Here is a 57186-nt window from a genome sequence, read left to right as displayed (position 1 = left end):
GTAGCTAACTTATCTCCCCCGCCTCTTCCAAATACATATTCTTTCTCACCAGTTACCTTACTTTCAAAATATGCCATGTTCTCAACAACACCGAGAATACTATGTTCAGTGCGTAATGCCATCGCTCCAGCACGCGCTGCTACAAACGCAGCTGTTGGATGCGGTGTCGTTACAATAATCTCTTTGCAAGATGGCAACATTGAGTGCACATCTAACGCAATATCACCTGTGCCTGGTGGCAAATCTAATACTAAATAATCTAAATCGCCCCATTCTACTTCTGTGAAGAAGTGGTTTAACATTTTCCCAAGCATAGGTCCTCTCCAAATAACTGGTGCATTATCCTCTACAAAGAAGCCCATTGAGATTACCTTTACACCTAAACGTTCTACCGGAATTATCTTATCACCTCTTACGATGGGACGTTTTTCTATCCCCATCATGTCTGGCACACTAAAACCGTAAATGTCCGCATCAATAATACCAACTTTTTTTCCTAAACGAGCTAAAGCAACTGCAAGGTTAACGGAAACGGTTGATTTTCCCACGCCACCTTTTCCACTCGCTACTGCTAAGAATGTCGTTTTTGAATTTGGTGACAATAAAGATTCACTTTGCTCTGCTTCTTGTTCTGGTGCAAACTGAGCTAATTCCTCTTCTGTAAATTCTGCAAAACGAAGTCCAACTGTTGCTGCTCCAAGTTCTTTTAATAACTTTACAATTCCAGACTGCAACTGCATTTGTTCCGCTGTACCAGTTTTTACGATTGCAATTTTGACACTCACATGTTCCTTCTCAGGCTTGACTGTTACCTCTTTAATTGCACTTGTTTCTTTTAATGTTTTATGTAAAAACGGATCTACAATCCCTTCTAACGCTTCAACCACTTGTTCTTTCGTTACCATAATTAGCCCAGCCCCCTGTATGAAAAATAACGTAATGTTAATTGAATTTATCTCTGCTTATTCTTGAAATAAATGCGTTTACATTTCCAGTATAACATATTTTCCGAAAACTTCGTTAACGAGAGAAACTCAAAAAAATCCTCCTTATTCTGGAGGATTTCCTTTTTCCGTGAAATAGCGTAATATACCCCGGTATATTGCAGCTGCTACCTTTTGCTGATATTTCTCCGAATTTAACATATACCTTTCGTTCACATTCGATAAAAAGCCGGCTTCAATTAAAGCACCTGGTGTTTTAGAATACTTTAATAAATACACATGCGAAATTGTCTTAGCAGAACGATTCGTGTTCTCTAAACTTGTTCTCAATTCAGCCTGTATAAATTTTGCAGCACGTTCATTTTCAATTGAAGAGCGGTAAAAGAACGTTTGTGCGCCTTTCGATCCACTACTAGTTAAAGCATTTAAATGAATACTTGCAAAAAAGTCTACATCAGGTTTATTGATGATTTCTACACGTTTTTTTAAATCCTCTGCTTTACGTCTACTATATGACTTTGTATCTTTGTTAGCTAAATCATAATCTCCCTCACGCGTTAAAATAACTAGTGCACCTTGTTCTTGTAAATAGTCTTGTACCTTTTTTGTAATTTCAAGCGTAATATCCTTTTCTATAATATCCTTTCCTCCAACAGCCCCTCCATCTGGTCCACCATGCCCAGCATCTAATACAATTACTTTCCCTGATAAGGGTAAATTCCAAGCTCGCCACGATTTTGTAATTTGAAATTCTTGTTTGACTAAAAAAAACAATACAACCGCAGCGAGTGCAAAAGAGATAATTCGAATTCTCTTCATACCTTTCCTCCTCCAGCTAGTCCCTCTAATTACTTATATGGGACAAGAGGAAAGTTTATGCTTGTCTTAATGAAGCTTTAATCGATATCTTCTTTCACCTTTTTCATACCCTTCTTGCCACCACAATCCTATAAACTGCTGACAAGATTCAAAAAGTAATTCCTCATCTTTCAACTTTATTTCTCGCATAGTCATACTCGTTAAAAATTGAAATAGCGTTTCAGTTAATTGTTGTTCTTCTTCTAAAGCTCTATATTTCACATCAAAAAACGATTCACCATAATAACCAAATTTACTATATCTCGCTCCTAATAAATAAGATTCTATCCCTAATTCAATACAGTAATCTTCATACTGACGATGAAGCTCTTGCATTTGAAAGGCATCACGAATATTTGAACGTAATGTTTTTAATGATAATTCCCGCAACATCTTCCGCTCGTATTTTAACTGCTTTTCTTTTTGTTTTTCTTGTAAGCTGACAATGACATTCATAGTACTTATAAACCTCCCTAATACGTATTAGTCTAAACTTCTAAAGAAGAAGCATACGCGCGGCGGTAGCACTAAAATATTCCAAGCTATAAAAATTACAAAAGAGGAATGAAACATAAAAAAAACCCCAACCAAAATGGTTGGGGTTTGTAGTTCGCAAAAATTAACGTTTTGAGAACTGAGGTGCACGACGTGCGCCTTTAAGACCGTATTTTTTACGCTCTTTCATACGTGCGTCACGAGTTAATAGACCTGCACGTTTTAGTGTTAGACGGTATTCTGGATCAGCTTTTAATAAAGCGCGAGAAATACCGTGACGAATAGCACCAGCTTGACCAGTGTATCCACCACCATTTACGTTTACAAGTACATCGTAGTTACCTAAAGTTTCTGTTGCAACTAGAGGTTGTTTCACTACTTCACGTAATGCAGCAAATGGGATATAGTTTTCAAAATCACGACCGTTAATGATAACGCGTCCTTCGCCTGGAACTAGGCGTACGCGCGCTACTGAACTCTTACGACGTCCAGTGCCATAGTATTGAACCTGTGCCAAAGTAAGCCCTCCTTTAATTAATTATCCGCGAAGTTCGTAAACTTCTGGTTTTTGTGCTTGGTGTGGATGCTCTGCTCCAGCATACACGTTAAGTTTCTTAGAAACTTGACGGCCTAAGCGTCCTTTTGGAAGCATGCCTTTAATTGCAAGCTCTAACATTTGTACAGGGTAGTTTGTACGCATTTCAAGAGCTGTTCTTTGCTTAAGTCCACCTGGGTGGTTAGTGTGACGGTAGTAAATTTTATCGTTTAATTTATTACCTGTTAAATGAATTTTCTCAGCGTTAATAATAATTACATGATCACCCGTGTCAACGTGTGGTGTAAATGTAGGTTTGTTTTTACCACGTAAAATGGATGCTACTTCAGTAGATAGGCGACCTAAAGTTTGACCTTCAGCATCAACCACATACCATTTACGCTCAACTTCGTTAGCTTTTGCCATAAAAGTCGTACGCATGTGTTTCCCTCCTCGTTATCTTTTCCATAGAAAAAATCTATTGTTTATCTTAAACACGATTTCCTTCCGGGGCTAATCGTGGTTTTAGAAACAATACCATATGTTATGATATACTTTTGAGTTTCTAATGTCAAGCAAATGTTACACCAGGATTAGTTGTTATAGTTTACCTCCCATAGGTAAAGCCCATGACCTGGAGCCATCTTTCCAGCAAACTGACGATTTTGTTTCGCTAAAATCTCTGGAATGCTATCAGGATCAAGCTTTCCTTGCCCTACGTTAAGTAACGTACCAACAATAATTCTGACCATATTATATAAAAATCCATTACCTACAAAACGAAAAATTAATTCATCGTCTTGCTCAATTAACTCGATTTCATAAATTGTTCGCACTTTATCTTTTTTGTCAGTTTTTGCCGAACAAAAAGAAGTGAAATCATGCGTTCCAATAAAATACGGAATTGCTTTTCTTATTTTTTTGATTTCGAGCGGATATGGATATTGATATACGTAATTTCTACGGAATACATCCGCATTCTTTGATAATAATACACGATAACGATATTCTTTTTTCTCAACACCGTAACGTGCATGAAATTCTTCTGTTTTTTTCTCTACTTGCCTAATAACAATATCATCTGGCAACATTGTATTTAAAGCGTTACTCCATTGCCACTCTTCAAGAGACAAAGGAGTATCAAAGTGTATGACTTGTCCTTTTGCATGAACCGTAGAATCTGTTCTACCAGATGCCTGAACACGAACAAGTTCTCCCTTATGCAATTTCTGTAATGCTTTTTCTATCTCCTGTTGAACAGTACGATGCTTCGGCTGAATTTGATAACCACAAAAATGCATGCCATCATATGCAACCGTACATTTTATTCTATCCATTTCTCTATTCTCCATTACGATCGCACCCATGCCAAAATACAAGCTAAACAAAATAAGCTTACAATCGTTACTGTATCGCTTGTTTTCCAGCGTAGTTGCCTAAATTTAGTACGTCCTTCACCACTTTGATATCCACGAGCTTCCATCGCAATAGCTAAGTCCTCTGCACGCTTAAAAGCACTGATAAACAGAGGAACAAGCAGTGAGATAATAGCTTTCATTCTATCTTTTATCGGTCCCCCAGCGAAATCAATACCACGTGATGCTTGTGCTTTCATTATTTTACTCGTTTCATCCATTAATGTCGGAATAAAACGAAGAGAAATTGACATCATTAATGCGATTTCATGAACAGGAACCTTTATACGCTTCAACGGCTTTAATAACGTCTCCAAACCATCTGTAATTTCAATAGGTGTCGTCGTTAACGTTAATAATGTCGTCATTAAAATAATAACGAAGAATCGTACAGAAATGTATATCCCTTGCTCTAATCCTTTTTCATGTATCGAAAACCAACCAAGCTGGAGTAGTACATCCCCCTCTTTATTTGTAAAAATATGCAGGAAAAATGTAAAAAGAAAAATCCATAAAATTGGTTTTAAGCCCGAAAGTACATAACGAATCGGCACTTTTGCAAAAAATAAAGCAATGAGTGCATATAAAAATAAAAATCCATATGAAATCGCATTATTTGCTAAGAAAACAACAAATACATATAAAAAGACAATCAGCAGCTTCGTACGTGGATCAAGTTGATGAATAAGTGAATTCCCTGGGATATATCTCCCAATAATCAACTGCTGCATGATTCATGACCACCTTTTCGTAACACCTGCACAACTTCATGAGTAAGATCCTCTAAAGATAAGGTAGCCTTTGGAATTGAAATACCAAACTTCTCTTCAATTGCACGTTTATACTTTAATGACATAGGAAGATCCACACCAATTTTCTCTAGTTCATCAGCATGTGAAAATACTTCCTCTGCACTTCCTTGCAAAAAGACCGTTCCTTTATGCATAACTACAATCTGCTCCGCATACTGAGCGGCATCCTCCATATTATGCGTTACAAGGATAACTGTAAGCCCCTTCTCCTTATGCAACTTATAAAACATCTGCATAAGTTCGTTCTGCCCTTTTGGATCTAGACCTGCTGTAGGTTCATCTAATACAAGCACTTCAGGTTCCATCGCCAATACACCCGCTATCGCAACACGCCTCATTTGCCCGCCACTTAACTCAAACGGTGAACGTGTTAACAGTTCTGGCTCTAACCCTACAAGTTCAATTGCCTCTCTTGCCTTTTGCTTCGCTTCTTCTACAGATACCCCAAAATTAGTAGGGCCGAAACAAATATCTTTCTCCACAGTCTCTTCAAACAACTGATGTTCTGGGAATTGAAAGACAACCCCTACTTTTTTACGTAGTGGCTTTAGCTTTTTTTCTTTCTTTCCTGCCGAAATCAAATGTTCACCAATTTGAACTGTACCATTTGTCGGCTGCAATAAACCATTTAAATGTTGAATCATCGTCGACTTACCTGAACCAGTATGACCGATAATGGCATAATAGCCCCCACTTGGAAACGACACGTCTACATCATAAAGCGCGCGTCTTTCAAATGGAGTTTTATATTGATAACGATGTTCTACTTTTTGGAATGTAATCTCCAAAGTTCGTTCACCAAGCTTTCCATTGTAAGATGCGTATTTTGCAAAATAATTTCATTTCTTTTTAATAATTCTGCTATTTTCACCGAAAACGGTACATCTAAGCCAATTTCTTGGAGCATATGAGAGGACTTGAAAATTTTCTCTGGAGTCCCTTCCTCTAATATTTCTCCCTTATTTAAAATAATGACACGATCTGACTGTGCCGCTTCTTCTAAATCGTGCGTAATTGATAACACAGTAATACCTTTTTGATTAACAAGTTGTCTAACCGTTTCTACTACTTCACGTCTTCCTTGAGGATCTAACATTGACGTTGCTTCATCTAATATTAAAATAGATGGCTGAAGTGCTAAAACGCCCGCTATTGCCACTCGCTGCTTTTGCCCACCAGATAAGGAATGAGGCTCATCATTAAGAAAATCTTCCATACGGACAAGTCGTAAGGCCTGTTCTAATCTTTCAATCATTTGTTCTCTGGGCATTCCGATATTCTCTAAGCCAAATACAACATCATCTTGCACTGTTGTTCCAACAAATTGATTATCTGGATTTTGAAATACCATTCCAATTTGTTTTCGAACATCCCATACCGTTTCCTCTGATAAAACCATTGAATCATTTACTGTAATAGTCCCTGCTTCCGGCAAAAACAAACCATTCAATAATTTTGCAAGTGTAGACTTTCCTGAACCGTTTTGTCCAATAATAGATACCCATTCTCCCTCATATAAGGAAAATGAAACATCTTTTAATGCATACGTGGCTGCCCCAGGATATTGAAATGATATATTTCCTATCCGAAGTTTCTCTTTTTTCAATAGAAGGCACCCTTTCCTTCGCCAAGCTCGCCTATTTTTATATTTAAAAAAAAGGGCCATGACCAGTTTCTTGAAAAGAACTGTCCTGCCCTTTTAATTATCATTATACTAACTCGATAATTACCATTGGTGCTGCGTCTCCGCGACGTGGACCAATTTTTGCAATACGAGTGTATCCGCCTTGGCGCTCAGCATAGCGTGGAGCTACATCAGCGAATAATTTTTGAAGTGCATCTTGACCAGTCTCAGCGTTAGCTACTTCATTGCGAATGAAAGCTGCTGCTTGACGACGAGCATGAAGATCTCCGCGTTTACCTAAAGTGATCATTTTTTCCACTACAGAACGAAGTTCTTTTGCACGAGTTTCTGTCGTTTGGATGCGCTCGTTGATAATTAAATCAGTAGCTAAGTCACGTAACATAGCTTTACGTTGCGCACTTGTACGGCCTAATTTTCTGTATGCCATTCGTAGTTCCCTCCTTTGTTCATGGGTTTAAATCCTCAGTCGTCTTTACGTAAACCTAAACCTAATTCCTCAAGTTTATGTTTAACTTCTTCTAAGGATTTACGTCCTAAGTTACGAACTTTCATCATATCTTCTTCTGTTTTGTTCGCAAGCTCTTGTACAGTATTAATTCCTGCACGTTTTAGGCAATTATAAGAACGAACAGAAAGGTCTAGTTCTTCGATAGTCATCTCAAGAACTTTCTCTTTTTGATCTTCTTCCTTCTCGACCATAATCTCAGCATTTTGTGCTTCATCAGTTAAACCAACAAAGATATTTAAATGCTCAGTTAAGATTTTGGCACCTAAAGAGATAGCTTCTTTTGGCCCGATGCTTCCATCCGTCCATACATCAAGCGTAAGCTTATCATAATTAGCCACTTGTCCGACACGTGTCTTTTCCACTTGGTAAGTCACACGTGATACTGGAGTATAAATAGAATCAATAGGAATTACTCCTATTGGTTGATCTTCGCTTTTATTTGCATCAGCTGGCGTATACCCACGGCCACGCTTTGCAGTTAAACGCACGCGGAAATGCGCATCTTTTGCTAACGTTGCAATGTGTAAATCTGGATTTAAGATTTCTACATCACTATCGTGAGTAATATCAGCAGCTGTGACAATACCTTCGCCCTGCACATCAATTTCCAACGTCTTCTCTTCTTCAGAGTAGATTTTAAGAGCTAACTTTTTCAAGTTTAAGATGATCGTCGTAACGTCTTCTACTACGCCCTCAACTGTTGAAAATTCATGTAATACGCCATCGATTTGGATAGCAGTAACAGCGGCACCAGGGAGTGAGGATAAAAGAATACGACGTAAGGAGTTACCCAAAGTAGTACCATATCCACGCTCAAGCGGTTCAATTACGAATTTACCATATTTAGCATCTTCGTTAAGTTCAACCGTTTCGATTTTCGGCTTTTCGATTTCAATCATTAACTAAACCCTCCTTCAAAACGTCGAAACCCCGGTTAAACAAAGGTATAACCCCTGTCTAACCGAAAGTCCCCCTTAGGCAGTTCCCGATTGTGCACAACAAGCGATGTTTCTGTACGAAATTTCTCGATAATGCATCATATCCATTATAGACAAAAGGGAAAATTCTATACAGAAAAATTACACACGACGACGTTTTGGCGGACGACATCCATTATGAGGAACTGGAGTAACATCTCTAATTGCTGTTACTTCTAGACCTGCAGCTTGAAGAGCACGAATTGCAGCTTCACGACCAGCACCAGGACCTTTAACAGTAACCTCTAAAGTTTTTAAACCGTGCTCCATTGCAACTTTAGCAGCAGCTTCAGCAGCCATTTGCGCAGCGAATGGAGTAGATTTACGAGATCCACGGAAACCAAGTGCACCAGCACTAGACCAAGAAAGCGCGTTACCGTGAGTATCTGTAAGTGTTACGATTGTGTTGTTGAAAGTAGAACGAATATGAGCTATACCAGCTTCGATATTCTTTTTCACACGTTTTTTACGAGTGTTTGTTTTACGTGCCATTGTTAGTTCAACCTCCTTTACTTATTATTTCTTTTTATTTGCTACTGTACGACGTGGACCTTTACGTGTACGAGCATTGTTTTTAGAATTTTGACCACGAACTGGTAAACCACGACGGTGACGAAGACCACGGTAAGAACCGATCTCCATTAGACGTTTAATGTTAAGAGATACTTCACGACGAAGGTCTCCCTCAACTTTAATACGATCGATAACATCACGGATACGTCCTAATTCGTCTTCCGTTAAATCACGAACTCGTGTTTCTGAAGAAATACCAGCTTCAGTAAGAATTTTTTCAGCAGTTGTGCGACCAATGCCGAATACGTAAGTTAAAGAAATAACAACGCGTTTGTCTCGAGGAATATCTACACCTGCGATACGTGCCATTCTGAATGCACCTCCTTCTGATTAACCTTGTTTTTGTTTATGTTTAGGGTTTTCACAAATAACCATTACTTTTCCACGTCTACGAATAACTTTACATTTTTCGCAGATTGGTTTAACTGACGGTCTTACTTTCATGTCTCGAACCTCCTTAAAGATTACGGAGTGCTATATTATTTAAAACGGTACGTAATACGACCACGATTTAAATCGTACGGAGATAATTCTACCGTAACTTTGTCTCCTGGTAAAATACGAATGAAGTTCATACGGATTTTACCAGAAACGTGAGCCAATACGACATGCCCATTCTCTAATTCTACTTTGAACATAGCATTTGGCAACGTTTCAAGAACGGTACCTTCGACTTCAATTACATCATCTTTAGCCATTCAATAGTTCTCCCTTCTTCAAATCAGTAACATTTTACACTGCTCTGAAATCCCGGAGAGCCAGCTACTTATAAAGTGGTAAGGATTTCGTATCCTGCTTCTGTAAGAGCAATCGTGTGCTCAAAATGGGCACACCATTTACCATCTACCGTTACCACTGTCCAGTCATCAGATAGTGTTTTTACATATCGTCTTCCTTGATTCACCATCGGCTCAACACAGATGACCATTCCCGGCTTTAATCTAGGGCCTCTATTTGGTGGACCATAGTGCGGGATTTGAGGGTCCTCATGTAAGTCTTGCCCGATTCCGTGACCAACATACTCCCTAACGATCGAGAATCCATTCTCTTCAGCATGGGTTTGAACCGCATGTGAGATATTTGATAATCTCTCGCCTGGTTTTACTTGTTCTAGACCAAGATACAACGATTTTTCTGTGACATCAAGTAGCTTTTGAACAGATTCAGAAATGTTTCCAACTGGATACGTCCATGCAGAATCTCCATGGTACCCATTGTATTTCGCACCAATATCGATACTGATGATATCGCCCTCTTTGAGCTTGCGCTTTCCTGGAATTCCGTGTACAAGCTCTTCATTTACAGAAGCACATATGCTCCCCGGAAATCCGTTGTATCCTTTAAAAGATGGCGTAGCACCATATTTTTGAATCGTCTTTTCCGCTATTTGATCGAGCTCTTTCGTTGTAATTCCTGGAGTAATGTGCTGTTTCAACTCTTGATGAGTTAAAGCAACGATTCTGCCAGCTTCTCGCATGATTTCTATCTCGCGAGGAGTTTTGCAGATGATCATTACGCTAAGCCTCCGATGAGAACATCGATATCAGCAAATACTTTATTGATATCTTGCTCACCATTAATGCTTTTTAAGTAACCAAGCTCGTCGTAGAAATCAAGCAAAGGTTTTGTTTGCTTAATATTCACATCTAAACGATTTGCTACAGTTTCTTCATTGTCATCAGAGCGTTGGTATAATTCGCCACCACATTTATCGCACACATCAGCTGTTGCTGGTGGATTGAATTCTAAGTGGTAAGTCGCACCGCACTCTTTACAAATGCGACGGCCTGTAAGGCGTTTTAATAACAACCCTGAATCCACATTAATGTTTAAAACATAGTCGATTTTTTTGCCAAGATCTTTCATAATCTCTTCAAGAGCTGATGCTTGTGCAACAGTTCGTGGGAAACCGTCTAGTAAGAAACCTCTTACGCAGTCTTCTTGACTTAAACGTTCACGAACAATTCCGATTGTAACTTCATCTGGAACAAGTGCACCTTTATCAATAAAAGATTTTGCTTGTAGACCCATTTCAGTTTCAGCCTTCATAGCTGCACGGAACATATCTCCTGTTGAAATGTGAGGGATGTTATACTTGGCTACAATCTGTTCGGCTTGTGTACCTTTACCAGCACCAGGAAGCCCCATTAAAATTAAGTTCATCCTTGTTCCCCCTCAGTACATGAGCATGTAGGGAAGATGGTTCTTCCCACTTACTCACTGCTTGATAAACCCTTTGTAATGGCGTTTTACCAGTTGGCTTTCTAGCTGCTTCATTGTTTCTAAAGCAACGCCGACAACGATTAACATACTCGTTCCACCAATCTGTGCAGATGGAGGAAGATTTCCCAATTTCGTAAAGATAACTGGTAAGATTGCAATCGCTGCTAGGAAAATTGATCCTACAAAGGTCAAACGATACAAGATTTTTGTTAGATATTGTTCTGTATTCTTACCCGGACGAATACCTGGAACATATCCACCTTGCTTGTTTAGATTCTCTGACATTTGCTCTGGATTAACCTGAACAAACGCATAGAAATATGTGAAGGCTACAATGAGCGCAACATATATGATCATTCCCACTGGGTGAGAATAGTTAAAGTTTGCAATAATCCACTGCGATACATCATGTTTCGGGAAGAACTGTGCAATAGTTGGAGGCGTAATTAAGAATGAAACAGCAAAAATGACTGGAATAACACCCGCACTATTTACCTTAAGCGGTAAATGTGTGTTTTGTGCTCCAGCATGATTCCCATTCCCTCCTGTTACACGCTTCGCGTATTGAATTGGGATCTTTCTAACAGCTTGTTGAATGAAAATAACACCAACAATAACTGCTAGCACAGCTAGTAAAATCAATGCAACTTTAACGATACTCATGAACAATTGATCTCCGATATTTTGAAACTGTTGTTGATACACTTGAGATATAACACTTGGGATCGCTGCAGCAATACCGCCAAAGATAAGGATGGAAATACCATTACCCACACCTTTAGCTGTAATCTGTTCGCCTAACCACATTAAAAATGCAGTACCAGCAGTCAGTACCGTAGCAATGTATAAATAAGTGCTCCAACCAGGATTCAAAATTAATTGCCCACCTACCATACCGTTAAAACCGATTGACATACCAAACCCCTGAATAAACGCAAGAACAATTGTAAAGTAACGCGTGAATTGCGTTAGTTTACGACGGCCCATTTCACCTTGCTTCGACCATTCCGAAAATTTAGGAACAACATCCATCTGCAATAATTGCACGATGATGGATGCTGTAATATACGGCATGATTCCCATCGCAAAGATGGAGAAGTTTTTCAAGGCGCCACCGCCAAATGTATTTAGAATACCTAAAGCATTTAATTGGTCTTGTGCTTTCAGTACGTCTCCATTTGTAAATGGCACTGGGATAAACGTGCCAATCCTGAATACGATTAACATCGCTAAAGTGAATAATATTTTACGTCTTATCTCAGCAACGCGCATAAAGTTGGAGATTGTACGAAACATTAGATCACCTCAACTGATCCGCCAGCTGCTTCAATTGCTTCTTTAGCACTTGAAGAGAACTTGTGCGCTTTAACAGTTAGTTTTTTCTCTACTGCTCCGCTTGCAAGAATTTTAACACCGTCGTTTAACTTGCTGATAACGCCAGTTTCCAGCAATAATTCAGGTGTTACTTCTGTACCATCTTCAAAACGATTTAACGTTGATAAGTTTACAATAGTAAACTCTTTACGGTTAATGTTTGTGAAGCCGCGTTTTGGTAAACGACGGAATAATGGAGTTTGACCACCTTCGAAGCCAAGACGAACACCGCCACCAGAACGTGCGTTTTGTCCTTTATGACCTTTACCAGCAGTTTTACCGTTACCAGAACCGATACCACGACCGACACGGTTACGTACTTTACGAGAACCTTCTGCAGGTTTTAATTCATGAAGTTTCATTCCCAGGCACCTCCTTATATTAATGAGTTATCCTTAAGCTTCTTTTACAGTTAAAAGGTGAGAAACTTTGTTGATCATACCAAGAATAGCAGGAGTTTCTTCCTTAACTACAGTTGAATTCAACTTTTTAAGACCTAAAGCTTCTACCGTCGCACGTTGATCTTGTGGACGACCAATTACACTACGAGTGAGGGTAATTTCTAACTTTTTCGCCATTTGTTTTCCCTCCTTAACCTAGTAGCTCTTCTACAGATTTACCGCGTAATTTTGCAACATCTTCAGCGCGCTTAAGTTCGCTTAATCCGTTCACAGTAGCGCGAATCATGTTGATTGGTGTGTTAGAACCAAGAGATTTCGAAAGAATATCTTGTACACCAGCTAATTCAAGTACCGCACGAACAGGTCCACCAGCAATAACACCAGTACCTTCAGCAGCAGGTTTTAAGAATACTTCACCAGCTCCAAAGTGACCGTTGATTGTGTGTGGAATTGTTGTACCAACTAATGGTACAGCGATTAAGTTTTTCTTAGCGTCTTCGATAGCTTTGCGGATTGCGTCTGGTACCTCTTGTGCTTTACCAGTACCGAATCCAACATGACCGTTTTTATCGCCAACTACAACTAGTGCAGCAAAGCGGAAACGACGACCACCCTTAACAACTTTCGCGACACGATTTATCGTAACTACACGTTCTTCAAGTTCTAATTTACTTGGGTCAATGCGATGCATCAATTTTCCCTCCTTTGACCATTAAAATTGTAATCCAGCCTCACGAGCAGCTTCAGCTAGAGCTTTAACACGGCCATGGTATAAGTAACCACCGCGATCAAATACTACTTCTTTAACGCCTTTCTCTACAGCACGCTTAGCAACTGATTCTCCAACTTTCGTAGCAGCTTCAGTATTGCTAGTACCGTTAAGAGCAAGGTCTTTATCAAGAGTAGATGCACTTACTAACGTTACACCATTCACATCATCAATAACTTGAGCGTAAATATGTTGGTTAGAACGGAACACGTTTAAACGTGGACGCTCTGCAGTACCAGTAAGTTTAGCACGTACACGTGCATGTCTTTTCTTACGAGTCGCATTTTTATCAGCTTTAGTGATCATTTTCTTGTCACTCCTTTCTCTCACCTAACGGGTTTACTTAGCAGTTTTACCTTCTTTACGACGAACAACTTCGCCTTCGTAACGAATACCTTTACCTTTGTAAGGCTCAGGAGCACGTACAGCACGGATGTTAGCAGCAAATTCGCCAACACGTTGCTTGTCGATACCTTTAATTACGATTTTAGTTGGTGCAGGTACTTCAACTTCAAGACCTGCTTCCGGAGTCATTTCTACTGGATGAGAATAACCTACGCTTAAAACAAGTTTATCTCCTTGTTTTTGAGCACGGTAACCAACACCGACTAATTCAAGTCCGCGTGCGAAACCTGCAGTTACACCTTCAACCATGTTTCCGATTAAAGCACGAGTTGTACCGTGTAATGCACGGTGTTCCTTCTGTTCAGATGGACGCTCAACTGTTAGTGTATTTTCTTCAATTTTGATAGACATATCAGCATTGAATTTACGAGTTAATTCACCTTTAGGGCCTTTTACTGTTACAGTATTGTCTTCTGCAATTGTAATAGTAACACCTGCAGGGATTTCAAGAATCTTTTTACCAATACGAGACATGTGGTCACACCTCCGTTCGTTTTAAATATATATTACCAAACGTATGCTACTACTTCTCCACCAGTTTGTAATTGACGAGCGTCTTTGTCTGTCATTACTCCCTTAGATGTAGAAACAAGAGCGATACCTAATCCGTTAAGTACACGTGGTACTTCGTCAGCTTTAGCGTAAACGCGTAAGCCAGGTTTACTGATACGTTTTAATCCAGTGATTACACGTTCATTGTTTGCACCATATTTCAGGAAAATACGAAGGATACCTTGTTTGTTATCCTCGATGTATTCTACATCACGAATGAAACCTTCACGTTTTAAAAGTTCAGCGATCTCTTTTTTGATTTTAGAAGCAGGAACCTCTAATTTCTCATGACGTACCATGTTCGCATTACGGATGCGAGTAAGCATGTCTGCAATTGGATCTGTCATCACCATGTGTTTTACCTCCTTCCCATTTGTGGGTTTTACCAACTAGCTTTTTTAACACCAGGAATTTGACCTTTATATGCAAGTTCACGGAAACAAATACGGCAAAGTTTAAATTTGCGGTATACAGAATGCGGACGACCGCAGCGTTCGCAACGTGTATACTCTTGTACTTTAAACTTAGGAGTACGCTTTTGTTTCGCTATCATAGATTTTTTAGCCACGTTTTCGCCTCCTCTACTTAGCGTTGGCTTCCATTATTTTTGGAATGGCATACCGAATTGTGTTAAAAGTTCACGAGCTTCTTCATCAGTTTTCGCTGTAGTAACGATTACGATGTCCATACCGCGGACTTTGCTTACTTTATCATAATCAATCTCAGGGAAGATAAGTTGCTCTTTAACACCTAATGTGTAGTTCCCACGACCATCGAATGATTTCTTAGAAACACCACGGAAATCACGTACACGTGGTAAAGAAACTGATACTAATTTGTCGAAGAACTCATACATTTGCTCGCCGCGTAAAGTTACTTTCGCACCGATTGGCATACCTTCACGAAGACGGAAACCAGCGATTGATTTTTTAGCACGAGTTACAACAGGTTTTTGACCTGCGATTTGTGTTAATTCTTCTACTGCATTGTCTAAAGCTTTTGAGTTAGATACCGCGTCACCAACACCAGTGTTGATTACGATCTTTTCGATTTTCGGTACTTCCATCACAGATTTATAGTTAAACTTGCTCACTAGAGCAGGAGTAATTTCCTTTTGGAACTTCTCTTTAAGGCGATTCAATGAAGTGACCTCCTTTCTTAAGAAAATTATTTATCTAATAATTCACCAGATTTTTTTGCAATACGAACTTTTTTACCATCTTCTACTTTGAAGCCTACACGAGTAGGTTCACCTGTTTTCGGATCTAAAATCATAACGTTAGAAACGTGAATAGGTGCTTCTTTAGTAATAATTCCACCTTGTGGATTTAATTGAGATGGCTTAGAGTGCTTCTTAACGATATTGACACCCTCAACGATAACACGGTTTTGCTTTGGGAAAGCCACAAGGATAACGCCTTGTTTTCCTTTGTCTTTACCAGTGATTACCTGTACTTTATCACCTTTTTTTACATGCATCTTAATTCTGCACCTCCTTAGCAAGGCAATACCTTAAATTATAGAACTTCTGGAGCTAAAGAAACGATCTTCATGAAGTTGCTATCACGTAATTCACGAGCTACTGGTCCGAAGATACGAGTACCACGTGGGCTCTTATCGTCTTTAATGATAACCGCTGCGTTTTCATCAAATTTGATGTAAGAACCGTCCGGACGACGAGCTCCGCTCTTCGTACGTACTACTACTGCTTTAACAACGTCACCTTTTTTAACAACGCCACCTGGTGTTGCTTGTTTTACCGTAGCAACGATAATATCACCAATGTTAGCATATTTACGACCAGAGCCGCCTAATACTTTAATTGTTAAAAGTTCACGTGCACCAGAGTTGTCAGCAACTTTCAAACGAGATTCTTGTTGGATCATGTTATGAAACCTCCCTTCGGACTAAAAATTCCGATTCGTCTATTTAGATAATAACCGCTTCTTCAACGATTTCAACTAAACGGAAACGCTTAGTAGCAGAAAGCGGGCGAGTTTCCATGATTTTAACGATATCGCCAAGTTTCGCTTGGTTTTGCTCATCATGGGCTTTGTACTTCTTAGAATACTTAACACGTTTTCCGTACAAGGAATGAGTTTTGTAAGTTTCAACTAAAACTGTAATCGTTTTGTCCATTTTGTCAGACACTACACGACCAGTATAAACTTTGCGTTGGTTACGTTCGCTCACTATGCAAACCTCCCCTCAATTTATCGATTAATTCCGATCTCTCTTTCACGAACTACAGTTTTCATACGAGCAATTGCTTTACGCACTTCACGAATGCGAGTTGGATTCTCTAATTGTCCTGTAGCAAGTTGGAAGCGAAGATTAAACAACTCTTCCTTTAAAGCTTTAACTTTTGTTTCGATTTCGGCAGTGGTTAATTCACGAATATCATTAGTTTTCATTAGATTCACCACCATTTTCTTCACGTTTTACGAATTTACATTTCACAGGTAACTTGTGAGCTGCAAGACGTAATGCTTCGCGTGCTACCTCTTCAGATACACCCGCGATTTCGAACATAATTTTCCCAGGTTTTACTACTGCTACCCAGCCTTCTGGTGCCCCTTTACCGGAACCCATACGTACTTCTAGAGGTTTTGCAGTGTAAGGTTTAGAAGGGAAAATTTTAATCCATACTTTACCGCCACGTTTCATGTAACGAGTCATTGCACGACGAGCAGCTTCGATTTGACGGTTTGTAATCCATGAAGCAGCTTGTGCTTGTAAACCGAATTCACCGAAAGCAACTTCAGTTCCACCTTTAGCACGACCACGCATTTTACCACGATGCTCTCTACGATATTTTACGCGTTTTGGCATTAACATATTATTTTCCTCCTTCCTCAGAAGCTTTCTTTTTTGTAGGAAGGACTTCTCCACGGTAGATCCATACTTTTACGCCTAATTTACCGTATGTTGTATCAGCTTCAACTGCTGCATAGTCAATATCAGCGCGAAGTGTATGAAGTGGAACAGTTCCTTCACTGTAAGATTCTGCACGAGCGATATCAGCTCCGCCAAGACGACCAGAAACCTGTGTTTTAATACCTTTAGCACCTGCACGCATAGCACGTTGAATAACTTGCTTTTGTGCACGACGGAATGATACACGGTTTTCTAATTGACGAGCGATGTTTTCGCCTACTAATTTAGCGTTAAGATCAGCTCTCTTAACTTCTAAAATGTTGATGTGTACACGCTTGCCTGTTAATTGGTTAAGAGCTTTACGAAGTGCTTCAACTTCAGTACCACCTTTACCAATTACCATACCAGGTTTTGCAGTGTGAATTGTAACATTTACACGATTTGCTGCACGTTCGATTTCTACTTTAGCAACAGCAGAATCTTTTAAGCGTACATTAATGTACTCACGGATTTTGATGTCTTCATGTAATAATGTAGCGTAATCTTTCTCAGCGAACCAACGAGATTCCCAGTCACGGATAACACCGACACGAAGACCAATTGGATTAACCTTTTGACCCATCGATTATCCCTCCTTCTTTTCTGATACCACAACTGTAATGTGGCTTGTGCGTTTGTTAATTTGGCTTGCACGACCCATTGCACGTGGACGGAAACGTTTCAACGTTGGACCTTCGTCAACGAAGACTTTTTCAACAACTAGGTTGTTAATGTCCATCTCATAATTGTGCTCTGCATTTGCGATTGCAGATTTTAAAACTTTTTCTACAACTGGAGAAGCAGTTTTTGGTGTGTGGTTAAGGATAGCAATCGCTTCACCCACTTGCTTACCTCGGATTAAGTCTACTACTAAACGAACTTTACGAGGAGCAATACGAACTGTTCTCGCTACTGCTTTAGCTTGCATTGAAGTGCCTCCTCTCATTATCTTCTAGTTTTCTTATCGTCAGCAAGGTGACCTTTATACGTACGAGTTGGTGCGAATTCACCTAACTTATGGCCAACCATATCCTCAGTGATGTACACAGGTACGTGTTTACGACCATCATATACAGCGATTGTGTGTCCGATGAACTGAGGGAAGATTGTTGAACGGCGAGACCAAGTTTTAACAACTTGTTTTTGCTCAGATGCAACTAATTTTTCCATTTTGCTCATTAAGTGATCATCGACAAATGGTCCTTTTTTTAAGCTACGAGCCATTTTGGTGCCTCCCTTCGTGATTGGCGTACGGTTCTAGAAATGAACCGTACTACAATCCCATTATTTTTTACGACGACGAACGATGAATTTGTCAGACGCTTTGTTTTTCTTACGAGTCTTGAATCCAAGAGTTGGTTTACCCCATGGAGACATTGGAGACTTACGTCCGATTGGAGAACGTCCTTCACCACCACCGTGTGGGTGATCAACCGGGTTCATTACAGAACCACGAACTGTTGGGCGTTTACCTAACCAGCGAGAGCGACCTGCTTTACCGATTTTGATAAGTTCGTGTTGTTCGTTACCTACTTGACCGATTGAAGCGCGACAAGCAGATAATACAAGACGTACTTCACCAGAAGTTAAACGTACAAGTACGTATTTACCTTCTTTACCAAGTACTTGAGCAGATGTACCAGCAGAACGAACTAATTGTCCGCCACGACCAGGCTTAAGCTCGATGTTATGAACAACAGTACCTACTGGAATGTTGATTAATGGTAATGCGTTACCGATTTTGATGTCAGCTTCTGGGCCAGACATAACTTCCATACCTACTTCTAAAGATTTAGGAGCAAGAATGTAACGTTTTTCACCGTCAACGTAGTTAATTAATGCGATATTCGCAGAGCGGTTTGGATCGTATTCGATCGTAGCAACGCGTCCTGGAATTCCATCTTTGTTACGCTTAAAGTCGATGATACGGTATTGACGCTTATGTCCGCCACCTTGATGACGTACAGTAATTTTACCTTGGTTATTACGACCAGCCTTCTTGCTTAAAGGAGCAAGTAATGACTTTTCGGGTCTGTCAGTCGTGATTTCAGCGAAATCATTCGTAGTCATATTACGACGACCGTTAGTAGTTGGATTATACTTTTTAATTCCCATCTCAATTTCCCTCCTTCTTTAGTAAGAATTAAACGCCTTGGAAGATTTCGATTTCTTTGCTGTCAGCAGTTAGCTTAACGATTGCTTTACGACGACGGCTAGTAAAACCAGCGTGACGACCAACGCGTTTTGCTTTCGGCTTGTAGTTCATGATGTTCACTTTTTCTACTTTAACACCAAAGATCGCTTCAAGAGCATCTTTAACTTCTGTTTTATTAGATTTAACGTCCACATCGAACGTGTATTTTTTTTCAGCCATCATTTCCATAGAACGTTCAGTGATAACTGGGCGCTTAATGATATCACGAGGATCTCTCATTATGCAAGCACCTCCTCTACTTTTTCCACTGCCGCTTTTGTCATGATTAGCTTATCATGATGAAGCACGTCTAAAACGTTTACGCCATCAGCAGTGATTACTGTTACTCCAGGGATATTGCGAGCAGATAACTCTACAGATTCGTTTGCATCAGCAGTTACGATAAGAGCTTTCTTCTCAACAGTTAATCCTTTAAGTACTGCTAGCATGTCTTTTGTTTTTGGTGCATTTAACACTAGGTCTTCAAGAACTACAATGTTGTTCTCAACTACTTTAGTAGCTAATGCAGATTTGATTGCTAAACGACGAACTTTCTTAGGAAGTTTGTACGCATAGCTTCTTGGTGTAGGTCCGAATACCGTACCACCACCACGCCATTGAGGAGAGCGGATAGACCCTTGACGAGCACGTCCAGTTCCTTTTTGACGCCATGGTTTACGACCACCACCGCGAACTTCAGAGCGAGTTTTTACTTTGTGTGTACCTTGACGTAAAGATGCACGTTGCATCATTACAGCTTCGAAAAGTACAGCTTCATTTGGTTCGATACCGAAAATAGCTTCAGCTAATTCGATTTCACCAACCTGTGAACCAGTTTGGTTATATACAGTAACTTTTGGCATTGGAATTCCTCCTTCCTATTGTGAATTATTTGCTAACCTTCACAGCGCCTTGAACAACTACAAGAGATTTCTTAGCACCTGGAACGTTACCTTTTACTAGTAATAAGTTGCGCTCAGTGTCAACTTGAACGATTTCTAAGTTTTGGATAGTAACTTGGTCTCCACCCATACGTCCAGCAAGTTTTTTGCCTTTGAATACACGGTTCGGAGCAACTGGGCCCATTGAACCTGGACGACGGTGATAGCGAGAACCATGAGACATAGGTCCGCGAGATTGTCCGTGGCGTTTGATAACACCTTGGAAACCTTTACCTTTAGAAATTCCTGTTACGTCAACGATTTCACCTGCAGCGAAAACTTCAACTTTTACCTCTTGACCAACCTCTAATCCGTCCACGTCTGCATCGCGGATTTCGCGAATGAAGCGCTTAGGAGTTGTAGATGCTTTAGCAGTGTGGCCTTGTTCAGGTTTGTTAGTTAACTTTTCACGTTTATCTTCAAATCCTAACTGGATTGCATTGTAGCCATCAGTTTCAGTTGTTTTCTTTTGAAGAACAACGTTTGGATTAGCAGCGATAACTGTTACTGGGATTAACTCACCGTTCTCAGCAAATACTTGAGTCATACCGATCTTTCTTCCTAAGATTCCTTTGGTCATGAGTTACACCTCCTACATTTTTAAGTTATATAATTTATAGTTTGATTTCGATATCTACACCAGACGGTAAGTCTAAACGCATTAATGAATCTACTGTTTGTGGAGTAGGACTCACGATATCGATTAAACGTTTGTGTGTGCGCATTTCGAATTGCTCACGAGAATCTTTGTACTTATGAACAGCACGAAGAATTGTGTAAATAGTCTTCTCAGTTGGTAATGGGATCGGACCAGAAACTGTTGCCCCAGAACGCTTAGCTGTTTCTACAATTTTCTCAGCTGATTGATCAAGAATACGGTGATCATAAGCTTTTAAACGGATACGAATTTTTTCTTTTGCCATTATTTTCCCTCCTTCGTTCGCCTATTTCTAAAATAGACCTTCTCCATGGAAATTTCCCCACACCATGCCATGGCAAAGCGGCCGGGTGTGTCAGCAACCTTCCACTTCATCGCAGTCAAAGACCAACATTGTCTATTATACAATGTTATTCGTCTAGATGCAAGCATCTTTTTGTTTGCATCTGCTTTTCTCTACTTTTGCTATTATACATGGCACTTTAAAGAATTTCAAGTTTTCATCTAACAGAATTCGTTTTACAGTTTCTGGATTATCTTTTGTTGTTTTTATATTACTATAGAAGAAACTCGTCAAAACAAAAAAACACACTCTTCTTCTTTATATAAACGCAAACAAAAAACCTAAGGGGAAATCCCTTAGGTTTTTTTATATCAGCTAAGATTACTCAACGATAGTAGCAACTACACCGTAACCTACTGTACGTCCACCTTCACGAATAGAGAATTTAGTTCCCTCTTCGATAGCGATTGGAGCGATAAGTTCGATAGTCATTTCGATGTTGTCACCAGGCATTACCATTTCAGTACCTTCTGGTAATTGGATGATACCAGTTACGTCAGTTGTACGGAAGTAGAACTGAGGACGGTAGTTAGCGAAGAATGGAGTGTGACGTCCACCTTCTTCTTTAGATAATACGAAAACTTCAGCTTTGAATTTAGCGTGTGCTTTTACAGAGCCAGTTTTAGCAAGAACTTGTCCACGTTGGATGTCTTCACGAGCAACCCCACGAAGAAGAGCACCGATGTTGTCTCCAGCTTGAGCTTGGTCAAGAAGTTTACGGAACATTTCTACACCAGTTACAGTTGTAGAAGCATTCTCTTCAGCAAGACCGATGATTTCTACTACGTCACCAACTTTAACGATTCCGCGCTCTACACGACCAGTTGCAACTGTACCACGACCTGTGATAGAGAATACATCCTCGATAGGCATTAAGAATGGTTTGTCAGTTTCACGTTCTGGAGTTGGGATGTAAGCATCAACTTCAGTCATTAATTCAATGATTTTTGCTTCCCAATCAGCTTCTCCTTGAAGAGCTTTAAGAGCAGAACCTTTGATTACAGGAATGTCGTCGCCTGGGAATCCGTATTCAGATAATAGGTCACGAACTTCCATTTCTACTAATTCTAATAATTCTTCGTCGTCTACCATGTCGCATTTGTTTAAGAATACAACGATGTAAGGAACACCTACTTGACGAGAAAGAAGGATGTGCTCACGTGTTTGAGGCATTGGGCCATCAGCAGCAGATACTACTAAGATACCGCCGTCCATTTGAGCAGCACCAGTGATCATGTTTTTAACATAGTCAGCGTGACCTGGGCAGTCAACGTGTGCATAGTGACGAGTTTCAGTTTCGTACTCAACGTGTGCAGTTGAGATTGTGATTCCGCGCTCTCTTTCTTCTGGAGCAGCGTCGATTTGATCGTATCCGCGTGCTTCAGCACCACCAGCTTTTGCAAGAACTGTAGTGATCGCAGCAGTTAATGTAGTTTTACCATGGTCAACGTGGCCGATTGTACCGATGTTAACATGGGGTTTAGAACGTTCGAATTTAGCTTTAGCCATTCTAAATTCCTCCTTAGTTTATATAGGTTATTTTATATTTAGACTAGAAAGCGAAACTTACGTCCCACTTTCTAAGCTTACATAAGTAGTTATACTCGAACAATTGATAAAAATCAATTATTCGCCTTTATTTTTTTTAATAATTTCTTCTGAAACAGACTTCGGTACTTCTTCATAATGATCAAATGTCATTGAGAATGTTCCGCGTCCTTGAGTGTTAGAACGTAATGCTGTCGCATAACCGAACATTTCAGAAAGTGGAACCATAGCGCGAACAACTTGTGCGTTACCGCGAGCTTCCATACCTTCTACACGTCCACGACGAGATGTTACGTCACCCATGATGTCTCCCATGTACTCTTCAGGAATTACAACTTCAACTTTCATCATTGGCTCAAGAATTACTGGGTTACATTTAGAAACCGCAGCTTTAAGTGCCATTGATGCAGCGATTTTGAACGCCATCTCAGATGAATCGACATCATGGTAAGAACCGTCAACTAATGCTGCTTTAATGTCAACTAGTGGATAACCAGCTAGTACACCATTTTTAAGTGAGTCTTCAAGACCCGCTCCAACAGCTGGGATGTATTCACGTGGAACTACACCGCCGACGATTTTGTTTTCGAATTCAAATCCTTTACCTTCTTCGTTAGGTGCAAACTCAATCCAAACGTGACCGAATTGTCCACGTCCACCAGATTGACGAGCAAACTTACCTTCAACTTTCGCAGCAGCGCGGAAAGTTTCACGGTATGCTACCTGAGGAGCACCAACGTTTGCTTCGACTTTGAATTCACGGCGCATACGGTCAACGATGATATCAAGGTGAAGTTCACCCATACCAGCGATGATAGTTTGGCCAGTTTCTTGGTCAGTGTGAGCACGGAATGTTGGATCTTCTTCAGAAAGCTTAGATAATGCTGTACCCATTTTATCTTGGTCAGCTTTAGATTTTGGTTCGATAGCTACAGAGATAACTGGCTCTGGGAATTCCATAGACTCAAGGATAACAAGGCTCTTCTCGTCACAAAGAGTATCACCAGTAGTAGTATCTTTTAAACCTACAGCAGCAGCGATATCACCAGCGTAAACTGTTGAAATCTCTTCACGGCTGTTAGCGTGCATTTGTAGGATACGTCCTACACGCTCACGCTTACCTTTAGTTGAGTTTTTCACGTATGATCCAGAGTTTAACACACCAGAGTACACACGGAAGAACGTTAATTTACCAACATAAGGGTCAGTCATGATTTTGAATGCTAAAGCTGCGAATGGTTCTTCATCGCTAGACTTACGTTCGATTTCTTCATCTGTATCCGGAAGAGTACCTTTAATAGCAGGTACATCTAATGGAGATGGTAGGTAGTCGATAACTGCGTCTAACAGAATTTGAACACCTTTGTTTTTGAATGCAGAACCACAGATTACTGGGAAGAATTCTACAGAAGTTGTAGCCTTACGGATACCAGCTTTAAGCTCTTCTACAGTGATTTCTTCACCTTCTAGGTACTTCATCATCATTTCTTCATCAAGCTCAGCTACCGCTTCAATAAGCTTTCCGCGGTATTCTTCAGCTAGTTCTTTGTGCTCTTCAGGAATTTCGACACGCTCGATGTCTGTTCCTAAATCGTTACCGTACATGTAAGCACACTCTTCAACAAGGTCAATGATACCATTGAACTCATCTTCAGCACCGATTGGTAACTGAATTGGATGTGCGTTTGCTTGTAAACGATCGTGGATTGTTCCTACAGAGTATAAGAAATCTGCACCGATCTTATCCATTTTGTTAACGAATACGATACGAGGTACACCGTAAGTAGTAGCCTGACGCCAAACAGTTTCTGTTTGTGGTTCTACACCAGATTGTGCATCAAGTACTGCTACCGCACCATCAAGTACGCGTAAAGAACGTTCTACTTCTACTGTGAAGTCTACGTGTCCTGGAGTGTCAATGATGTTTACACGGTGACCTTTCCATTGAGCTGTAGTTGCAGCAGAAGTAATTGTGATACCACGCTCTTGCTCTTGCTCCATCCAGTCCATCTGAGATGCACCTTCATGAGTTTCACCGATTTTATGAATACGTCCTGTGTAATACAGAATACGCTCAGTTGCTGTTGTTTTACCAGCATCGATGTGAGCCATGATACCAATATTACGAGTGTTTTCTAAAGAGAACTCTCTTGTCATTTGGTGTCTTGCTCCTTCCATATATGGATTGGATTTTTTATTTTAAGTAGCAAAAAAGCCACTTTATATTGTTACATATGCCAGTGTCCAGTACCCTCATTATGTAAAACGAGCGCCCAACGAAAGGGAGAGGCATTCTCCCTCTCCACACTTCCATAAGCGACAAATAAAGCGGTTTATGCATACATTTATTTTACGTTGAATCCTACCAACGGTAATGAGCAAATGCTTTGTTAGCTTCTGCCATTTTATGAGTGTCTTCACGTTTCTTAACAGATGCACCAGCGTTGTTAGCTGCATCTAAGATTTCGTAAGCTAGACGCTCTTCCATAGTTTTTTCACCACGAAGACGAGCATAGTTTACTAACCAGCGAAGACCTAAAGTTGTACGGCGTTCTGGACGAACCTCAACTGGAACTTGGTAGTTAGCACCACCAACACGACGAGCGCGTACTTCAAGAACAGGCATGATGTTCTTAAGAGCTTGCTCGAATACTTCCATTGGTTCTTTATCTGAACGTTCACGAACGATATCGAAAGCGTTATAAAGAATTGTTTGAGATTTACCTTTTTTACCGTCAACCATCATTTTGTTGATAAGGCGTGTTACTAGCTTAGAATTGTACATTGGATCTGGTAACACGTCACGTTTCGCAACAGGTCCTTTACGAGGCATATTGAGTTCCTCCTTTCATTATAAGTTTATTATTTTTTAGCAGGTTTTGGTCGCTTAGTACCATATTTAGAACGTCCTTGCATACGTTTGTCAACACCAGCTGTATCAAGCGCTCCACGAACGATGTGGTAACGTACCCCTGGTAAATCCTTTACTCGACCACCGCGAATTAATACTACGCTATGCTCTTGTAAGTTATGACCGATACCTGGGATGTAAGCTGTAACTTCAATACCGTTTGTTAAACGTACACGAGCGTATTTACGTAACGCTGAGTTAGGTTTCTTTGGAGTCATTGTACCAACACGAGTACATACACCACGTTTTTGAGGTGCAGAGATATCAGTTGATTTTTTCTTTAAAGAGTTAAATCCTTTGTTTAACGCAGGTGATTTAGATTTCCATACTTTATCAGTACGACCATTTCTCACTAATTGGTTAATAGTAGGCATTTGATTATCCTCCCTTCGCATGTTTGTATGACCACATATCCAGGTGGTTCATTATTAGTTGAAAACAAAGTTTTTGCAAGGAAGAGCAAATGCTCTCTCCTCACAAAAACAGTTTTAACTTATTATTCCTATTGCTGAAGCTCCCACTTGAATCCCCGAAACTTTTCCAAGCTTACGAACTGATTCAACCTTTGTTATGGGTATGTTATGTTGCAAAGCAGTGCGAATGATAATATGGGTTAACCGCACATCAGCATCTTCTGCAATAACAACTTCTTTAACTATACCATTTTTGATTGCTTCCAATGTGCGTTTATGACCAACGACTACATTTTCAGCATTTGACACTTTTTGATAAGACATATAAATATCCTCCAAAGCATCGTTCAGGAGCAACCTTGATTATAGTAACATTTTGACTCATACAATGTCAACTAGGATTAGATGTTTTTATACAAAATTTACGACGGAAAATTTTACTGTTCCACATAAATCTCATCGTTTTCTACATTCATGTTATCTTGTGTTGTTTTTACAAGATCCACTTTGCGATAACGATTCATACCTGTTCCAGCAGGAACAAGTTTACCGATAATAACGTTCTCTTTCAATCCTAGAAGCTCATCACGTTTACCTTTAATTGCTGCATCAGTTAAGACACGAGTTGTTTCTTGGAATGATGCTGCAGATAAGAATGAATCAGTTTCAAGTGAAGCTTTTGTAATACCAAGTAGAACAGGTCTAGCTGTCGCTGGTTGTTTACCTTTCAGTAACACCTTCGCATTCGCATCAGTAAACTGATGGATATCTAGTAATGTTCCTGGTAATACGTCTGTTTCACCTGCATCACTTACACGAACTTTACGTAGCATTTGACGTACCATTACCTCTACGTGTTTGTCACCAATTTCTACCCCTTGCATACGGTATACTTTTTGAACTTCACGTAATAAGTATTCTTGAACTGCTGTAATGTCCGTTACTTTTAGTAATTCTTTCGGATCAATAGAACCTTCTGTTAACTCTTTACCGTGGCTAATTGGCTGTCCTGGAGTTACTTTCAGACGAGCACCGTAAGGAATAGCATACGTACGAGCTTCAACTTCACCCTGTACAACTACTTCTTGGCGATCTTTAACATCGTTGATCGCTGCGATAACACCGTCGATTTCACTGATAACTGCCTGACCTTTCGGATTACGAGCTTCGAAGATCTCTTGGATACGAGGTAAACCTTGAGTGATATCATCTCCGGCAACCCCACCTGTATGGAATGTACGCATCGTTAACTGTGTACCTGGCTCACCGATAGATTGAGCTGCGATAATACCTACCGCTTCTCCTACTTCTACGTCTGTACCAGTTGCTAAGTTACGACCGTAACACTTCTTACATACACCATGGCGAGTGTTACACGTAAACGCTGAACGAATATTTACAGTTTCAACACCCGAATTTTCAACGATATGAGCGATATCTTCAGTAATTAATTGGTTTTCACTAACTAATACTTCACCTGTTTCAGGATGTTTTACAGTTTTTCTTGCAAAACGTCCAACAAGACGATCATATAATGACTCAATTACTTCATTACCCTCTTTAATCGCACCAATTAATAGACCACGATCTGTTCCACAATCATCTTCACGGACAATTACATCTTGTGCAACGTCTACAAGACGACGTGTTAAGTAACCAGAATCGGCAGTTTTAAGTGCTGTATCGGCAAGACCTTTACGCGCACCATGCGTAGAGATGAAGTACTCAAGTACTGTTAAACCTTCACGGAAACTCGATTTGATTGGAAGTTCGATGATACGACCAGATGGATTGGCCATCAGACCACGCATACCAGCAAGCTGAGTAAAGTTAGATGCGTTACCACGGGCACCTGAGTCACTCATCATGAAGATTGGATTGCGTTTATTCAAGGATTTCATCAGTTTTCCTTGGATAACATCTTTTGCATTACTCCAAATAGAGATAACGCGATCGTAACGTTCTTCTTCCGTGATTAAACCGCGACGGAATTGTTTAATTACATTATCTACTTTTGCTTGTGCTTCGTGGAGAATTTCATCTTTTTCGCCTAATACAAGAATGTCAGATACCCCAACTGTAATACCAGCTTTTGTAGAGTACTTGAACCCTAAGTTTTTCATACGGTCAAGCATGCGAGACGTTTCTGTAATTTGGAAACGTTTGAACACTTCCGCAATGATGTTACCAAGGATCTTCTTGCTAAATGGCGCCACTTCTTCGCGACTAGCAATAATTTCTTTAATGTTCGCACCTTTTTCAACGAAATATTCCGCTGGTGTTTCTTTTTCAAGGTTTGAGTTTGTCGGTTCATTAATATAAGGGAACGACTCTGGTAAGATTTCGTTAAATATTAATTTACCAACTGTTGTTAATAGAAGCTTACCTTTTTGCTCTTCAGTAAACGTTACGTTATTTACTGAACTTGCAGCAACTGCAACACGTGTGTGCAGATGTACATATCCATTTTGATATGCAAGTATTGCTTCGTTTGCATCTTTGAAGACCATACCTTCACCGATTGCGCCTTCACGCTCAAGTGTTAAGTAGTAGTTACCTAATACCATATCCTGAGATGGAGTAACAACTGGTTTTCCGTCTTTTGGATTCAAGATGTTTTGTGCCGCTAACATAAGAATACGAGCTTCTGCTTGTGCCTCTGATGATAACGGAACGTGAACCGCCATTTGGTCACCGTCAAAGTCCGCGTTGTATGCAGTACATACAAGTGGATGAAGACGAATTGCGCGACCTTCTACTAATGTAGGTTCAAACGCCTGGATACCAAGACGGTGAAGTGTTGGTGCGCGGTTTAGAAGTACTGGATGTTCTTTAATCACAGATTCTAAAACGTCCCAAACTTCAGGGTGTACACGCTCAATTTTACGTTTCGCACTCTTAATGTTGTGTGCTAACCCTTTTCCAACTAACTCTTTCATAACAAAAGGTTTGAACAGTTCAAGCGCCATTTCTTTCGGTAATCCACATTGGTACATCTTTAAGTTCGGTCCTACAACGATTACAGAACGGCCAGAGTAGTCAACACGTTTACCTAATAAGTTTTGACGGAAACGTCCTTGTTTACCTTTAAGCATGTGAGATAGTGATTTTAATGGACGGTTACCTGGTCCAGTTACTGGACGGCCACGACGACCATTATCAATTAATGCATCTACAGCTTCTTGTAACATACGTTTTTCGTTTTGAACGATGATGCTTGGAGCACCTAGGTCCAATAGACGTTTTAAACGGTTGTTACGGTTAATTACACGACGATATAAGTCGTTTAAGTCAGAAGTAGCAAAACGTCCACCATCTAACTGTACCATTGGGCGTAGTTCTGGTGGGATAACTGGTAGAACATCTAAGATCATCCAAGATGGTTCATTTCCAGAGTTACGGAATGCTTCTAATACTTCTAGACGTTTAATAGCACGAGTACGGCGTTGTCCTTGTGCTGTTTTTAATTCTTCTTTTAAGAAGTCTACTTCTTTATCTAAATCAATGTCTTGTAGTAGCTTTTTAATCGCTTCTGCACCCATAGCAGCTTGGAATGTGCTACCATATCGATCACGATATGCACGGTATTCTTTTTCAGAAAGTAATTGCTTCTTATCAAGTGGTGTATCTCCACTTTCTGTTACAACATAAGAAGCGAAATAAATTACTTCTTCAAGCGCGCGAGGGGACATGTCTAAGACAAGTCCCATGCGGCTCGGGATACCTTTGAAATACCAAATATGAGATACAGGAGCAGCTAATTCAATATGACCCATACGTTCACGACGTACTTTTGCACGCGTTACTTCAACGCCACATCGATCACAAACTACACCTTTATAACGTACACGTTTGTATTTTCCGCAATGACATTCCCAGTCCTTTTGTGGTCCGAAAATACGCTCACAGAACAAGCCATCTTTTTCAGGCTTTAACGTACGATAGTTAATAGTTTCTGGTTTCTTAACTTCACCGTATGACCAAGAACGAATCTTGTCAGGTGAAGCAAGTCCAATCTTCATATATTCAAAGTTATTTACATCTATCAAGGGGCCTACCTCCCTTTTAGTCTACAGGTTATCCCAATTATTCCTTAGTTGTCTCAACTTCGACATTCAATTTATCTGCTGATTGATGATCATCGTCATCTTCTGTATCACGCATTTCAATTTCTGTATCGTCGCTAGACATCATTTTAACGTCCATACCTAAACTTTGCAGCTCTTTAATCAATACTTTGAATGATTCAGGAACGCCTGGTTCTGGAACATTTTCGCCTTTAACAATTGCTTCATACGTCTTAACACGTCCAACAACATCATCAGACTTCACTGTTAAGATTTCTTGAAGAGTATAAGCAGCACCGTAAGCTTCAAGTGCCCAAACCTCCATCTCACCGAAACGCTGTCCACCGAACTGAGCTTTACCTCCAAGAGGTTGCTGCGTTACAAGTGAGTATGGTCCAGTAGAACGAGCATGAAGTTTATCGTCAACCATGTGCGCAAGTTTGATCATATACATGACACCAACAGATACGCGGTTATCGAATGGTTCACCAGTACGTCCGTCATACAGGATTGTTTTCGCGTCATTTGCCATACCAGCTTCTTCAATTGTGCCCCAAACATCTTCCTCACGAGCACCATCGAATACTGGTGTTGCAATGTGAATGCCCAGGTATCTTGCTGCCATACCAAGATGAAGCTCTAATACCTGACCGATATTCATACGAGATGGTACCCCTAATGGGTTTAACATGATATCGATTGGCGTACCGTCTGGTAAGTAAGGCATATCTTCTTCTGGTAAAATACGAGAAATAACACCTTTGTTACCGTGACGTCCGGCCATCTTGTCACCTTCAGAAATTTTACGTTTTTGAACGATATATGCACGTACAAGTTGATTCACGCCTGGTGGCAATTCATCGCCATCTTCACGGTTGAATACTTTTACGTCTAAGATAATACCGCCACCACCGTGTGGTACACGTAGTGATGTATCACGTACTTCACGCGCTTTTTCTCCAAAGATAGCATGTAATAGACGTTCTTCAGCTGTTAATTCTGTTACACCTTTAGGTGTTACTTTACCAACAAGTAAATCTCCATCTTTTACTTCAGCACCAACGCGAATGATACCGCGCTCGTCAAGGTTACGTAATGCGTCTTCCCCAACGTTTGGAATGTCACGTGTAATTTCTTCTGGTCCAAGCTTCGTATCACGAGCTTCTGATTCATATTCTTCAATATGAATAGAAGTGTACACATCATCTTTTACAAGGCGCTCACTCATGATGATCGCATCCTCGTAGTTATAACCGTCCCAAGTCATGAAGCCAACAAGCACGTTACGTCCAAGTGCTAGTTCACCTAATTCCATAGAAGGACCATCCGCAAGGATTTCACCTTTTACAACTTCATTTCCAACACTTACGATTGGACGTTGGTTGTAACAAGTTCCTTGGTTAGAACGAATGAATTTTTGCATTTTGTAGCGATCTAAGTCGCCTTTTACTGTTTGACCGTCAACTTCTACATAGCGACGTACCCAAACTTCACGTGCTTCTACGCGCTCAACAACACCAGGATGTTTACAGATTACTGCAGCACCTGAGTCTTTTGCTGATACGTACTCCATACCTGTACCTACAATCGGAGATTCCGGATTCATTAACGGAACCGCCTGACGTTGCATGTTCGCTCCCATAAGTGCGCGGTTAGAGTCATCGTTTTCTAAGAACGGAATACAAGCTGTCGCTGCCGACACTACTTGTTTTGGAGATACATCCATGTAGTCGATGCGTTCTCTATTTGTGACAATGTTTTCACCACGGAAACGAGCTACGATATCTTCACTTAGGAATTCACCTTCATCAGATAATTTCATATTCGCTTGGGCTACAACATAGTTATCTTCTTCATCTGCTGTTAAATAATCAACATGCCCTGTTACAAGACCAGTTTCTGGGTCAACACGACGATATGGTGTTTCAATGAAACCAAACTCATTTACTTTCGCGAACGAAGATAATGAGTTAATCAAACCGATGTTTGGTCCCTCTGGTGTTTCAATCGGACACATACGACCGTAGTGGGAGTAATGAACGTCACGTACTTCAAAGCCTGCGCGCTCACGCGTTAAACCACCAGGTCCTAATGCAGATAGTCTTCGTTTGTGAGTTAACTCTGCTAATGGATTTGTTTGGTCCATGAACTGAGATAACTGAGAACTTCCGAAGAACTCTTTAATAGATGCAATAACAGGACGAATATTAATTAGCGCCTGTGGTGTAATTGCATTTGTATCTTGGATCGACATTCTCTCACGAACAACACGTTCCATACGAGAAAGACCGATACGGAATTGATTTTGTAATAGTTCTCCAACAGAACGCAGACGACGGTTTCCTAAATGGTCAATATCATCTGTATCCCCTACTTTGTATAGTAGGTTGAAGAAGTAACTGATAGAAGCAAGGATATCACCTGGTGTGATGTGTTTCACATCACGAGTAATATTTGCATTGCCAATTACATTAATTACACGTTCGCCTTCCGACTCAGGAGCATAAATCTTAATAGATTGCAGCTCAACATCGCCTTCTACCACTCCACCCATTGGTTTCGCTGTTTTGAATCCAATGTTTTTCTCTAAGTAAGGTAAAATGCGATCAAGTGTACGACGATCTAAGATTGTTCCTTCCGCCGCTAAAATTTCACCAGTTTCTGGATCCACTAATGTTTCAGCTAAACGTTGATTAAACAATCTGTTTTTAATGTGTAACTTCTTGTTGATCTTATAGCGACCTACATTTGCTAAATCGTAGCGCTTTGGATCGAAGAAACGAGACACAAGTAAGCTCTTAGCATTTTCTACTGTTGGTGGTTCACCAGGACGTAGACGCTCATAAATTTCAAGCAATGCTTTTTCTGTACTATCTGTGTTGTCTTTTTCTAATGTGTTGCTTAAGTATTCGTTATCACCTAAAAGCTCGGTGATTTCTTGATCAGAGCCAAACCCTAATGCGCGTAACAAAACAGTTACAGGAAGTTTACGCGTACGGTCAATACGCACATATACAACATCCTTAGCATCTGTCTCATACTCTAACCAAGCTCCGCGGTTTGGAATTACAGTAGCAGTAAAACCACGTTTTCCGTTTTTATCCACTTTGCCACTATAGTATACGCTTGGAGAGCGAACTAACTGGGAAACGATAACACGTTCTGCACCGTTAATTACGAATGTTCCAGTCTCTGTCATGAGTGGGAAATCTCCCATGAACACATCTTGTTCTTTTACTTCACCAGTTTCCTTGTTGATTAGACGCACTTTTACACGAAGTGGTGCTGCATACGTCACATCACGCTCTTTGCATTCGTCTACAGAGTATTTAGGTTCACCTAAGCTGTAGTCGATAAATTCAAGCGATAGATTTCCCGTAAAGTCTTCAATCGGAGAAATGTCTTGGAACATTTCTCGCAAACCCTCATCAAGAAACCACTGATAAGAAGAGGTTTGAATTTCGATAAGATTTGGTAACTCTAATACTTCACTAATACGGGCATAACTTCTTCGTTGGCGGTGGCGTCCGTATTGAACTAGTTGACCTGTCAACTGCTTCACCCCTCAAATCATGAGTATTATAAATGCACAAAAAAATTTGTGCAAAATCACAAATAAATACAACTACTGCTATTAGCGTAGTCTTTTTCTCTTAAAGATAAATACGTTGAGTCTTTCTACCTGCTCAAAAAAGAAAAATGGCTTCTATAAGAAAACCATCATTCTGTTTCATAATCTGCTGATTTTACTATCTTTTCCAAGAGAAACAAAAATATACATCTTTCTCAACGCAGAAAATCATATATTGGCATTGTATAATGTTAACATAGCCAAAAATAACCGTCAACGTTTTTTTGATTTTATGATATAATATCCTTTTTTCTTTTCTACAATCTCAACTTCAGAAAATACTTCTTCTAGTTTTTTCAGCGCAGATGGTGCACCTTGCTTCTTTTGAATAACAATCCAAAGTTCTCCACCTGGAACTAAATAATCCACAGCTTTTTCTAAAATCTCATGTACGATATCTTTACCCGCACGAATTGGAGGGTTAGATAGAATAGCAGCATACTCGCCATCTACATTTTCATAGACGCTACTTTGAAAAATACGTATATTCTCGATTCTGTTATTAGCGGCATTTTCTTTCGCAAGCCCAAGCGCCCTTTCATTCACATCCACCATGTGAACTTCACAACCTTGAAACTCTTTCGCTAACGACAAACCAATAGGACCGTATCCACAACCTACGTCTAATATATCACCTTTAATATCCGGCATTTGAAACGCTTCAATTAAAAGACGAGAACCAAAGTCCACCTCGTTTTTCGAAAACACCCCATGGTCAGATAAAAAAGTAAATTGAGATCCACGAAGTGGAAATTCCCATCGTTTACGATCACTTTTACTAGAAGGGTCGTTAGAAAAATAATGGTCTGCCATATGGCCACCTCTTTTCTTTACAGTTAAAAAAAAAGCTCGCATGAGAGCGAGCTTTTTTTAAAGCATCAAAAGTTAATTACTTAACTTCTACAGCAGCGCCAACTTCTTCAAGTTTAGCTTTCATTTCTTCAGCTTCCTCTTTAGAAACGCCTTCTTTGATTGCTTTTGGAGTGTTGTCAACTAATTCTTTAGCTTCTTTTAAGCCAAGACCAGTGATTTCACGTACAGCTTTGATAACTTTGATTTTTTGAGCGCCAGCACTTGCAAGTACTACGTCAAACTCAGTTTTTTCAGCAGCAGCTTCACCAGCGCCACCAGCTACAGCTACAGGAGCAGCAGCAGTTACGCCGAATTCTTCCTCGATAGCTTTTACTAAGTCGTTAAGTTCTAATACAGTCATAGATTTAACTGCTTCAATGATTTGTTCTTTAGTCATTGTAAATATCCTCCCTTAAATAGGTTTGTATTGTTTTATAGATAACAAGTAATTATCTTTTAAAAAATTAAGCGCCTTGCTCTTCCTTTTGTTCTGCAACTGCTTTAGTAGCAAGTGCAAGGTTACGGATTGGAGCTTGAAGAACGCTAAGAAGCATAGAAAGTAAGCCTTCACGTGATGGAAGAGTAGCGATTGCTTTAACCTCATCAAGTGTTACAAGTTTACCTTCGATTACGCCCGCTTTAATTTCTAAAGCTTCATGTTTTGTAGCGAAGTCGTTTAATACTTTCGCAGGAGCAACTACATCCTCGTTACTGAACGCGATTGCGTTTGGTCCTGTTAAGAATTCGTTTAACTCAGCCATTTCAGCAGATTCTGCAGCACGACGAGTTAGAGAGTTTTTGTAAACTTTGAACTCAACGCCAGCTTCACGTAATTGCTTACGTAATTCTGTTGCTTCAGAAACTGTTAAACCACGGTAGTCAACAACAATTGTAGATTTACTAGCACGAAGTTTGTCCGCGATTTCAGTTACAACTTGTTGTTTAGTTTCGATTACTTTGCTCATGTTATTACACCTCCTGTAGATTATATAGAAGATGTACCGAAAGTGCACTAAAAACCTCCATGCCCAACTTGTAGACATGGAGGCATATAGTCACAGAAAAAAATTCCGTTTCGTATATTAACACCTAGGTAGGAAATTAAGTCTATTGACACCTACTGTCTACGGTACACTATTTAAATTCACAACATAAATGATTATATTAAATCTTCTTTATGAAGTCAACTTCCAATTTTTACGCTAATGTAGAAACGTCTACGCGTACGCCAGGTCCCATTGTAGAAGCAACTGTTACGTTCTTCATGTAAGTACCTTTTGCAGCAGATGGCTTAACTTTTAATAAAGTGTCAGCGATTGTTTTGAAGTTTTCTACTAATTTAGCATCTTCGAAAGATACTTTACCGATTGGAACGTGGATGTTACCAGCTTTATCAACGCGGTATTCAACTTTACCAGCTTTGATTTCGTTAACAGCTTTAGTTACATCGAAAGTAACTGTTCCAGTTTTAGGGTTTGGCATTAAACCTTTAGGTCCTAATACGCGACCAAGTTTACCAACTTCACCCATCATGTCAGGAGTTGCTACTACTACATCGAAATCGAACCAACCTTGTTGGATTTTACCGATGTAATCAGTATCGCCTACGAAGTCAGCGCCAGCAGCTTCAGCTTCTTTAGCTTTTTCACCTTTAGCGAACACTAATACACGTTGTACTTTACCAGTACCGTGTGGAAGAACAACTGCACCACGGATTTGTTGGTCAGCTTTCTTAGGGTCAACACCTAAACGGAATGCAGCTTCTACAGTTGCATCAAATTTAGCTGTGTTTGTTTTCTTTACTAATTCTACTGCTTCTGTTGCAGAGTAAGCAGATGCACGATCAACAAGCTTTGCAGCTTCTACGTACTTTTTACCTCTTTTAGCCATTTTTATTTCCTCCTCGAATGTGGTTTTAGCGGAATAACCTCCCACGTTTACGCCTGTTTTCAGGTATAACCTGAGGATGAGCGCCATCCATTTATTTAAAAACAATAATCATTTACGATAATAAAGGTTGCGAATTGGAATTCCAGACCCGCAACCTTTTTTAAAAACAAATCGAATTAGTCTTCGATAACGATGCCCATACTGCGTGCAGTACCTTCAACCATACGCATTGCAGCTTCTACGCTAGCAGCGTTTAGGTCAGGCATTTTAGTTTCAGCGATTTCGCGTACTTTATCACGCTTAACAGTTGCCACTTTATTACGGTTTGGTTCACCAGAACCAGACTCAATACCAGCTACTTTCTTAAGAAGAACAGCAGCAGGAGGAGTTTTAGTAATGAAAGTGAATGAACGGTCCTCAAATACCGTAATTTCAACAGGGATGATAAGACCAGCTTGATCTGCTGTACGAGCGTTAAACTCTTTACAGAAGCCCATGATGTTAACACCTGCTTGTCCTAATGCTGGACCAACTGGTGGAGCTGGGTTAGCTTTACCTGCAGGAATTTGAAGCTTTACCATTTTAATTACCTTTTTAGCCACGAGACACACCTCCTTAAGTCCGTGATGTGGTCAATTGGACAGTGATTTGCCCTCCCACGTCATATTTTATCTGTAAGGATAAAATCTTTCAAAAAACGTCTCCGATAACGAAGACGTACTGACTTAAAAGATATTATCACTTTTTACAATTCATTTCAAGTTTCATTTTATAATTTTTCAATTTGATGGAAGTCAAGTTCAACTGGAGTCTCGCGACCAAACATGTCCACAAGTACGCTAACCTTTTTCTTCTCCACATCAATTTCTTCAATAGCACCTGTATAATCTGCGAATGGCCCCTCATTTACACGTACTGTCTCATGAAGTTCAAAGTCGAAATCAACCACTTCGTTGTCCATTCCCATATGTTTCATAATGGTAACAACTTCCTCTTCTAATAGAGGTGATGGTTTAGATCCAGAACCAGAAGAACCAACGAACCCAGTTACACCCGGCGTGTTACGTACAACATACCAAGAATCATCAGTCATGATTAATTCTACTAATACATAACCTGGGAACACTTTTCTTTTCATTAATTTTTCTTTTCCGTTTTTCATTTCTACTTCTACTTCTTCCGGGACAACAACACGGAAAATTTTATCTTGCATACCCATTGATTCTACACGCTTCTCTAGGTTTGCTTTTACTTTATTTTCATATCCAGAATAAGTATGGACAACATACCAACTTTTTTCCATTCATTTAGGACGAGCGTCCTTCCCTCCCTGACGTACATTTTTTTGCGCAAATGAAAAAACCCGTTCACCGGGCTTTTACACAGTTCTTATAAATAACATTATATCATGGATAAGTGCTTCTTATTCAAGAATTAACCAAGAATTAACCGAATTAAAGAAGAAATGCCCATATCAACTACTGCGAAGAAAATCGCAAAGAACACAACTGTAGCAACAACAGTCGCTGTTGAGCGGAGTAATTCATCTTTTTTAGGCCAACTTACTTTTTTCATTTCGCGACCTACATCGCCGAAAAAGTTCGTTAAACGCATCTGCGGGACCTCCAGTGTATTATTTCAATTATTTATTTTGTTTCCTTGTGAACTGTATGCTGATTGCATGTTTTACAAAACTTTTTTATTTCAAGTCGCTCTATTGAGCTCGTATCTTTCATAGTAGAGTAGTTTCGATTTTTACACTCTTCACATGAGAGTACAACTTTTTTCCTCATTAGTTACACCAACCTTGTAACATTATGTCCCTAAAAATGTATCATACAATAAAAGACAATGTCAATGACATGCATTTTGTACTGTCTACAAAAGAAAACAGGTGATTTATTTTACACCTGTTGCACTTGTTATTTGTTATGAATTTAAAGTTGTACTTTCTCGCATTTCCATATATCGTTCCAATTTCCTCTTCACCCGCTGTAAAGCGTTATCAATAGATTTCACATGTCTGTTTAACTGTTCTGAAATCTCTTGATAAGAACGCCCATCTAGATATAAAGAAAGTACTTTTCTTTCTAAATCGCTTAATAATTCTGATATTTTTGATTCTATGTCTGTATATTCTTCTTGGCTAATAATCATCTCTTCAGGATCAGTTACCTTCGCTTCAGAAATAACATCCAATAATGTTCGATCAGATTCCTCATCGTAAATCGGCTTATCTAAAGACACATACGAATTTAAGGGAATATGTTTTTGCCTTGTTGCCGTTTTAATAGCGGTAATAATTTGTCGAGTGATACACAGTTCAGCAAATGCTTTGAATGAAGACAGCTTGTCCTCTTTATAATCACGAATTGCTTTAAACAATCCTATCATACCTTCTTGAACAATATCTTCTCGATCGGCACCCACTAAAAAGTAAGATCTTGATTTCGCGCGAACAAAGTTCTTATATTTGTGAATTAAATATTCTAGAGCGTCAGTATTACCTTTTCGAACTAACTCAACGATTGCCTCATCCTCTAAATCACGAAATGTAACGTCGCCTACACTTACGAAGCCTGCTTCCACCTTGATCCCTCCGACCGCTATTTATTTAGCAATATTATACAGTAAAAAGACAAAGAGCGTCAATGCTTCAACGCTCTCCTCTTCTTAATTTTTCTAATTTTTCTGTAATATCTTTACTAAATATCTTTCGCATGGCGGGTTGCTGTTCTTTCGTGTCTTTTGTACGCCTTCTTACTTGTTGCTCCATTGCCTGTACTTCCAACTCTAATTCACGCGCAGATTTCCGAAGGGCACCTTGCGCAAATATAACCCATTGTTCCGTGTAATCAGAAGTCGCAACATATATTCGTGTATTTATATTTCTAAGCTCTATCGCAAGTTGCTCTATCTTTTCGTCTGCAGTTTGATTCTTTCGTGTGAATATTACTTCCACACGAGATTGTTTCATCTTTTTTTCAATACCATGTACTGTATAGGCATCAAAGACTATCATCACTTTTGTACCTGTATAACCTTGATAATCCGCCATCTTATCAATAAGTGCATCTCTTGATGATTGTAGATCTACATCCCGCAGTTTCTTCAAATCTCCCCAAGCTCCGATAATGTTGTAACCGTCAACGATTAAAATATCGTTCATCTTTTATTTACCAATTTCGTGACGTTTACGATATACCTCATACATTAACAAACTTGCGGCTACGGAAGCATTTAAGGATGTAACTTTACCAACCATCGGTAGAGTGATTAGGAAATCACACTTTTCACCAATAATACGACTCATACCTTTTCCTTCACTACCAATTACTAACCCAATTGGCATTTTACCATCTAAATTACGATAATCCGTTTTCCCTTTGGCATCTGTACCAGCAATCCAAAGTCCACGTTCTTTTAATTCATCAATTGTACGGGATAAGTTCGTTACGCGCGCAACAGGAATGTATTCAATCGCTCCTGTTGATGCTTTCGCAACTGACGCTGTAAGCCCCACAGCCCTTCTCTTTGGAATAATAATTCCATGAGCTCCTGTCGCATCAGCAGTACGCATAATAGAACCTAGGTTATGCGGATCTTCAATCTCATCTAAAATTAAGAAGAATGGATCTTCATTACGTTTTTCTGCCACTTTGAATAACTCTTCTAACTCCGCATACTGATATGCAGCTACTTGAGCAATTACACCTTGATGATTACCCTCAACTAATTGATCTAACTTTTTCTTTGGTGCATGTTGTAAAATAACCTTATTTTCTTTCGCTAACGCTAGTACAATCTGTACTTGTCCTTTGGCAGCACCTTCTGCGATCCAAATTTTATTTATATCTCTCCCTGATCGTAACGCCTCAATTACAGGGTTACGTCCGATAATATATTCACTACTCATGATGATGTGCCCCCTTCCTTTTCTTCTAAAACTGCAATTGCCTTATATACAATTTCGTCTAATCTTTCACGGTTATTTAATAAATGATGATAACCAATTAGCGCTTCAAAGGCTGTACTATGTCGATATGTTTGTACATCCGTATTTTTTGGAACTGTACCTGAATTTGCATTACGTCCTCTTCTTAATACCGCCTCTTCTTCCTCTGTCAAAAACGCCGTCTCTAATAAATGATAAACAACTTTCGCCTGTGCTTTTGCTGAAACAAAGCTCGTCCCTAATCGATGTAATTGATTAGGGCGAACTTTCCCTTTTTGAAGTAGGTGATAGCGGATATATTGTTCATATACCGCATCACCCATGTATGCTAACGCTAAGCTGTTTAATTGCTTTGCATCAATCATTCTTATCCTCTTTTCCATCTTGTACCTTGAGCGGTATCTTCTAAAATAATATTACGGTCTTTTAAGTCATCGCGAATTTGATCTGATAATGCAAAATCACGATTTTTACGAGCTTCAATGCGTTTTTGAATAAGTGCCTCAATTTCTTCATCAAGCAACTCTTCTTGCGCTAATTCTAACCCTAAAATATCAAATAATGTTTCAAGTTGTTTTACGTATGCTTCAATTACCACTGTAGACGTATGTTCTTCCAGTAAATATTGATTCGCATGATTTGCCACATTATATAACTCAGTGATTGCATTAGCAGTGTTGAAGTCATCATTCATCGCTTCTTCAAATGCAGTCTGGAATTTTTCCAGTTCCGCTAACCATTTCTCATTATGGTCTGTTAAATCAGTACTACTTTCCATACGGTGTTTTAAGTTACCGTAAGCCGTCTTAATTCTTTCCAGTCCGTTATTTGTGCTTTGTAATAACTCTTCACTGAAATTAATTGGATGACGGTAATGTACCGATAGCATAAAGAATCTAATTAACTGCGGATTATATTGCTTAATGATATCGTGAACTAAAATAAAGTTCCCCAATGACTTAGACATCTTCTCATTATTAATATTAATATATCCATTGTGCATCCAGTAACGTGCAAATGTTTTTCCAGTTAACGCCTCAGACTGCGCAATTTCATTCTCATGATGAGGAAATGCTAAGTCTTGACCACCAGCATGAATATCGATTGTATCTCCTAAGTATTTACGTGCCATTGCCGAGCATTCAATATGCCAGCCTGGACGACCTTTCCCCCAAGGGCTTTCCCAGAAGATTTCTCCTTCTTTAGCATCTTTCCATAAAGCAAAATCAAGAGGGTCTTGTTTCTTTTCTCCTACTTCAATACGCGCACCGTGACGTAAGTCTGCGATTGGTTGATGCGATAATTTACCGTATCCTTCGAATTCCTTCGTTCTAAAGTACACATCACCTTCTGATTCATATGCATATCCTTTATTCACAAGTTCTTGAATAAATTCAATAATGATATCCATATTTTCCGTTACACGCGGATGAACTGTTGCGTGTTTGCAACCTAGTGCCGTTACATCCTCAAAGTACGCTTCAACGAAACGGTCAGCAATTGTCGGCACATCTTCACCTAATTCATTTGCTGCTTTAATTAATTTATCATCTACGTCAGTAAAGTTGGACACATACTGCACATCATACCCTTTATATTCTAAATAACGGCGTACCGTATCAAATACCATAGGTGGTCTTGCATTCCCAATGTGAATATAGTTATAAACTGTAGGTCCACACACATACATCTTTACCTTATTTTCTTCTAATGGAGTAAACTCTTCCTTTTGACGTGTTAACGTATTATAAATGTGAATAGTCATTTTTATCCTTCCTTTCTACCTTTACTTCAAGTTGTTTTTTCAATTTATCAAGTTCTACTTCCATGACCTTTAACTTATCAAAAATTGGGTCTGGAAGGTCAGAATGATTTAATTCTTGACCGATTTTTACTCCATTTTGAATAACGACTCGGCCAGGTATACCTACAACTGTAGAATGTGCAGGGACTTCTTTTAATACGACAGAACCTGCTCCAATTTTAGAATTCTCTCCAACTGTAATAGAACCTAGTACTTTAGCACCTGTTGCAATTAATACATTATCCTGAATTGTAGGGTGCCTCTTTCCCTTTTCTTTACCCGTACCACCTAATGTAACCCCTTGATAGATCGTTACATTATCACCAATTTCGCACGTTTCTCCAATTACAACCCCCATTCCATGGTCTATGAAAAAACGACGACCAATTGTTGCTCCTGGATGAATCTCAATGCCAGTAAAGAAACGACTAACTTGTGAGATCCAACGTGCAATAAAGAAGAAATTTTTTTTATAAAAAGCATGTGCAATTCGATGGGCCCAAACTGCATGTAATCCAGAGTAAGTCAAAATGACTTCGAAATAACTTCTTGCCGCTGGATCCTGTTCAAAAACGACTTCAATATCTTCCCGAAGCCTCTTAAACATCGACGTTCCCTCCCCTTTATGGGCTGCTTTTTCGAATGAACTAACTCCCTACTTATCTCCCTAAATCTTTATACACGTAGATAAAATTTATACTCATACCCAGTTTTACGGTATAAAAAAAGACGCCTCTGTCATATTGACAGAGACGCCTTATAAGCGCGGTTCCACTCTGTTTAGGCTAAAAAAGCCTCAAACTCATCTCTGATAACGGTGTACACCGCTTCTGCTTACTTTACGCCCTAAGACGTTTCGCAAAACAATTTACTGTTCAGCAGAAGACTCGAAGGGGCATTTCAAAAATCCGCTTATAAACCACTTCCAGCCTAAAGGTGGTTCTCTCTGTAAAAAGCCTGATTTTCTACTTCTCCTTCTCGTCGCTTTTCCTTATTAGGTTTTAAGTATACTTATTATATTTCTAAACCTAGAAAATGTTAACCAATTACTTTTTGAAGACGATTTAAAACTTTTTCTTTTCCAAGAAGTGCAATAGCATTCGGAAGCTCTGGACCATGTGTTTGACCAGTAGTTGCAACACGGATTGGCATAAATAAGTTTTTACCTTTATGACCTGTTTCCTTTTGAACTGCTTTAATAGCCGCCTTAATTGCTGCTGGTTCCATCGCTTCTAGTGCTTCTACTTGACCAGCAAATGCACGAAGTACTTCTGGTACTTGTTCACCTTTTAATACTTCTTGTCCTTCTTCTTCATAATCAACATGATCTTTGAAGAACATTTCAGAAAGCTCTACAATTTCAGCTCCAAAACTCATTTGTTCATGGTATAAAGCAATTACACCACGGATCCAATCTTGGTCTTGTTCACTTAAAGTTTCTCCCACACGTCCAGCTTTCACTAAATGCGGTAAACTTAACTCTACAACCGTATCTAAATCTTGCTTTTTCATATACTGGTTGTTCATCCATTTTAGTTTTTGAGAATCAAATAATGCAGGTGATTTTGATAAACGAGCTGCATCAAACATTTTGATAAACTCATCTTTAGAGAAGATTTCTTCTTCACCTACTGGTGACCAACCTAATAGCGCAATAAAGTTAAAGATTGCTTCTGGAAGATATCCAAGCTCTTTATATTGCTCAATAAATTGAATAATAGATTCATCACGCTTACTTAATTTTTTACGACTTTCATTTACAATTAAAGTCATATGACCGAATTGTGGGATATCCCAACCGAAAGCTTCATAAATCATCATTTGTTTTGGCGTGTTTGAAATATGATCATCACCACGAAGTACATGTGTAATTTCCATTAAGTGATCATCTACTGCTACCGCAAAGTTATAAGTTGGGATTCCATCTTTTTTCACGATAACAAAATCACCAAAATCATTTGAATGGAATGCAACTTCGTCTTTTACGATGTCTTTGAATGTGTAATCACGATTAGCTGGTACACGGAAACGAATACTCGGAATACGTCCCTCAGCTTCAAATTCTTTCATTTGTTCTTCAGTTAAATCACGGTGGTTACCTGCATAACGAGGTGTTTCACCACGAGAAATTTGTCCTTCACGCTCTGCTTCTAGCTCTTCTTCTGTCATATAACATTTGTAAGCTAAACCACGCTCTAATAAATCTAGATATAATTTTTTATAAATATCTAAACGCTCTGTTTGACGATATGGTCCAAATTCACCGCCAACATCAACACCTTCATCCCAGTCCATACCGAGCCATTTTAAGTATTTTAATTGGCTTTCTTCTCCACCAGCCACGTTACGTTTTACATCAGTATCTTCAATACGAATAATAAACTTGCCATCTAAATGACGAGCAAATAAATAATTAAATAATGCCGTACGCGCATTTCCGATATGTAAGTGTCCTGTTGGACTTGGCGCATAGCGCACTCTCACTTGCTTTTCCATAATTGGTACACCTTCCATTCTTAATGTCTACACATTCTATAATTGTACAACAAAAAAATGTGATTATCCATCTTACGAATTAAAAACCATTATTTTTTCTGTAATAATACCACTGCTTGAGAAGCAATTCCTTCTTCCCTACCTGTAAATCCTAATTTTTCTGTTGTAGTTGCCTTTACATTAATGTTATCTATAGACGTTTCTAACAGTTCACTAATACGTTTACGCATACTTTCAATATGCGGTGCCATTTTTGGCTTTTGAGCAATAATTGTACAATCTAAATTCCCTAACTCGTAACCTTGTTCACGCACAAATTCCCAAACTTTTTGCAACAATACAGCTGAATCTGCATCTTTAAAAGCTGGGTCTGTATCAGGAAAATGCTTTCCGATATCTCCTGCTGCAATGGCACCTAAACATGCATCAGCAATCGTATGTAACAATACATCTGCATCTGAATGGCCGATTAATCCTTTCTCGTGTGGAATTGTAATTCCGCCAATAATTAACGGTCTACCTTCTGCAAATTCATGCACGTCAAAACCTTGTCCAATTCGAAACATTCTTTACATCCTCCTTGAGCTAAACCACTGAGCTTTATGACTCTATATTATATCGATATCCTTACAAAGAAAAGCCCGGCCATTGCCGAGCTTTCCTTTGTTATACACCATCACGGCTATTTTTTCAGAACATGAAGGAAACTTTCAGCAATTAGTAAATCCTCTGGAGTCGTCACTTTAATATTATAGTAACTCCCTTCTACTACACCTACTTGCTTTCCAATACGTTCCACGAGACTTGCATCATCTGTACCAAGAAAACAGCTCTGTTTTGCACTTCTATGAGCTTCTAGCAAAAGAGAAACAGAGAACCCTTGCGGTGTTTGTACAGCCTTAAGCTGAGATCGTTCTACCGTTTCGACAACAACACCTTGCTCTACCTTCTTAACTGTATCCTTTACTGGCACTGCACAAATGGAAGCTCCATATTTTTCTGCTGCTGTTAATACATCTTGAATCACTTTATTCGTTACGAATGGGCGCGCTCCGTCATGTACAAGAACGTATTCAACACCACTCGCATGCTGAATCGCGTTATATACACTATCTTGTCTTTCGGCTCCACCCTGAATAAATTGTACCTGTTTTTCAATCGGATACTTCTGCATTAATTCTTCAAAATACGGGCGTTCCTCTTCGTTAATTGCCATAACAATACTTTTGCACGCTTTATCTCTTTCAAAAGCACGTAATGTATGAACGATAATCGGTACTTCATTTATAAGTAAGAACAACTTATTTTTGCCAGCACCCATCCGCTTTCCTTGGCCGGCTGCCGGAATAATTAATGTATACATATTAATAATCCTCTACCTATAATGCTTTTTCTAATAATTTACGTTTTGCGAAAATCATACGACCAGCTGATGTTTGTAATACGCTAGTAACCAGTACATTAAGTTGCGAACCTACATACTCTCTACCATCTTCTACTACAATCATCGTACCATCATCTAAGTACGCAACACCTTGGTTTTGCTCTTTACCATCTTTCACAACATAAACATTTAATTCTTCGCCAGGGAGTACAACTGGTTTAATTGCATTAGCTAAATCATTAATGTTTAACACTGTTACTCCTTGTAATTCAGAAACTTTATTTAAGTTAAAATCATTCGTTACTACAGTTCCACCGGTGATTTTTGCTAACTTTACAAGTTTGCTATCCACCTCTTGGATATCCTCGAAATCGCCTTCATAAATTTCTACCGGAATCGGCATCTCTTTTTGAATACGATTTAAAATGTCTAGTCCTCTGCGACCACGATTACGCTTTAAAGCATCGGAAGAATCGGCAATATGCTGAAGCTCTTCTAATACGAATTGTGGAATCACAATTGTTCCTTCCAAAAACTTCGTTTGGCAAATGTCAGCAATACGTCCATCGATAATTACACTCGTATCGAGAATTTTCCAATGAGTCGTAGATTTTTCTGCTTCTGCCTCTTCGTTCTCGCTATTATTTTTCTTCTTACCTCCGCGTTGGGGTAATGTAAATAATCCTAGCAATTCATTCCTCTTTTTAAATCCTACTTGGAATCCTAAATATCCAAGTAAAAGAGTGAAGAACACTTGCAATACCGTACTAATAACCGGAATTGTAAATTCACGAATCGGTATTAAAATTAAATATGCAACAATAAGACCAGAGATCAATCCTAATGTACCAAATAAAACATCTGCTACAGGCGCCTTTACAAGAGCCTCTTCAATATGCTTAATAAGTTGAACAATATAATCTACAAGCCAAAATGTTGTTAAAAATAAAATAATTGCACCAATAATCGCACGAACATACGATCCTTCCAATAAAGGAACAGCACCGATGTCTAATACATTAATAACTTTTGGGATTAAGTAAATCCCTAACGCTCCCCCGATCACTAGAAAGAAGAGCTGTACGATCCGTTTTAACATCCAACCACCTCCTACTCATTATTAACCATTGTTTCGCTAATCAAAACGCCGAATGCAAAAGCGGACGTGTTTTTTTATAAATAGTTTTATTTACCAATATATCATATCATATACCAAAAATGTTCTAGTGTCGTTATATTATGGAATCAATGTAATATTCTTAATTGTGTCTACTCATATATAGATGCTCTTGAATTCTTTTTAGGCCTTCTCGTATTTTCTTCGCCCTTACTTCCCCAATTCCTTCCACATCATCCAATTCATGAATAGTCGCGCGACAAACTCCTTGCAACGTTTTGAATCGATTAATTAAATTTTCAATGATAAGTGGCGGAACACGAGAGATTTTGCTTGTAATTCGATATCCCCTTGGCGTCACACTTTCTTCTAAACTGGTTTGCCCTGGGTAACCAAGTAATTTAACTAAATCACTATCCTCTAAAAGTTGTGTATTTGCAAGGTCCTGTAACTTTTTCAAAATTTGATGATGGTCTTGTGTTTTCTCCTGATGGTAATCTTTAATTAACAATGCTGCCTCTGCTTCTAAATCAGCTAGTAATTCTGTAAGCTGTAAACGAATTAACCTACCTTCTGTTCCTAGCTCATGAATATAGCTCAATATTTCATTTTTAATACGCAGTACCATTTCAACACTATGTAAAACGTGAACTACCTCAGACATTGTAACGACCTCTTCAAATTCTAGAATGCCCAAATTCGTAATACCATCATTCCATACAGCCTTATATTTTTCTAACGTTTGAATAGCTTGGTTTGCCTTTGTTAAAATAACCCCTATATCTTTTAGTGTATAACGTAAGTTCCCTTGATATAGCGTAATTACGTTACGTCTTTGTGAAATGGCCACAACAAGGCTGCCCGTCTGCTTCGCTACACGTTCTGCTGTTCGGTGACGCATACCGGTTTCAATAGAATCAATAGATGCCTCTGGAACTAACTGTGCATTCGCTATTAAAATTTTACTTCCCGTTTCATTTAAAATAAGTGCCCCGTCCATTTTTGCTAATTCATATAAACTAGCAGGAGAGAATGCACAATTAATGTGAAAACCACCATCCACAATACTTTTAATCTGCTCATTATATCCAAGAACAATTAGCCCCCCTGTTTGTGCGCGAAGTACATTATCTATCCCTTCACGCAGTGGTGTTCCTGGGGCCACGAGCTGTAAAATATTAATCATACTTTTGACACGTTGCTTATTTTCTTCCATAGCCTAGCCTCCTAATGTCAAACGAAGCGCTTCTCCTAAATTAGAAACACCTACAACCTCAATCCCATCCGGAATTGTCCATCCTCCTAAGTTTTTTCTAGGAATAATAACACGTTGAAATCCTAATTTAGCCGCTTCTTGTACACGTTGTTCGATTCTTGATACTCTTCTTATTTCTCCAGTTAATCCTACTTCTCCTATTACTGCATCAGTTGGTGCCGTAGATTTATCCCTAAAACTTGAGGCTATACTTAAAGCCACTGCTAAATCAATTGCCGGTTCGTCTAATTTCAAACCACCAGCTACTTTTAAATATGCATCTTGATTTTGCAATAGTAAACCTGTTCTTTTTTCTAATACTGCCATAATAAGCGAAACACGGTTATGATCAATTCCCGTCGCCATTCTTCGAGGATTTCCAAAACTAGTAGGGGAGATTAATGCTTGTATTTCTACTAAAACCGGTCTTGTTCCTTCCATTGAAGCAACTACTGTTGATCCTGCAACACCAACCGGCCTTTCCTCAAGGAAGATTTCAGAAGGATTTAAAACTTCCGCAAGACCAAGCTCTTTCATTTCAAAGATACCCATTTCATTCGTGGAACCAAAACGGTTCTTCACAGCCCGTAAAATACGATACGTATGGTGTCGATCTCCTTCAAAGTAAAGAACTGCATCTACCATATGTTCTAACATACGAGGTCCTGCAATTGCTCCTTCTTTTGTCACATGCCCGACAATGAAAATAGGGATTCCTTTTGTTTTTGCAAGTTTCATTAATTCCGCTGTACATTCACGTACTTGTGCCACACTTCCTGGTGCTGACGTCACTTCAGGTAAATGTATCGTTTGAATAGAATCAATAACAACAAAAGCTGGATTCATCTCTTCAATATGTGCTGCAATACGCTGCAGGTCTGTCTCTGCTACAACAAATAGATTGCTACCCTTTACATGCAAACGATCTGCACGAAGTTTAATCTGCTTTGCCGACTCCTCACCCGATATGTATAATACATCATATGAAGAATCTGCTAATTGTGATGAAATCTGTAATAGTAATGTTGATTTTCCAATCCCAGGGTCTCCACCAATAAGCACTAAGGACCCATCTACAATTCCACCACCAAGCACACGATTAAACTCTTGAAATTCCGTTTCAATACGTGCCTCAGACTTTGTTTCTACTTCGGTAAGACGTCTTGGTTTTGTTACTTCCGTTTGAATTGCATTCGCGTAATTAAGGCGCCTAGATGATACAACTGGCTCCATTTCTTCAACAAGTGTATTCCATTGACCACATCCAGGACATTTACCCATATATTTTGGTGACTGATAACCACATTCTTGACATATAAATTTCGTTTTCTTTTTAGCCATACCTTTTTATAGTTCACTTCACTTTCGTCTATAAACGTTTATCCTTCTCGTACAAGAAAGAGGGCTATCGCGTAGCCCTCTTTGTTTGTCTATACTTATTTTACCTTTTCCGCACTATGAATGACAAATGATTCTCCTTCTACATCAAAGATAACTTTTTGTCCTTTCTCAATAGCACCTTTTAAAAGTTCTTCTGATAGTCTATCTTCTACATGTTTCTGAATTGCTCTGCGAAGTGGACGAGCGCCATACTCACGATCAAATCCTTTATCTGCAATAGCTGAAATTGCCCCTTCCGTTAAGTGCAATTCGATTTCTTGTTCTTTTAAGCGATTAACTAACTGATTTACCATAAGAGTTACAATCTCTTGAATATGTTTTTTCTCAAGCATATGGAATACGATAATTTCATCAATACGGTTTAAGAATTCTGGACGAAATGCCTTTTTCAGCTCATCCATTACTTTACCTTTCATATCCGAATAATCACGGCTTTCATCTTGTACATTAAATCCAAGATGTTTGTTACGTTTTAACGCCTCGGCACCAACGTTAGACGTCATAATAACAATCGTATTACGGAAATCAACTGTACGTCCTTTAGAATCTGTTAAACGACCATCTTCTAATACTTGTAGTAAAATATTAAACACATCCGGATGAGCTTTCTCTACCTCATCTAATAAGACAACTGAATATGGCTTGCGACGAACTTTCTCTGTTAATTGTCCACCTTCTTCATATCCAACATATCCTGGAGGAGAACCAACTAAACGGGAAGTAGAATGCTTCTCCATGTATTCTGACATATCGATGCGAATCATTGCATCTTCATCACCGAACATAGATTCTGCTAGTGCTCTTGCAAGTTCTGTTTTACCTACACCTGTTGGCCCTAAGAAAATAAATGAACCAATTGGGCGCTTCGGATCTTTTAATCCTGCTCTTGCACGACGAACAGCTTTTGCTACAGCTACTACTGCTTCATCTTGACCAATCAAACGATCATGGAGAATGGATTCTAAATTTAATAATTTATCAGTCTCTGTTTGTGCAAGTTTAGAAACTGGGATACGTGTCCATGTAGAAACGACATTTGCAATATCTTCTACCGTAACCTCTGAATTTTCTTTTCCTTGTTGCTCTTTCCATTGACGTTTTGTATCTTCTAACTTCTCACGTAAGCGTTGCTCCATATCACGTAAGGATGCAGCCTTTTCAAATTCTTGACTTTGTACAGCTGCATCTTTTTCTTTTCGAATCTCCTCAAGCTTCACTTCAAGCTCTTTTAAGTTTGGTGGTGTTGTATAAGAACGTAAGCGAACTTTTGAAGCAGCTTCATCAATTAAATCAATTGCTTTATCTGGTAAAAAGCGATCTGTAATATAACGATCTGAAAGTTTTACAGCTGCATCAATAGCGTCATCTGTAATAGATACACGGTGATGCGCCTCATAACGATCACGTAAACCTTTCAAGATTTGAATCGATTCTTCTAAACTTGGCTCATCAACATGAATTGGTTGAAAACGTCTTTCTAAAGCCGCGTCTTTTTCAATATATTTACGATACTCATCTAAAGTTGTTGCCCCAATACATTGTAACTCTCCTCGTGCTAACGATGGTTTTAAAATATTCGATGCATCGATTGCACCTTCTGCTCCACCTGCACCAATTAATGTATGAAGCTCATCAATAAATAGAATAATATTGCCTGCTTGGCGAATTTCATCCATCACTTTCTTTAAACGATCTTCAAATTCACCGCGATATTTCGTTCCAGCTACCACTGTACCCATATCTAGTGTCATAACACGCTTATCTCTTAAAGTTTCAGGAACTTCATTATTTACAATTTGCTGTGCTAATCCTTCTGCAATTGCCGTTTTACCTACACCAGGCTCACCAATTAATACTGGGTTGTTTTTCGTTCTACGGCTTAATACCTCAATTACACGTTGAATTTCTTTACCACGTCCAATAACAGGGTCTAAGCGATTTTCACGCGCAACAACTGTTAAGTCCCTTGCTAAACTGTCAAGTGTCGGCGTATTTGCATTTGATGCTGAACCACCTTGATGACCTGAACTAGCTTCATTACTTCCAAGAAGTTGTAAGACTTGTTGTCTTGCTTTATTTAGACTTACACCTAAATTATTTAAAACACGTGCGGCTACACCTTCACCTTCACGGATTAAACCGAGTAAAATGTGTTCCGTTCCAACGTAAGAATGGCCTAGCTTACGCGCTTCATCCATAGATAATTCAATAACCTTTTTAGCACGAGGTGTATAATGTACAGTTTGAGAAGCTTCTGTTCCACGCCCAATTAACGCTTCTACTTCTTTTTGAACTTTCTCTGGACTTAATCCAAGAGCAATTAATGCTTTTGCTGCAATTCCTTCACCTTCGCGTACAAGCCCAAGTAAAATATGTTCTGTTCCAATATTATTATGCCCAATACGAATTGCTTCCTCTTGAGATAAAGCTAATACTTTCTGTGCTCTTTCTGTAAATCTTCCAAACATCATAGAAATCGCCTCCTACTTGCGCTTAGTTTTTTTCAATACGTAATCGCTCACGGATTAAGGTTGCTCTTCGATAATCTCTTTCTTCTGGCCCTAAAGGTCCACCTGCGTATTGTTGTAAAATACCTGGTTGCGTAAGAACCATTAGCTCAGTCAAAATATTTCTCGATATACCTTTTATATATCCTAGATCAATACCAAGTCGTACATCCGATAAGCAATTGGCTGCTTCTGCAGATTGAATTAAACGACTGTTTGCTAGTATGCCGTAAGAACGATAAACCTTATCTTCAAGTTCAATACTTGAATTTTGTACAATTAATTCTCTAGCTATTTTTTCTTGCTGTATAATTTGTTGAATGACACTCTTTAAATCTGCAATAATATCTTCTTCAGACTTTCCTAGCGTCATTTGATTTGAAACTTGAAATATATTACCTAACGCTTCGCTACCTTCACCGTATATTCCTCTTACTACTAACCCTAATTTTTGAATTACTTGTATAATACGGCTAATTCTTTTTGTTAAAACCAGTCCCGGTAAATGAATCATCACAGAAGCTCTTAACCCTGTGCCAACATTAGTAGGACAACTTGTAATATATCCAAGTGACTCATCAAAAGCGTATTCAACTTCTTTCTCAATCCAATTATCTATTTGATTGGCGCTTTGAAGCGCCTCTGATAACTGTAATCCTGAAAATAGGCACTGAATCCGAATATGGTCTTCTTCATTAAGCATAACACTAATATGTTCACTTTCTGACAGTAGACATGCTCCATATTCTGTCCCTGCAAGATTTGGACTAATTAAATGCTTTTCGACTAAAACTCTCCTTTGAAGAGGGGTTAATTCATTCATCTTTAATAGTCCAAATTCCCCAAAGGACCCTACTGCTTTATTTATAAATTTCTTTTTGAATAATTCATGAATCTGTTTAGCTTCTTCTTCGTTTTGCATAGTGGAAAATTGATATTGTTTAAAATTACGAGCCAAACGAATTCGACTACTTAAAACAATATCAGAATCAGGGCCATCCCCCTTCATCCATGGACTAATTGCTTCGTTCATAATTTTGTCCAGTGACATAGAATTATTCCCCCTCCCTATGCTCACTAAGCTGTATTTCAAGACCTCGGATTTTATCCCTTACCTCTGCAGCTTTCTCAAATTCCTCTTTCTGTACGTATTGTTTCAGAATAAGTTTTAGTTCATCTAATTCTTTCTTTAAGTGGATATTTCCTTCTATACGTTCCGGAATTTTTCCACAATGTTCTGTATGCCCACCGTGAAGGCGTTTTAATAATGGCTTTAAATGCTCCTTAAATGTATCGTAACAAGAAGAACAGCCAAAACGTCCGACTTTTGTAAATTGTTCATATGTCATCTTACAATCTGGACACCTTACTATATCTGCATTTGAAAATCCATTTTTTCCTTCTTCAAACATTGTTGATTCACCGTGTAATAAACCAGCAAATAAATCATGAAATGAAAAGTTAGACTGCGATGATTGAAAGAAAGACGTATAGCCACTTTGCTCTGCACATTGCTCACAAAGATGAACTTCCGCCTTCTTCTCGTTAATTACTTTTGTATAATGTAAAGTTGCTGGTCTTATGTTACAGTTTTGACAAGTCATCACTATCCCCACCTTTACAACAGGAACGCTCTATCTCATGGTACTTTTCATACATTACTAGATTGTTCGCTTTCCTGAATCCATTTAAATAAAAGTGCATGTTCTTTTTCAAAACTTCTACAATATTTAACTGCTTTATCTTAGTTATCAATCTTTTACAAAAGTTATATTTATTTATATTTCAGTGTTCTTAACATTGCGCATAATATTCGAGCCCTAAGTTCATCTCGAGAAGGAACATCCATTGATAATACAGAACGGTCTATTACACTTAACATCAGTTTCGCTTCACGATTTGTTATGATTCCCTCTTCTATTAAACGTATAATCATACTTTCTGCATTCCCTTGCGCAACGCTATGATCAATCATATGAAGCATTTGATCAATAATGTCTATATCATCATGCAGTTTGACTTTTATAATGCGAATGTAACCTCCTCCACCACGTTTACTTTCTACTACAAATCCTCTTTCTAACGTAAAACGGGTATTGATTACATAATTGATTTGAGATGGTACGCACTCGAATCGATCCGCAATCTCATTTCTCTTGATTTCAATCACATTATTATTACTTAAGTCAATAACTTGCTTTAGATATTGCTCAATGATATCAGATATATTTCTCATTTATCCGCCACCTTTATTGACTTTGACTATCTTTGACTTTAATTATATACGTATTAATAAAATTTGCAACTCTTTTGCTTATTCACTATCCTAGCCACATTCCCTTGTATTTAAACAAAATATGAATACTTTAAACACATTTTTTATTACTATGGATTATAAAATAAAACACGAAAAAACACGAGTCATTTGACTCGTGTTTTAGTTGCTTGGCGACGTCCTACTCTCACAGGGACAAGGTCCCAACTACCATCGGCGCTAGAGAGCTTAACTTCCGTGTTCGGTATGGGAACGGGTGTGACCTCTCTGCCATCATCACCAAACTATGAAGGCATATTCCTTCAAAACTAGATAACATTGCTACATATTATATGGTTAAGTCCTCGATCTATTAGTATTCGTCAGCTCCACATGTCACCATGCTTCCACCTCGAACCTATCAACCTGATCATCTTTCAGGGATCTTACTAGCTTACGCTATGGGAAATCTCATCTTGAGGGGGGCTTCATGCTTAGATGCTTTCAGCACTTATCCCTTCCGCACATAGCTACCCAGCTATGCCCTTGGCAGAACAACTGGTACACCAGCGGTGCGTCCATCCCGGTCCTCTCGTACTAAGGACAGCTCCTCTCAAATTTCCTACGCCCACGACGGATAGGGACCGAACTGTCTCACGACGTTCTGAACCCAGCTCGCGTACCGCTTTAATGGGCGAACAGCCCAACCCTTGGGACCGACTACAGCCCCAGGATGCGATGAGCCGACATCGAGGTGCCAAACCTCCCCGTCGATGTGGACTCTTGGGGGAGATAAGCCTGTTATCCCCGGGGTAGCTTTTATCCGTTGAGCGATGGCCCTTCCATGCGGAACCACCGGATCACTAAGCCCGACTTTCGTCCCTGCTCGACTTGTAGGTCTCGCAGTCAAGCTCCCTTATGCCTTTGCACTCTACGAATGATTTCCAACCATTCTGAGGGAACCTTTGGGCGCCTCCGTTACACTTTAGGAGGCGACCGCCCCAGTCAAACTGCCCACCTGACACTGTCTCCCGGGTCGATAAGACCCGTAGGTTAGAATTTCAATACAGTCAGGGCGGTATCCCACCAGCGCCTCCACCGAAGCTAGCGCTCCGGTTTCAATGGCTCCCGCCTATCCTGTACAAACTGTACCAAAATTCAATATCAGGCTACAGTAAAGCTCCACGGGGTCTTTCCGTCCTGTCGCGGGTAACCTGCATCTTCACAGGTACTATAATTTCACCGAGTCTCTGGTTGAGACAGTGCCCAAATCGTTACACCTTTCGTGCGGGTCGGAACTTACCCGACAAGGAATTTCGCTACCTTAGGACCGTTATAGTTACGGCCGCCGTTTACTGGGGCTTCAGTTCAGAGCTTCGCTTACGCTAACCCCTCTCCTTAACCTTCCAGCACCGGGCAGGTGTCACCCCCTATACTTCGCCTTACGGCTTCGCAGAGAGCTGTGTTTTTGCTAAACAGTCGCTTGGGCCTATTCACTGCGGCTTTCCGTTAAGAAAGCACCCCTTCTCCCGAAGTTACGGGGTCATTTTGCCGAGTTCCTTAACCAGAGTTCTCTCGCACACCTTAGGATTCTCTCCTCGCCTACCTGTGTCGGTTTGCGGTACAGGCACCTTTTATCTCGCTAGAAGCTTTTCTTGGCAGCGGGGAATCAAAGACTTCGCTCCATAAGGAGCTTCCCCATCACAGCTCAGCCTTCACGATAAGCGGATTTGCCTACTTATCAGCCTAACTGCTTGGACGTGCACAACCAATCGCACGCTTCTTCTATCCTTCTGCGTCCCTCCATTGCTCAAACGATAAAGAGGTGGTACAGGAATATCAACCTGTTGTCCATCGCCTACGCCTGTCGGCCTCGGCTTAGGTCCTGACTAACCCTGAGCGGACGAGCCTTCCTCAGGAAACCTTAGGCATTCGGTGGACGGGATTCTCACCCGTCTTTCGCTACTCATACCGGCATTCTCACTTCTAAGCGCTCCACCAGTCCTTCCGGTCTGACTTCACTGCACTTAGAACGCTCCCCTACCACTGATACCATTGGTATCAATTCGCAGCTTCGGTGGTGTATTTAGCCCCGGTACATTTTCGGCGCAGAGTCACTCGACTAGTGAGCTATTACGCACTCTTTAAATGGTGGCTGCTTCT

Annotated in this window: 70 protein-coding genes, 2 rRNA genes and 2 other annotated features (2 of these 74 cut by a window edge); all 72 genes read right to left on the bottom strand. The window is 39.5% G+C overall.

Going from position 1 to position 57186, the window contains the following annotated elements:
* A protein-coding gene (locus N2V79_RS00835) for an Mrp/NBP35 family ATP-binding protein (RefSeq protein ID WP_340719519.1) crosses the window boundary here: on the bottom strand, positions 1-905 show its 5' portion. 163 nt of this gene lie to the left of the window's left edge; 905 of the gene's 1068 nt are visible here — the first part of the coding sequence; its start codon is at positions 903-905; the stop codon falls past the left edge of the window.
* Positions 906-1049: 144 nt separating this feature from the next.
* Positions 1050-1763, bottom strand: coding sequence for an N-acetylmuramoyl-L-alanine amidase CwlD (gene cwlD / locus N2V79_RS00830; protein WP_340719518.1), 714 nt, complete (start codon positions 1761-1763; stop codon positions 1050-1052).
* 66 nt (positions 1764-1829) lie between these two features.
* The gene (locus tag N2V79_RS00825) at positions 1830-2258 is read right to left on the bottom strand and encodes a DUF2521 family protein (RefSeq protein WP_001101005.1); all 429 of its coding nucleotides are present in this window, start codon (positions 2256-2258) and stop codon (positions 1830-1832) included.
* Between the two features lie 163 nt (positions 2259-2421).
* Entirely contained in the window at positions 2422-2814 is a 393-nt protein-coding gene (gene rpsI / locus N2V79_RS00820) for a 30S ribosomal protein S9 (RefSeq protein WP_000079986.1), read from the bottom strand.
* 21 nt (positions 2815-2835) lie between these two features.
* Positions 2836-3273, bottom strand: coding sequence for a 50S ribosomal protein L13 (rplM, locus tag N2V79_RS00815; RefSeq protein ID WP_001260795.1), 438 nt, complete (start codon positions 3271-3273; stop codon positions 2836-2838).
* Between the two features lie 152 nt (positions 3274-3425).
* Positions 3426-4169, bottom strand: coding sequence for a tRNA pseudouridine(38-40) synthase TruA (gene truA / locus N2V79_RS00810; RefSeq protein WP_088023744.1), 744 nt, complete (start codon positions 4167-4169; stop codon positions 3426-3428).
* A gap of 14 nt (positions 4170-4183) precedes the next feature.
* Positions 4184-4978, bottom strand: coding sequence for an energy-coupling factor transporter transmembrane component T family protein (locus N2V79_RS00805; RefSeq protein ID WP_001186530.1), 795 nt, complete (start codon positions 4976-4978; stop codon positions 4184-4186).
* Complete coding sequence (locus tag N2V79_RS00800; protein WP_000406539.1) at positions 4966-5847, bottom strand: energy-coupling factor ABC transporter ATP-binding protein; 882 nt, start codon at positions 5845-5847, stop codon at positions 4966-4968. Before N2V79_RS00800 ends, N2V79_RS00805 begins: the two co-directional genes overlap by 13 nt.
* Positions 5823-6665 (bottom strand): energy-coupling factor ABC transporter ATP-binding protein, encoded by an 843-nt coding sequence (locus N2V79_RS00795; RefSeq protein WP_000711762.1) that lies wholly within the window; start codon positions 6663-6665, stop codon positions 5823-5825. The genes N2V79_RS00800 and N2V79_RS00795 overlap by 25 nt, the downstream gene beginning before the upstream one ends.
* 103 nt (positions 6666-6768) lie before the next feature.
* Entirely contained in the window at positions 6769-7131 is a 363-nt protein-coding gene (gene rplQ, locus N2V79_RS00790; RefSeq protein WP_000331490.1) for a 50S ribosomal protein L17, read from the bottom strand.
* Between the two features lie 35 nt (positions 7132-7166).
* Entirely contained in the window at positions 7167-8111 is a 945-nt protein-coding gene (locus N2V79_RS00785) for a DNA-directed RNA polymerase subunit alpha (RefSeq protein WP_000569643.1), read from the bottom strand.
* A gap of 180 nt (positions 8112-8291) precedes the next feature.
* Complete coding sequence (gene rpsK / locus N2V79_RS00780; protein WP_000101797.1) at positions 8292-8681, bottom strand: 30S ribosomal protein S11; 390 nt, start codon at positions 8679-8681, stop codon at positions 8292-8294.
* Between the two features lie 24 nt (positions 8682-8705).
* Positions 8706-9071 (bottom strand): 30S ribosomal protein S13, encoded by a 366-nt coding sequence (rpsM, locus tag N2V79_RS00775; protein WP_000090792.1) that lies wholly within the window; start codon positions 9069-9071, stop codon positions 8706-8708.
* A 21-nt stretch (positions 9072-9092) separates the two neighbouring features.
* Complete coding sequence (gene rpmJ / locus N2V79_RS00770) at positions 9093-9206, bottom strand: 50S ribosomal protein L36 (protein WP_000868344.1); 114 nt, start codon at positions 9204-9206, stop codon at positions 9093-9095.
* Positions 9207-9241: 35 nt separating this feature from the next.
* On the bottom strand, positions 9242-9460 hold the full coding sequence (infA, locus tag N2V79_RS00765; RefSeq protein WP_001029884.1) for a translation initiation factor IF-1: 219 nt from the start codon (positions 9458-9460) through the stop codon (positions 9242-9244).
* Positions 9461-9528: 68 nt separating this feature from the next.
* Complete coding sequence (map, locus tag N2V79_RS00760) at positions 9529-10275, bottom strand: type I methionyl aminopeptidase (RefSeq protein WP_000582539.1); 747 nt, start codon at positions 10273-10275, stop codon at positions 9529-9531.
* Positions 10275-10925: an adenylate kinase gene (locus N2V79_RS00755; protein WP_001048997.1), complete on the bottom strand. Its 651-nt coding sequence runs from the start codon at positions 10923-10925 to the stop codon at positions 10275-10277. Before N2V79_RS00755 ends, map begins: the two co-directional genes overlap by 1 nt.
* A 54-nt stretch (positions 10926-10979) precedes the next feature.
* On the bottom strand, positions 10980-12281 hold the full coding sequence (secY, locus tag N2V79_RS00750; protein WP_000490118.1) for a preprotein translocase subunit SecY: 1302 nt from the start codon (positions 12279-12281) through the stop codon (positions 10980-10982).
* Positions 12281-12721, bottom strand: a complete 441-nt coding sequence (gene rplO / locus N2V79_RS00745; protein ID WP_000766083.1) for a 50S ribosomal protein L15 — start codon at positions 12719-12721, stop codon at positions 12281-12283. The genes secY and rplO overlap by 1 nt, the downstream gene beginning before the upstream one ends.
* Before the next feature lie 33 nt (positions 12722-12754).
* Positions 12755-12937: a 50S ribosomal protein L30 gene (gene rpmD, locus N2V79_RS00740; protein WP_001085233.1), complete on the bottom strand. Its 183-nt coding sequence runs from the start codon at positions 12935-12937 to the stop codon at positions 12755-12757.
* A 13-nt stretch (positions 12938-12950) separates the two neighbouring features.
* A complete protein-coding gene (rpsE, locus tag N2V79_RS00735) occupies positions 12951-13451 on the bottom strand; it encodes a 30S ribosomal protein S5 (protein ID WP_000554646.1) in 501 nt (166 codons plus the stop codon).
* A 21-nt stretch (positions 13452-13472) separates the two neighbouring features.
* Entirely contained in the window at positions 13473-13835 is a 363-nt protein-coding gene (rplR, locus tag N2V79_RS00730; RefSeq protein WP_000628818.1) for a 50S ribosomal protein L18, read from the bottom strand.
* Between the two features lie 33 nt (positions 13836-13868).
* Positions 13869-14408, bottom strand: a complete 540-nt coding sequence (rplF, locus tag N2V79_RS00725; RefSeq protein ID WP_000086551.1) for a 50S ribosomal protein L6 — start codon at positions 14406-14408, stop codon at positions 13869-13871.
* 32 nt (positions 14409-14440) lie between these two features.
* A complete protein-coding gene (gene rpsH, locus N2V79_RS00720; protein ID WP_000245511.1) occupies positions 14441-14839 on the bottom strand; it encodes a 30S ribosomal protein S8 in 399 nt (132 codons plus the stop codon).
* Between the two features lie 29 nt (positions 14840-14868).
* The gene (gene rpsN, locus N2V79_RS00715; RefSeq protein ID WP_001085700.1) at positions 14869-15054 is read right to left on the bottom strand and encodes a 30S ribosomal protein S14; all 186 of its coding nucleotides are present in this window, start codon (positions 15052-15054) and stop codon (positions 14869-14871) included.
* A gap of 33 nt (positions 15055-15087) precedes the next feature.
* Positions 15088-15627 carry a 50S ribosomal protein L5 gene (gene rplE / locus N2V79_RS00710; RefSeq protein ID WP_001080829.1) on the bottom strand — a complete coding sequence of 180 codons (540 nt, stop codon included), beginning with the start codon at positions 15625-15627 and terminating at the stop codon, positions 15088-15090.
* A 26-nt stretch (positions 15628-15653) separates the two neighbouring features.
* Positions 15654-15965, bottom strand: coding sequence for a 50S ribosomal protein L24 (rplX, locus tag N2V79_RS00705; RefSeq protein ID WP_000558200.1), 312 nt, complete (start codon positions 15963-15965; stop codon positions 15654-15656).
* Positions 15966-16003: 38 nt separating this feature from the next.
* The gene (rplN, locus tag N2V79_RS00700; protein ID WP_000615912.1) at positions 16004-16372 is read right to left on the bottom strand and encodes a 50S ribosomal protein L14; all 369 of its coding nucleotides are present in this window, start codon (positions 16370-16372) and stop codon (positions 16004-16006) included.
* Between the two features lie 43 nt (positions 16373-16415).
* Positions 16416-16679: a 30S ribosomal protein S17 gene (rpsQ, locus tag N2V79_RS00695; protein ID WP_000004106.1), complete on the bottom strand. Its 264-nt coding sequence runs from the start codon at positions 16677-16679 to the stop codon at positions 16416-16418.
* Between the two features lie 20 nt (positions 16680-16699).
* The gene (rpmC, locus tag N2V79_RS00690) at positions 16700-16900 is read right to left on the bottom strand and encodes a 50S ribosomal protein L29 (protein WP_000855718.1); all 201 of its coding nucleotides are present in this window, start codon (positions 16898-16900) and stop codon (positions 16700-16702) included.
* Positions 16890-17324 (bottom strand): 50S ribosomal protein L16, encoded by a 435-nt coding sequence (gene rplP, locus N2V79_RS00685; RefSeq protein ID WP_000928971.1) that lies wholly within the window; start codon positions 17322-17324, stop codon positions 16890-16892. Before rplP ends, rpmC begins: the two co-directional genes overlap by 11 nt.
* A gap of 1 nt (position 17325) precedes the next feature.
* Entirely contained in the window at positions 17326-17985 is a 660-nt protein-coding gene (gene rpsC, locus N2V79_RS00680) for a 30S ribosomal protein S3 (RefSeq protein WP_000529956.1), read from the bottom strand.
* 3 nt (positions 17986-17988) lie between these two features.
* Entirely contained in the window at positions 17989-18330 is a 342-nt protein-coding gene (gene rplV, locus N2V79_RS00675) for a 50S ribosomal protein L22 (protein WP_001148024.1), read from the bottom strand.
* 17 nt (positions 18331-18347) lie between these two features.
* Positions 18348-18626 (bottom strand): 30S ribosomal protein S19, encoded by a 279-nt coding sequence (gene rpsS / locus N2V79_RS00670; protein WP_000124454.1) that lies wholly within the window; start codon positions 18624-18626, stop codon positions 18348-18350.
* 60 nt (positions 18627-18686) lie between these two features.
* Positions 18687-19517, bottom strand: coding sequence for a 50S ribosomal protein L2 (gene rplB, locus N2V79_RS00665; protein WP_000511583.1), 831 nt, complete (start codon positions 19515-19517; stop codon positions 18687-18689).
* Positions 19518-19545: 28 nt separating this feature from the next.
* Positions 19546-19836 carry a 50S ribosomal protein L23 gene (gene rplW, locus N2V79_RS00660; RefSeq protein WP_001205558.1) on the bottom strand — a complete coding sequence of 97 codons (291 nt, stop codon included), beginning with the start codon at positions 19834-19836 and terminating at the stop codon, positions 19546-19548.
* Positions 19836-20459, bottom strand: a complete 624-nt coding sequence (gene rplD / locus N2V79_RS00655) for a 50S ribosomal protein L4 (protein WP_001127258.1) — start codon at positions 20457-20459, stop codon at positions 19836-19838. The genes rplW and rplD overlap by 1 nt, the downstream gene beginning before the upstream one ends.
* A gap of 25 nt (positions 20460-20484) precedes the next feature.
* Positions 20485-21117 carry a 50S ribosomal protein L3 gene (gene rplC, locus N2V79_RS00650; protein WP_000160209.1) on the bottom strand — a complete coding sequence of 211 codons (633 nt, stop codon included), beginning with the start codon at positions 21115-21117 and terminating at the stop codon, positions 20485-20487.
* Between the two features lie 34 nt (positions 21118-21151).
* The gene (gene rpsJ, locus N2V79_RS00645; RefSeq protein WP_001040595.1) at positions 21152-21460 is read right to left on the bottom strand and encodes a 30S ribosomal protein S10; all 309 of its coding nucleotides are present in this window, start codon (positions 21458-21460) and stop codon (positions 21152-21154) included.
* A 399-nt stretch (positions 21461-21859) separates the two neighbouring features.
* A complete protein-coding gene (gene tuf / locus N2V79_RS00640) occupies positions 21860-23047 on the bottom strand; it encodes an elongation factor Tu (RefSeq protein ID WP_001029617.1) in 1188 nt (395 codons plus the stop codon).
* A gap of 117 nt (positions 23048-23164) precedes the next feature.
* Entirely contained in the window at positions 23165-25243 is a 2079-nt protein-coding gene (gene fusA, locus N2V79_RS00635) for an elongation factor G (protein WP_000196383.1), read from the bottom strand.
* Positions 25244-25448: 205 nt separating this feature from the next.
* The gene (gene rpsG, locus N2V79_RS00630) at positions 25449-25919 is read right to left on the bottom strand and encodes a 30S ribosomal protein S7 (protein ID WP_001137492.1); all 471 of its coding nucleotides are present in this window, start codon (positions 25917-25919) and stop codon (positions 25449-25451) included.
* Between the two features lie 29 nt (positions 25920-25948).
* Positions 25949-26371, bottom strand: a complete 423-nt coding sequence (rpsL, locus tag N2V79_RS00625; RefSeq protein ID WP_001142341.1) for a 30S ribosomal protein S12 — start codon at positions 26369-26371, stop codon at positions 25949-25951.
* A 114-nt stretch (positions 26372-26485) separates the two neighbouring features.
* On the bottom strand, positions 26486-26734 hold the full coding sequence (locus N2V79_RS00620) for a 50S ribosomal protein L7ae-like protein (RefSeq protein WP_000121831.1): 249 nt from the start codon (positions 26732-26734) through the stop codon (positions 26486-26488).
* A 113-nt stretch (positions 26735-26847) separates the two neighbouring features.
* Positions 26848-30459 (bottom strand): DNA-directed RNA polymerase subunit beta', encoded by a 3612-nt coding sequence (gene rpoC, locus N2V79_RS00615; RefSeq protein WP_000567943.1) that lies wholly within the window; start codon positions 30457-30459, stop codon positions 26848-26850.
* Between the two features lie 37 nt (positions 30460-30496).
* Positions 30497-34030, bottom strand: a complete 3534-nt coding sequence (gene rpoB, locus N2V79_RS00610) for a DNA-directed RNA polymerase subunit beta (protein ID WP_000147553.1) — start codon at positions 34028-34030, stop codon at positions 30497-30499.
* Between the two features lie 291 nt (positions 34031-34321).
* A complete protein-coding gene (locus tag N2V79_RS00605; protein ID WP_064531899.1) occupies positions 34322-34921 on the bottom strand; it encodes a class I SAM-dependent methyltransferase in 600 nt (199 codons plus the stop codon).
* A 76-nt stretch (positions 34922-34997) separates the two neighbouring features.
* Entirely contained in the window at positions 34998-35357 is a 360-nt protein-coding gene (gene rplL, locus N2V79_RS00600; protein WP_000159737.1) for a 50S ribosomal protein L7/L12, read from the bottom strand.
* Between the two features lie 67 nt (positions 35358-35424).
* On the bottom strand, positions 35425-35925 hold the full coding sequence (rplJ, locus tag N2V79_RS00595) for a 50S ribosomal protein L10 (protein WP_000048718.1): 501 nt from the start codon (positions 35923-35925) through the stop codon (positions 35425-35427).
* A 39-nt stretch (positions 35926-35964) separates the two neighbouring features.
* Positions 35965-36108, bottom strand: a sequence feature (ribosomal protein L10 leader region).
* A 49-nt stretch (positions 36109-36157) separates the two neighbouring features.
* A complete protein-coding gene (rplA, locus tag N2V79_RS00590; RefSeq protein ID WP_002094239.1) occupies positions 36158-36850 on the bottom strand; it encodes a 50S ribosomal protein L1 in 693 nt (230 codons plus the stop codon).
* Positions 36851-37026: 176 nt separating this feature from the next.
* Positions 37027-37452 (bottom strand): 50S ribosomal protein L11, encoded by a 426-nt coding sequence (gene rplK, locus N2V79_RS00585; protein ID WP_001085872.1) that lies wholly within the window; start codon positions 37450-37452, stop codon positions 37027-37029.
* Between the two features lie 167 nt (positions 37453-37619).
* Positions 37620-38153: a transcription termination/antitermination protein NusG gene (nusG, locus tag N2V79_RS00580; protein WP_000415794.1), complete on the bottom strand. Its 534-nt coding sequence runs from the start codon at positions 38151-38153 to the stop codon at positions 37620-37622.
* A 131-nt stretch (positions 38154-38284) separates the two neighbouring features.
* The gene (gene secE / locus N2V79_RS00575) at positions 38285-38464 is read right to left on the bottom strand and encodes a preprotein translocase subunit SecE (RefSeq protein WP_001241323.1); all 180 of its coding nucleotides are present in this window, start codon (positions 38462-38464) and stop codon (positions 38285-38287) included.
* 32 nt (positions 38465-38496) lie between these two features.
* The gene (gene rpmG / locus N2V79_RS00570; RefSeq protein WP_014481927.1) at positions 38497-38643 is read right to left on the bottom strand and encodes a 50S ribosomal protein L33; all 147 of its coding nucleotides are present in this window, start codon (positions 38641-38643) and stop codon (positions 38497-38499) included.
* A 136-nt stretch (positions 38644-38779) separates the two neighbouring features.
* Positions 38780-39439, bottom strand: coding sequence for an RNA polymerase sporulation sigma factor SigH (locus N2V79_RS00565; RefSeq protein ID WP_000387198.1), 660 nt, complete (start codon positions 39437-39439; stop codon positions 38780-38782).
* 67 nt (positions 39440-39506) lie between these two features.
* Positions 39507-40019 (bottom strand): NYN domain-containing protein, encoded by a 513-nt coding sequence (locus tag N2V79_RS00560; RefSeq protein ID WP_000997887.1) that lies wholly within the window; start codon positions 40017-40019, stop codon positions 39507-39509.
* 3 nt (positions 40020-40022) lie between these two features.
* Positions 40023-40766 carry a 23S rRNA (guanosine(2251)-2'-O)-methyltransferase RlmB gene (gene rlmB / locus N2V79_RS00555; protein ID WP_000093765.1) on the bottom strand — a complete coding sequence of 248 codons (744 nt, stop codon included), beginning with the start codon at positions 40764-40766 and terminating at the stop codon, positions 40023-40025.
* A complete protein-coding gene (locus N2V79_RS00550) occupies positions 40763-41170 on the bottom strand; it encodes a Mini-ribonuclease 3 (RefSeq protein ID WP_000564261.1) in 408 nt (135 codons plus the stop codon). Before N2V79_RS00550 ends, rlmB begins: the two co-directional genes overlap by 4 nt.
* A gap of 2 nt (positions 41171-41172) precedes the next feature.
* Positions 41173-42570, bottom strand: a complete 1398-nt coding sequence (cysS, locus tag N2V79_RS00545) for a cysteine--tRNA ligase (RefSeq protein WP_000152273.1) — start codon at positions 42568-42570, stop codon at positions 41173-41175.
* A complete protein-coding gene (gene cysE / locus N2V79_RS00540; protein WP_000476500.1) occupies positions 42551-43216 on the bottom strand; it encodes a serine O-acetyltransferase in 666 nt (221 codons plus the stop codon). The genes cysS and cysE overlap by 20 nt, the downstream gene beginning before the upstream one ends.
* A gap of 138 nt (positions 43217-43354) precedes the next feature.
* Positions 43355-43600, bottom strand: a binding site (T-box leader).
* A gap of 47 nt (positions 43601-43647) precedes the next feature.
* Positions 43648-45105: a glutamate--tRNA ligase gene (gltX, locus tag N2V79_RS00535; RefSeq protein WP_000415150.1), complete on the bottom strand. Its 1458-nt coding sequence runs from the start codon at positions 45103-45105 to the stop codon at positions 43648-43650.
* Positions 45106-45194: 89 nt separating this feature from the next.
* On the bottom strand, positions 45195-45671 hold the full coding sequence (ispF, locus tag N2V79_RS00530; RefSeq protein WP_000488386.1) for a 2-C-methyl-D-erythritol 2,4-cyclodiphosphate synthase: 477 nt from the start codon (positions 45669-45671) through the stop codon (positions 45195-45197).
* A 116-nt stretch (positions 45672-45787) separates the two neighbouring features.
* The gene (gene ispD, locus N2V79_RS00525; protein WP_053565450.1) at positions 45788-46468 is read right to left on the bottom strand and encodes a 2-C-methyl-D-erythritol 4-phosphate cytidylyltransferase; all 681 of its coding nucleotides are present in this window, start codon (positions 46466-46468) and stop codon (positions 45788-45790) included.
* A 16-nt stretch (positions 46469-46484) separates the two neighbouring features.
* Positions 46485-47588 carry a PIN/TRAM domain-containing protein gene (locus N2V79_RS00520; RefSeq protein WP_053565451.1) on the bottom strand — a complete coding sequence of 368 codons (1104 nt, stop codon included), beginning with the start codon at positions 47586-47588 and terminating at the stop codon, positions 46485-46487.
* 160 nt (positions 47589-47748) lie between these two features.
* Positions 47749-48822 carry a DNA integrity scanning diadenylate cyclase DisA gene (disA, locus tag N2V79_RS00515; protein ID WP_000392164.1) on the bottom strand — a complete coding sequence of 358 codons (1074 nt, stop codon included), beginning with the start codon at positions 48820-48822 and terminating at the stop codon, positions 47749-47751.
* 3 nt (positions 48823-48825) lie between these two features.
* A complete protein-coding gene (gene radA, locus N2V79_RS00510; RefSeq protein ID WP_001085199.1) occupies positions 48826-50202 on the bottom strand; it encodes a DNA repair protein RadA in 1377 nt (458 codons plus the stop codon).
* 95 nt (positions 50203-50297) lie between these two features.
* On the bottom strand, positions 50298-52733 hold the full coding sequence (clpC, locus tag N2V79_RS00505; RefSeq protein WP_000971170.1) for an ATP-dependent protease ATP-binding subunit ClpC: 2436 nt from the start codon (positions 52731-52733) through the stop codon (positions 50298-50300).
* Between the two features lie 22 nt (positions 52734-52755).
* Positions 52756-53820, bottom strand: a complete 1065-nt coding sequence (locus tag N2V79_RS00500; RefSeq protein ID WP_000050836.1) for a protein arginine kinase — start codon at positions 53818-53820, stop codon at positions 52756-52758.
* 4 nt (positions 53821-53824) lie between these two features.
* Entirely contained in the window at positions 53825-54373 is a 549-nt protein-coding gene (locus tag N2V79_RS00495; protein WP_000128385.1) for a UvrB/UvrC motif-containing protein, read from the bottom strand.
* Between the two features lie 170 nt (positions 54374-54543).
* Positions 54544-55005: a transcriptional regulator CtsR gene (gene ctsR / locus N2V79_RS00490; protein WP_001244560.1), complete on the bottom strand. Its 462-nt coding sequence runs from the start codon at positions 55003-55005 to the stop codon at positions 54544-54546.
* Between the two features lie 207 nt (positions 55006-55212).
* Positions 55213-55328 (bottom strand): 5S ribosomal RNA (gene rrf / locus N2V79_RS00485).
* Between the two features lie 48 nt (positions 55329-55376).
* A 23S ribosomal RNA gene (locus N2V79_RS00480) occupies positions 55377-57186 on the bottom strand; it runs 1112 nt beyond the window's last position.

The organism is Bacillus sp. CH_70 (assembly GCF_038007045.1).
GTDB classification, from domain to species: domain Bacteria; phylum Bacillota; class Bacilli; order Bacillales; family Bacillaceae_G; genus Bacillus_A; species Bacillus_A cereus.
The sequence above is the reverse complement of the archived record's forward strand: the minus strand, read 5'-3'. Positions and strand labels throughout refer to the sequence as shown.

Bases quoted from the DNA above. Each gene is read 5' to 3' on its own strand.
- cwlD (WP_340719518.1), bottom strand. From the start codon at position 1,763: ATGAAGAGAATTCGAATTATCTCTTTTGCACTCGCTGCGGTTGTATTG.
- N2V79_RS00825 (WP_001101005.1), bottom strand. From the start codon at position 2,258: ATGAATGTCATTGTCAGCTTACAAGAAAAACAAAAAGAAAAGCAGTTA.
- rplM (WP_001260795.1), bottom strand. From the start codon at position 3,273: ATGCGTACGACTTTTATGGCAAAAGCTAACGAAGTTGAGCGTAAATGG.
- truA (WP_088023744.1), bottom strand. From the start codon at position 4,169: ATGGATAGAATAAAATGTACGGTTGCATATGATGGCATGCATTTTTGT.
- N2V79_RS00805 (WP_001186530.1), bottom strand. From the start codon at position 4,978: ATGCAGCAGTTGATTATTGGGAGATATATCCCAGGGAATTCACTTATT.
- rplQ (WP_000331490.1), bottom strand. From the start codon at position 7,131: ATGGCATACAGAAAATTAGGCCGTACAAGTGCGCAACGTAAAGCTATG.
- N2V79_RS00785 (WP_000569643.1), bottom strand. From the start codon at position 8,111: ATGATTGAAATCGAAAAGCCGAAAATCGAAACGGTTGAACTTAACGAA.
- rpsK (WP_000101797.1), bottom strand. From the start codon at position 8,681: ATGGCACGTAAAACAAACACTCGTAAAAAACGTGTGAAAAAGAATATC.
- rpsM (WP_000090792.1), bottom strand. From the start codon at position 9,071: ATGGCACGTATCGCAGGTGTAGATATTCCTCGAGACAAACGCGTTGTT.
- rpmJ (WP_000868344.1), bottom strand. From the start codon at position 9,206: ATGAAAGTAAGACCGTCAGTTAAACCAATCTGCGAAAAATGTAAAGTT.
- infA (WP_001029884.1), bottom strand. From the start codon at position 9,460: ATGGCTAAAGATGATGTAATTGAAGTCGAAGGTACCGTTCTTGAAACG.
- map (WP_000582539.1), bottom strand. From the start codon at position 10,275: ATGATCATCTGCAAAACTCCTCGCGAGATAGAAATCATGCGAGAAGCT.
- N2V79_RS00755 (WP_001048997.1), bottom strand. From the start codon at position 10,925: ATGAACTTAATTTTAATGGGGCTTCCTGGTGCTGGTAAAGGTACACAA.
- secY (WP_000490118.1), bottom strand. From the start codon at position 12,281: ATGTTTCGTACAATCTCCAACTTTATGCGCGTTGCTGAGATAAGACGT.
- rplO (WP_000766083.1), bottom strand. From the start codon at position 12,721: ATGAAACTTCATGAATTAAAACCTGCAGAAGGTTCTCGTAAAGTACGT.
- rpmD (WP_001085233.1), bottom strand. From the start codon at position 12,937: ATGGCGAAAAAGTTAGAAATTACCCTCACTCGTAGTGTAATTGGTCGT.
- rpsE (WP_000554646.1), bottom strand. From the start codon at position 13,451: ATGCATCGCATTGACCCAAGTAAATTAGAACTTGAAGAACGTGTAGTT.
- rplR (WP_000628818.1), bottom strand. From the start codon at position 13,835: ATGATCACTAAAGCTGATAAAAATGCGACTCGTAAGAAAAGACATGCA.
- rplF (WP_000086551.1), bottom strand. From the start codon at position 14,408: ATGTCTCGTATTGGTAAAAAGATTCTTGAAATCCCTGCAGGTGTTACT.
- rpsH (WP_000245511.1), bottom strand. From the start codon at position 14,839: ATGGTGATGACAGATCCAATTGCAGACATGCTTACTCGCATCCGTAAT.
- rplX (WP_000558200.1), bottom strand. From the start codon at position 15,965: ATGCATGTAAAAAAAGGTGATAAAGTACAGGTAATCACTGGTAAAGAC.
- rplN (WP_000615912.1), bottom strand. From the start codon at position 16,372: ATGATCCAACAAGAATCTCGTTTGAAAGTTGCTGACAACTCTGGTGCA.
- rpmC (WP_000855718.1), bottom strand. From the start codon at position 16,900: ATGAAAACTAATGATATTCGTGAATTAACCACTGCCGAAATCGAAACA.
- rplP (WP_000928971.1), bottom strand. From the start codon at position 17,324: ATGTTAATGCCAAAACGCGTAAAATATCGTAGAGAGCATCGTGGTAAA.
- rpsC (WP_000529956.1), bottom strand. From the start codon at position 17,985: ATGGGTCAAAAGGTTAATCCAATTGGTCTTCGTGTCGGTGTTATCCGT.
- rplV (WP_001148024.1), bottom strand. From the start codon at position 18,330: ATGCAAGCTAAAGCAGTAGCGAGAACAGTTCGTATTGCTCCTCGTAAA.
- rpsS (WP_000124454.1), bottom strand. From the start codon at position 18,626: ATGGCTCGTAGCTTAAAAAAAGGACCATTTGTCGATGATCACTTAATG.
- rplB (WP_000511583.1), bottom strand. From the start codon at position 19,517: ATGGGAATTAAAAAGTATAATCCAACTACTAACGGTCGTCGTAATATG.
- rplW (WP_001205558.1), bottom strand. From the start codon at position 19,836: ATGAGAGATCCTCGTGATATCATTAAGCGCCCAGTTATCACTGAACGT.
- rplD (WP_001127258.1), bottom strand. From the start codon at position 20,459: ATGCCAAAAGTTACTGTATATAACCAAACTGGTTCACAGGTTGGTGAA.
- rplC (WP_000160209.1), bottom strand. From the start codon at position 21,117: ATGACCAAAGGAATCTTAGGAAGAAAGATCGGTATGACTCAAGTATTT.
- rpsJ (WP_001040595.1), bottom strand. From the start codon at position 21,460: ATGGCAAAAGAAAAAATTCGTATCCGTTTAAAAGCTTATGATCACCGT.
- tuf (WP_001029617.1), bottom strand. From the start codon at position 23,047: ATGGCTAAAGCTAAATTCGAACGTTCTAAACCCCATGTTAACATCGGT.
- fusA (WP_000196383.1), bottom strand. From the start codon at position 25,243: ATGACAAGAGAGTTCTCTTTAGAAAACACTCGTAATATTGGTATCATG.
- rpsG (WP_001137492.1), bottom strand. From the start codon at position 25,919: ATGCCTCGTAAAGGACCTGTTGCGAAACGTGACGTGTTACCAGATCCA.
- rpsL (WP_001142341.1), bottom strand. From the start codon at position 26,371: ATGCCTACTATTAACCAATTAGTGAGAAATGGTCGTACTGATAAAGTA.
- N2V79_RS00620 (WP_000121831.1), bottom strand. From the start codon at position 26,734: ATGTCTTATCAAAAAGTGTCAAATGCTGAAAATGTAGTCGTTGGTCAT.
- N2V79_RS00605 (WP_064531899.1), bottom strand. From the start codon at position 34,921: ATGGCAGACCATTATTTTTCTAACGACCCTTCTAGTAAAAGTGATCGT.
- rplL (WP_000159737.1), bottom strand. From the start codon at position 35,357: ATGACTAAAGAACAAATCATTGAAGCAGTTAAATCTATGACTGTATTA.
- rplJ (WP_000048718.1), bottom strand. From the start codon at position 35,925: ATGAGCAAAGTAATCGAAACTAAACAACAAGTTGTAACTGAAATCGCG.
- rplA (WP_002094239.1), bottom strand. From the start codon at position 36,850: ATGGCTAAAAGAGGTAAAAAGTACGTAGAAGCTGCAAAGCTTGTTGAT.
- nusG (WP_000415794.1), bottom strand. From the start codon at position 38,153: ATGGAAAAAAGTTGGTATGTTGTCCATACTTATTCTGGATATGAAAAT.
- secE (WP_001241323.1), bottom strand. From the start codon at position 38,464: ATGCGTTTAACGAACTTTTTCGGCGATGTAGGTCGCGAAATGAAAAAA.
- rpmG (WP_014481927.1), bottom strand. From the start codon at position 38,643: ATGAGGAAAAAAGTTGTACTCTCATGTGAAGAGTGTAAAAATCGAAAC.
- N2V79_RS00560 (WP_000997887.1), bottom strand. From the start codon at position 40,019: ATGAACGATATTTTAATCGTTGACGGTTACAACATTATCGGAGCTTGG.
- rlmB (WP_000093765.1), bottom strand. From the start codon at position 40,766: ATGAGTAGTGAATATATTATCGGACGTAACCCTGTAATTGAGGCGTTA.
- N2V79_RS00550 (WP_000564261.1), bottom strand. From the start codon at position 41,170: ATGATTGATGCAAAGCAATTAAACAGCTTAGCGTTAGCATACATGGGT.
- cysS (WP_000152273.1), bottom strand. From the start codon at position 42,570: ATGACTATTCACATTTATAATACGTTAACACGTCAAAAGGAAGAGTTT.
- cysE (WP_000476500.1), bottom strand. From the start codon at position 43,216: ATGTTTAAGAGGCTTCGGGAAGATATTGAAGTCGTTTTTGAACAGGAT.
- gltX (WP_000415150.1), bottom strand. From the start codon at position 45,105: ATGGAAAAGCAAGTGAGAGTGCGCTATGCGCCAAGTCCAACAGGACAC.
- ispF (WP_000488386.1), bottom strand. From the start codon at position 45,671: ATGTTTCGAATTGGACAAGGTTTTGACGTGCATGAATTTGCAGAAGGT.
- ispD (WP_053565450.1), bottom strand. From the start codon at position 46,468: ATGTATACATTAATTATTCCGGCAGCCGGCCAAGGAAAGCGGATGGGT.
- N2V79_RS00520 (WP_053565451.1), bottom strand. From the start codon at position 47,588: ATGTTAAAACGGATCGTACAGCTCTTCTTTCTAGTGATCGGGGGAGCG.
- disA (WP_000392164.1), bottom strand. From the start codon at position 48,822: ATGGAAGAAAATAAGCAACGTGTCAAAAGTATGATTAATATTTTACAG.
- radA (WP_001085199.1), bottom strand. From the start codon at position 50,202: ATGGCTAAAAAGAAAACGAAATTTATATGTCAAGAATGTGGTTATCAG.
- clpC (WP_000971170.1), bottom strand. From the start codon at position 52,733: ATGATGTTTGGAAGATTTACAGAAAGAGCACAGAAAGTATTAGCTTTA.
- N2V79_RS00500 (WP_000050836.1), bottom strand. From the start codon at position 53,820: ATGTCACTGGACAAAATTATGAACGAAGCAATTAGTCCATGGATGAAG.
- N2V79_RS00495 (WP_000128385.1), bottom strand. From the start codon at position 54,373: ATGACTTGTCAAAACTGTAACATAAGACCAGCAACTTTACATTATACA.
- ctsR (WP_001244560.1), bottom strand. From the start codon at position 55,005: ATGAGAAATATATCTGATATCATTGAGCAATATCTAAAGCAAGTTATT.